Source organism: Pseudomonas sp. IT-P171 (assembly GCF_949767765.1).
Classification (GTDB): domain Bacteria; phylum Pseudomonadota; class Gammaproteobacteria; order Pseudomonadales; family Pseudomonadaceae; genus Aquipseudomonas; species Aquipseudomonas fluorescens_B.
Genome location: NZ_CATKQN010000011.1, coordinates 855,716 through 900,915 on the forward strand (window position 1 = coordinate 855,716; position 45,200 = coordinate 900,915).

General features: G+C 59.9%; 31 protein-coding genes and 2 pseudogenes (1 of these 33 cut by a window edge). 24 read left to right on the plus strand and 9 right to left on the minus strand.

Features of this window, described 5'->3' with window-relative positions:
• From ACM6I5_RS12375 to ACM6I5_RS12395, 5 genes are all read right to left on the minus strand, one after another.
• On the minus strand, nt 1-513 hold the 5' portion of the coding sequence (locus ACM6I5_RS12375; RefSeq protein WP_017339052.1) for an acyl-CoA dehydrogenase. Its footprint begins 615 nt before the window's first position; 513 of the gene's 1,128 nt are visible here — the first part of the coding sequence; the start codon lies at nt 511-513; its stop codon lies beyond the left edge, outside the window.
• Nucleotides 514-596: 83 nt separating this feature from the next.
• On the minus strand, nt 597-1,790 hold the full coding sequence (locus ACM6I5_RS12380; RefSeq protein WP_017339053.1) for an acetyl-CoA C-acyltransferase: 1,194 nt from the start codon (nt 1,788-1,790) through the stop codon (nt 597-599).
• A 12-nt stretch (nt 1,791-1,802) separates the two neighbouring features.
• Entirely contained in the window at nt 1,803-2,564 is a 762-nt protein-coding gene (locus ACM6I5_RS12385) for an SDR family NAD(P)-dependent oxidoreductase (protein ID WP_414883933.1), read from the minus strand.
• Between the two features lie 22 nt (nt 2,565-2,586).
• Nucleotides 2,587-4,245: an AMP-binding protein gene (locus ACM6I5_RS12390; RefSeq protein WP_414883934.1), complete on the minus strand. Its 1,659-nt coding sequence runs from the start codon at nt 4,243-4,245 to the stop codon at nt 2,587-2,589.
• Nucleotides 4,246-4,430: 185 nt separating this feature from the next.
• Entirely contained in the window at nt 4,431-5,447 is a 1,017-nt protein-coding gene (locus tag ACM6I5_RS12395; RefSeq protein WP_017339056.1) for an AraC family transcriptional regulator, read from the minus strand.
• A gap of 235 nt (nt 5,448-5,682) precedes the next feature.
• Between ACM6I5_RS12395 and efeU the strand changes: the two genes are divergently transcribed.
• From efeU to efeO (ACM6I5_RS12415), 4 genes are read left to right on the plus strand one after another with little or no spacing between them, the layout of a single operon-like run.
• Nucleotides 5,683-6,522, plus strand: a complete 840-nt coding sequence (efeU, locus tag ACM6I5_RS12400; protein WP_414879241.1) for an iron uptake transporter permease EfeU — start codon at nt 5,683-5,685, stop codon at nt 6,520-6,522.
• Nucleotides 6,523-6,530: 8 nt separating this feature from the next.
• Nucleotides 6,531-7,730, plus strand: a complete 1,200-nt coding sequence (efeO, locus tag ACM6I5_RS12405) for an iron uptake system protein EfeO (RefSeq protein ID WP_414883935.1) — start codon at nt 6,531-6,533, stop codon at nt 7,728-7,730.
• Between the two features lie 17 nt (nt 7,731-7,747).
• Nucleotides 7,748-9,046, plus strand: coding sequence for an iron uptake transporter deferrochelatase/peroxidase subunit (efeB, locus tag ACM6I5_RS12410; protein WP_017339059.1), 1,299 nt, complete (start codon nt 7,748-7,750; stop codon nt 9,044-9,046).
• A gap of 23 nt (nt 9,047-9,069) precedes the next feature.
• Nucleotides 9,070-9,894 (plus strand): iron uptake system protein EfeO, encoded by an 825-nt coding sequence (gene efeO / locus ACM6I5_RS12415; RefSeq protein WP_017339060.1) that lies wholly within the window; start codon nt 9,070-9,072, stop codon nt 9,892-9,894.
• Nucleotides 9,895-9,956: 62 nt separating this feature from the next.
• Here the strand turns inward: efeO (ACM6I5_RS12415) and ACM6I5_RS12420 are convergent, their stop codons facing one another.
• Nucleotides 9,957-15,761 carry a hypothetical protein gene (locus tag ACM6I5_RS12420; protein ID WP_414883936.1) on the minus strand — a complete coding sequence of 1,935 codons (5,805 nt, stop codon included), beginning with the start codon at nt 15,759-15,761 and terminating at the stop codon, nt 9,957-9,959.
• A 107-nt stretch (nt 15,762-15,868) separates the two neighbouring features.
• On the minus strand, nt 15,869-17,212 hold the full coding sequence (gene pssA, locus ACM6I5_RS12425; protein WP_017339062.1) for a CDP-diacylglycerol--serine O-phosphatidyltransferase: 1,344 nt from the start codon (nt 17,210-17,212) through the stop codon (nt 15,869-15,871).
• 215 nt (nt 17,213-17,427) lie between these two features.
• Between pssA and ACM6I5_RS12430 the strand changes: the two genes are divergently transcribed.
• The 4 genes and pseudogenes from ACM6I5_RS12430 to ACM6I5_RS12445 all read left to right on the plus strand — a co-directional run bounded on the left by ACM6I5_RS12430 (nt 17,428) and on the right by ACM6I5_RS12445 (nt 19,630).
• Nucleotides 17,428-17,991 carry a TetR/AcrR family transcriptional regulator gene (locus ACM6I5_RS12430; RefSeq protein WP_414883937.1) on the plus strand — a complete coding sequence of 188 codons (564 nt, stop codon included), beginning with the start codon at nt 17,428-17,430 and terminating at the stop codon, nt 17,989-17,991.
• 55 nt (nt 17,992-18,046) lie between these two features.
• Complete coding sequence (locus ACM6I5_RS12435) at nt 18,047-18,523, plus strand: DUF1348 family protein (RefSeq protein WP_414879237.1); 477 nt, start codon at nt 18,047-18,049, stop codon at nt 18,521-18,523.
• Nucleotides 18,524-18,629: 106 nt separating this feature from the next.
• Nucleotides 18,630-18,737, plus strand: a pseudogene (locus ACM6I5_RS12440) (hypothetical protein); the annotation flags it as partial.
• 113 nt (nt 18,738-18,850) lie between these two features.
• A complete protein-coding gene (locus tag ACM6I5_RS12445; protein WP_017339065.1) occupies nt 18,851-19,630 on the plus strand; it encodes a TSUP family transporter in 780 nt (259 codons plus the stop codon).
• Here the strand turns inward: ACM6I5_RS12445 and nudC are convergent.
• Together nudC and ACM6I5_RS12455 are read right to left on the minus strand one after the other, a co-directional pair.
• Complete coding sequence (nudC, locus tag ACM6I5_RS12450; RefSeq protein WP_017339066.1) at nt 19,598-20,428, minus strand: NAD(+) diphosphatase; 831 nt, start codon at nt 20,426-20,428, stop codon at nt 19,598-19,600. The genes ACM6I5_RS12445 and nudC overlap by 33 nt on opposite strands.
• A 7-nt stretch (nt 20,429-20,435) precedes the next feature.
• Nucleotides 20,436-21,248, minus strand: coding sequence for a crotonase/enoyl-CoA hydratase family protein (locus ACM6I5_RS12455; RefSeq protein WP_414883938.1), 813 nt, complete (start codon nt 21,246-21,248; stop codon nt 20,436-20,438).
• 555 nt (nt 21,249-21,803) lie between these two features.
• Here ACM6I5_RS12455 and glgA point away from each other — a divergent pair.
• From glgA to ACM6I5_RS12535, 16 genes and pseudogenes are all read left to right on the plus strand, one after another.
• Nucleotides 21,804-23,390, plus strand: a complete 1,587-nt coding sequence (gene glgA / locus ACM6I5_RS12460; protein ID WP_414883939.1) for a glycogen synthase GlgA — start codon at nt 21,804-21,806, stop codon at nt 23,388-23,390.
• Nucleotides 23,391-23,404: 14 nt separating this feature from the next.
• Nucleotides 23,405-25,201: a malto-oligosyltrehalose trehalohydrolase gene (gene treZ, locus ACM6I5_RS12465; protein WP_414879236.1), complete on the plus strand. Its 1,797-nt coding sequence runs from the start codon at nt 23,405-23,407 to the stop codon at nt 25,199-25,201.
• A complete protein-coding gene (malQ, locus tag ACM6I5_RS12470) occupies nt 25,198-27,276 on the plus strand; it encodes a 4-alpha-glucanotransferase (protein ID WP_414883940.1) in 2,079 nt (692 codons plus the stop codon). The genes treZ and malQ overlap by 4 nt, the downstream gene beginning before the upstream one ends.
• Nucleotides 27,273-30,059 (plus strand): malto-oligosyltrehalose synthase, encoded by a 2,787-nt coding sequence (locus ACM6I5_RS12475; RefSeq protein ID WP_414883941.1) that lies wholly within the window; start codon nt 27,273-27,275, stop codon nt 30,057-30,059. The genes malQ and ACM6I5_RS12475 overlap by 4 nt, the downstream gene beginning before the upstream one ends.
• Before the next feature lie 2 nt (nt 30,060-30,061).
• Nucleotides 30,062-30,403, plus strand: coding sequence for a DUF2934 domain-containing protein (locus ACM6I5_RS12480; protein WP_414883942.1), 342 nt, complete (start codon nt 30,062-30,064; stop codon nt 30,401-30,403).
• 207 nt (nt 30,404-30,610) lie between these two features.
• The gene (gene glgX / locus ACM6I5_RS12485) at nt 30,611-32,770 is read left to right on the plus strand and encodes a glycogen debranching protein GlgX (RefSeq protein WP_017339073.1); all 2,160 of its coding nucleotides are present in this window, start codon (nt 30,611-30,613) and stop codon (nt 32,768-32,770) included.
• Between the two features lies 1 nt (nt 32,771).
• Nucleotides 32,772-33,761, plus strand: a complete 990-nt coding sequence (locus ACM6I5_RS12490; protein ID WP_414883943.1) for an acyl-CoA dehydrogenase — start codon at nt 32,772-32,774, stop codon at nt 33,759-33,761.
• Nucleotides 33,758-34,516, plus strand: a complete 759-nt coding sequence (locus ACM6I5_RS12495; RefSeq protein WP_017339075.1) for a PIG-L deacetylase family protein — start codon at nt 33,758-33,760, stop codon at nt 34,514-34,516. The genes ACM6I5_RS12490 and ACM6I5_RS12495 overlap by 4 nt, the downstream gene beginning before the upstream one ends.
• The gene (locus ACM6I5_RS12500; protein ID WP_414883944.1) at nt 34,513-35,112 is read left to right on the plus strand and encodes an SAM-dependent methyltransferase; all 600 of its coding nucleotides are present in this window, start codon (nt 34,513-34,515) and stop codon (nt 35,110-35,112) included. Before ACM6I5_RS12495 ends, ACM6I5_RS12500 begins: the two co-directional genes overlap by 4 nt.
• Nucleotides 35,109-35,768, plus strand: coding sequence for a glycosyltransferase (locus tag ACM6I5_RS12505; RefSeq protein ID WP_017339077.1), 660 nt, complete (start codon nt 35,109-35,111; stop codon nt 35,766-35,768). The genes ACM6I5_RS12500 and ACM6I5_RS12505 overlap by 4 nt, the downstream gene beginning before the upstream one ends.
• A 120-nt stretch (nt 35,769-35,888) precedes the next feature.
• Nucleotides 35,889-36,647 carry a PIG-L deacetylase family protein gene (locus ACM6I5_RS12510; protein WP_017339078.1) on the plus strand — a complete coding sequence of 253 codons (759 nt, stop codon included), beginning with the start codon at nt 35,889-35,891 and terminating at the stop codon, nt 36,645-36,647.
• Nucleotides 36,648-36,746: 99 nt separating this feature from the next.
• The gene (locus ACM6I5_RS12515; RefSeq protein ID WP_017339079.1) at nt 36,747-37,547 is read left to right on the plus strand and encodes an endonuclease/exonuclease/phosphatase family protein; all 801 of its coding nucleotides are present in this window, start codon (nt 36,747-36,749) and stop codon (nt 37,545-37,547) included.
• An 89-nt stretch (nt 37,548-37,636) separates the two neighbouring features.
• The gene (locus ACM6I5_RS12520; protein ID WP_414883945.1) at nt 37,637-40,372 is read left to right on the plus strand and encodes an RHS repeat domain-containing protein; all 2,736 of its coding nucleotides are present in this window, start codon (nt 37,637-37,639) and stop codon (nt 40,370-40,372) included.
• Between the two features lie 387 nt (nt 40,373-40,759).
• Nucleotides 40,760-43,246 (plus strand): autotransporter outer membrane beta-barrel domain-containing protein, encoded by a 2,487-nt coding sequence (locus ACM6I5_RS12525; protein WP_414883946.1) that lies wholly within the window; start codon nt 40,760-40,762, stop codon nt 43,244-43,246.
• A gap of 323 nt (nt 43,247-43,569) precedes the next feature.
• Nucleotides 43,570-44,637 carry an autotransporter domain-containing protein gene (locus tag ACM6I5_RS12530; RefSeq protein ID WP_414879229.1) on the plus strand — a complete coding sequence of 356 codons (1,068 nt, stop codon included), beginning with the start codon at nt 43,570-43,572 and terminating at the stop codon, nt 44,635-44,637.
• A 95-nt stretch (nt 44,638-44,732) separates the two neighbouring features.
• Nucleotides 44,733-45,200, plus strand: a pseudogene (locus ACM6I5_RS12535) (RHS repeat protein); the annotation flags it as partial.

The following is a 45,200-nucleotide window of genomic DNA, read 5'->3' on the forward strand; positions in this document are numbered from 1 at the left end:
GTCCGTCACCGCAAACACGATCACCACCCCGGCGTTCTGCCCGGAGGTGATGAACTGCTTGCAGCCGTTGAGAACGTAGTGATCGCCTTCGAGACGGGCGCGGGTTTTCAAACCGCTGGCATCGGAACCGGCTTGCGGTTCGGTCAACGCGAAAGCGCCGAGCATCGCACCGCTGGCCAGCGGTTTCAGAAAGCGCTCTTTCTGATCGTCGTTGCCGTAGTTGAGGATCGGCACGCAACCGACCGAATTGTGCACGCTCATGATGGTCGAGCAGGCGCCGTCGCCCGCGGCGATCTCTTCCAGCGCCATGGCGTAGGCCAGGTAACCGGTGTCACAACCGCCCCACTGTTCCGGCACCAGCATGCCGAAGAAACCCAGATCGGCCATCTCGCCGATGGCTTCCTTGGGGAAACGGTGCTCGCGATCCCACTCGGCGGCGAACGGTTTCAGGCGTTCCTGGGCAAACTGCCGGGCCATGTCGCGGATCTGTTGTTGGTCGTCATTGGGAATCATGGTGAATCCTTAAAATCCGGGGTACGCCACAGAACTCTGTGGGAGCCAGCCTGCTGGATGGCTCCCACAGGGGTGAGGTTGGCCTAGTACAGGCATTCCACGGCCATCGCCGTGGCTTCACCGCCGCCGATGCAGATCGCTGCGACACCGCGTTTCAGGCCTTTCTGGCGCAGGGCCGAGAGCAAGGTCACCAGAATCCGAGCACCCGAGGCCCCGATCGGGTGGCCCAGGGCGCAGGCGCCGCCGTGTACGTTGAGTTTCTCGTGAGGGATTTCCAGGTGGGTCATGGCGGCCATGCCGACCACGGCAAACGCTTCGTTGACTTCGACCAGATCGACGTCGTTCAGCGACCAGCCGGTTTTCTTCATCAACCGCTTGATTGCACCGATCGGTGCCACCGGGAACAGGCCCGGCGTGTCGGCGAATGCCGCGTGGCCATGGATCAGCGCAAGGGGTTTCAAACCGCGTTTTTCAGCTTCGGAACGGCGCATCAATACCAGCGCCGCCGCACCATCGGAAATCGAACTGGAGTTGGCCGCCGTCACGGTGCCGCCTTCACGGAACGCCGGCTTGAGCGAGGCGATCTTGTCCAGTTTGGCTTTCGGTGGTTGTTCGTCGTTGCTGATCACCACCTGCTCTTTCCCGACGGTCACGGTCAGCGGCACGATTTCGTCCTTGAAGCTGCCGTCCTTGATCGCCTGCTGCGCGCGGGTGGTCGAGGCAATGGCGAACGCGTCCTGAGCCTCGCGAGTGAAGCCGTTGGTTTCGGCGCAATCTTCGGCGAAGGTGCCCATCAGGCGGCCCTTGTCGTAGGCGTCTTCCAGGCCATCGAGGAACATGGAATCGAGCACACGACCGTGGCCCATGCGGTAACCGCTGCGGGCGCGGTCCAGCAGGTACGGCGCGTTGGACATGCTTTCCATACCGCCGGCCACGACAACATCGGCGCTGCCGGCGATCAGCATGTCGTGGGCCAGGATGGCCGCTTCCATGCCCGAACCGCACATTTTGTTCAGGGTGGTGCAGCGGGTCGATTTATCCAGCCCGGCACCCAGCGCAGCCTGACGGGCCGGGGCCTGGCCAAGGCCGGCGGGCAACACGCAGCCAAACAGCACTTCTTCAATGGCATCCGGCGCCAAACCTGCACGTTCAACCGCAGCACGAATGGCGGCAGCGCCCAGTTGTGGCGCGGTCAGGCTTTTCAGTTCGCCCTGGAAACCACCCATCGGGGTGCGGACGGCGCTGACGATAACGATTGGATCGTTGGCAATAGTCATGACAAATCCTCCTTACTTGGCGGCCATGCGCAAGGCGCCGTCGAGACGGATCACCTCGCCATTGAGCATGCTGTTTTCAATGATATGCCTGACCAGCGCGGCATACTCGCCCGGTTTGCCCAAACGTGGCGGAAACGGCACGCCAGCGGCCAGGGAATCGCGGACTTCCTGGGTCATGCCGGCCATCATCGGGGTTTCGAAAATGCCCGGAGCGATGGTGATCACACGGATGCCGAAACGCGCCAGTTCACGAGCAGCGGGCAAGGTCAGGCTGACGATCGCGCCTTTGGACGCGGCATAAGCCGCCTGGCCGATCTGGCCATCGTAAGCCGCCGCCGACGCAGTGTTGATGATCACCCCGCGCTCGCCATCGGCATCCGGCTCGGTTTCGGCGATCGCCGCCGATGCCAGACGCAGCATGTTGAAGCTGCCGATCAGGTTCACGTTGATCACCTGGCTGAAACTGGCCAACGCGTGCGGGCCGTTCTTGCCGAGGATCTTCTCGCCACGGACGATGCCGGCGCAGTTGACCAGGCCGTTGAGGCCGCCAAAGGCCTTGACCGTCGCCTGCACCGCCGCTTCAGCGGCCGCTTCGTTGCTGATGTCCGCGACCACGCTTTGCACACCGAGACGTTCAGCCTGGGCCGCAACAGCGTCGGCGTTCATGTCCACCAGCATCACTTTGGCGCCGGCTGCGACCAGCATTTCAGCCGTGGCCGCGCCGAGCCCGGAGGCACCGCCGGTGACGAGAAAAACCTTGTTTTCGATCTGCATCATTGTGTCCTTGGATTCAAGCTTAAGCGTTCTTCGCCGCGGCCTCTTGAGCCTTGGCGATTTCCTGGTTGCGCAAGATAAAGCGCTGCAATTTGCCGCTTGGGGTTTTCGGCAACTCGCTGACAAATTCGATTTCACGGGGGTACGAGTGCGCGGCCAGACGCTTGCGCACATGTTGGCGCAGCTCTTCGGCCAATTCGGGGGCGGCGCGGTATTGCGCGCTGAGCACGACGAACGCTTTGACCAGCTCCGTGCGCTCCGGATCGGGCTTGCCCACCACCGCCGCTTCGACCACAGCCGGGTGTTCGATCAACGCGCTTTCCACGTCGAACGGCCCGACGCGGTAGCCGGAGGTGGTGATCACGTCATCACTGCGGCCGACGAAGCTGATGCTGCCGTCCGGGTTCCACTCGACGGTGTCGCCACTCAAGTAATAGTTGCCAACGAAGGCCTTGGTGGGCGCGCCTTCGTAACCGGCAAACCAGCACATCGGCGACTGAGTGCGGTCGATGGCCAGGATGCCCGGCTGGCCGACGCCCAGCTCCTGGTACTCGTCGTCGAGCACCACGATGCGGTGGCCTGGCGAGGCAAAACCGGCTGCGCCCAGGTGAATCGGATGTTCGAGACCGTGGTGGTTGCACAGGACCATGCCCAATTCGGTCTGGCCGTAATGGTCATGAATCACCACGCCGAGGTTGTCGGCGAACCAGCGAATCACTTCCGGGTTCAACGGCTCGCCGGCACTGCTGACAATGCGCAATTTACCCTTGATCGATTTGGCGAACTCGTCGCCACCGGCGATCAGCAAACGATATGCCGTCGGCGACCCGGTGAGGTTGGTGATCCCGTATTTGTTGATCACCCGGCAGGTGCTTTCGAGGGTGAACGGGCCATCGTAAAAGGTGATCGGATGCCCCATCGACATCGGCCCGGTCACACCAAAATAGATGCCGTAGGCCCAGCCCGGATCGGCGACGTTCCAGAATGCATCTTCCGGGCGCAAGTCCACGGCGTCACGGGTGTAGCTCTGAAAGGCGACGATGGCCTTGAGCGGCACGGACAACGCCTTCGACGGACCGGTGGTGCCCGAGGTGAACATCAGCAGGAACGGCTCTTCCCCGGTCAGCAGCACCGGCTCGCACTCGGGGGAATAGTTGGCCAGTTCGGCCCAGAAACTGAAATCGCCGCGGACAATGCCCTGGCCTTTCGCGCCACCGACGGTGACGATGGTCGGGCAGTCGGCAACTTCAGCGAGTTTGGAGCGGTTGACCGCGTCGGTCACCACCACTTTGGCGCCGGAACTGCTCAGGCGATGCTCGATGGCTTTGGGGCCGAATGCGGTGAACAACGGCTGATACACCGCACCGATGCGCCAGGTGGCGAACACGGTGACCAATAATTCGATATTGCGCGGCAGCAGGCCGGCGACCTTGTCGCCTTTCTTCACGCCCTGAGCCAGGAGGAAATTGGCGAAACGCGCAGCCTTGTCCTGCAGCTCGCTGAACGTGTACGTGGCGCTGGTGCCGTCGCGGCCTTCCCAGAACAGCGCGATGCGGCCTGGCAACGCATGCCGGTCGCAACACTCGACGCAGGCATTGAGGGCCGTCAGATCGCCCGCGAGTGCGGTATCGACGGTGTGCTGATAATTGAACTGTGACGTGGCAGACAAGTAATCTCGCATTGCCAGAATCCCTCTGTATTTTTATTAGGCTGGGGGGAACCGTAACCAACAGGGAAATACTCGCTCTGCGCGGGGGGTGGGGCAATGGTCAAAGCTATCAAGTTGTCTGACTGGTTTGGCCAAGAATTGAGGAATGCGGCGCCTGGGCGGCCGCCATCGCGGGCACGATCACTACAAAATCCGGATCAGTCGGCCTCGTTCAGAATCAAACTCCGGTAATGCCCCGGATTCGACCCCGACCACTTGCGAAAAGCCTTATAGAACGAACTCGCATCGGCAAACCCCAACCGCGTAGCGATCTCGGCGAAGCTGATACTCGGTTCAGCCAGCCAGACAATGGCCAGTTCCTTGCGCACGCTGTCCTTGAGCCCCTGATACGTCTGCCCCTCTTCCGCCAGTCGCCGACGCAAGGTCGAGGCCGACATGCACAGTTGTTGCGCCAGAGGTTCGGTCTCTGGCCACTGTTCGGCGGGCAACTGCCGCAAATCGTGCTTGATCCGGCTTGCCAGACTCTCCGGGTCGCGGTACTTGACCAGAATATTGGCCGGCGCATGGGCCAGGAATCGCTTGAGTTCTTCGGCGCTGCGTTTGATCGGCAAATCCAGGCAGTCGGCGGAGAAAATCATCCGGGTGCGCGGCCGGTCGAAACGCAGGTTCTCGGAAAACATCACCTGATAGTCGTCACAGAAATCCGGCTGCGGGCAGCGCAACTCGATGGCCAGAATCGGAATCCGTCGCCCCGCCAGCCAACAGGCAACGCCGTGAACGATCATCCAGTAGGTGAAATAGGTAAAGGCGCGACGCGGGTCCTGGTCGTCTTCCAGCAGCACGATCTCTGCGAGGCTTTGCTGGCGAACCAGCTGCGCGGGCAGGTGTTCGAGCATCAACGACAGAAACCCCAGCCCCGAGGTCAGGCCGGCAGCGAGGCTCGGCTGGACCATGGAGCAGCGGCACAGAAACGCCAGACTGCCGGATTTGAGCTTGCGCGGGTCCATGCCAAAAAATTCATCGTCCCGACGCCGCGCCAGCAAGCGCCAAAGCCGTGCGTACGCGGTGGCCGGCACGCGGGCTGTGGTCGATTCGAGCAGCCCCGGATCGATGCCGACCTTGTTCAACACCTCGTCGGTGGAGGCGCCGGGGGCGCAACTTTGCAACAGTGCTTCACGCACCAGTTGAATGGAGATGGTGTCTTTTTCCGACATTGAGCGGGGTGTGCCCTGTTTTTATGAATGGTGCGCATATTAGCCCGATAAGATCAAAAGATCGCAGCCTTCGGCAGCGCCTGCATTTGGTATGCATTACCTGTAGGAGCTGCCGAAGGCTGTGATCTTTTGATCTGTTCAGCTTAGGTTCAGGTTAATGCCAATGATTACCATTTGGTAATGAGTGTCATTATGTTACAAATTAGCACCCTATCTAATTCCCAGACGGTGCCGAATGCTTGTCCCTTTTCTGATCATGCTGCGCGAAGGCATTGAGGCCGCATTGATCGTTGGCATCATCGCCAGCTACCTCAAGCAAACCGGTCGCGGTCAATGGATGCCTGCCGTATGGATCGGCGTGTTTCTCGCCGCCGCGCTGGCCCTGCTGGTGGGCGGTGGCCTGGAGTTGGTCAGTGCCGAATTCCCGCAGAAACAACAGGAACTGTTCGAAGGCGTGGTCGGCCTGGTCGCCGTCGGCATTCTCAGTTCCATGGTGTTCTGGATGCGCAAGGTGGCGCGTTCGATCAAGCATTCGCTGCACGTCTCCCTCGATCACGCGTTGACCGGCTCCAGGCATCAAGTGACAGCGCTGATCGCCATGGTGTTTTTTGCCGTCGCCCGGGAAGGCCTGGAAACGGTGTTCTTCCTGCTCGCGGTGTTCCAGCAGAGCGAAGGGCCGGCCGCACCGATCGGTGCCCTGCTCGGCCTGATCCTGGCGATCATCGTCGGTTTCCTGATCTACACCGGCAGCATGCGCCTGAACCTCGGCGCGTTCTTCCGCTGGACCGGCCTGTTCATCCTCGTGGTGGCCGCCGGCATTCTCGCCAACTCGGTGCAGGCGCTGCATGAAGCCGGGGTCTGGAATCACCTGCAAACCGTGCTGTTCGATTTCAGCGCCACGCTGCCGATGGATGGCCCGCTGGGGTCAGTGCTGGCCGGCATGTTCGGGTATCAGGATGCACCGACTGTCAGCACCCTGGGTGCCTACCTGATCTATCTGGTGCTGGCGCTGGTGATGTTTTTTCTCCCCGCGCCTGCACCCGTTAAACACGCTTCTTCCGTTTCCAGTCAGTAAGGGCCTACATGTCAACGCCTACTCCTCCAGTGGCCTCCCCTCCCCGTGCCTTGCGCTGGGCGGTGGCCGGTTCGGTGATCGTGATGATCGCCGCCGGCGGCCTGTTCTACTACGCCTCAAAAATGGCTGCGGCCAAACGTCAGGCCAACCATGACGAAGTGCTGGTGACCATTCACCCGCACAGCTGCGAGCCGAATGCATTGACGGTGCCGGCCGGTCGCGCCAGTTTCCGCATCGTCAACCACTCGGACCGCGCCGTTGAGTGGGAAATCCTCGATGGCGTGCTGGTGGTCGAAGAACGGGAAAACATCGCCCCCGGCCTGAGCCAGGTGATCAACGCCAACCTGATGCCCGGCGATTACGCGATCACTTGCGGCCTGCTGAGCAACCCGCGCGGCACGCTGCATGTGACGCCTACCACCGCTTCCGATGCCGCGGCCAAAGCCAAACCGTCGATGGTCGCTTTCGTCGGGCCGCTGTCGGAGTTCCGCGTTTACCTGAGCAGCCAAAGCACCGCGCTGATCAAAGCCGTCACCGCGCTAGAGCAAGCCATCGAAGCCGGCGACCTGAGCCAGGCGCAAGCGTTGTATGTCCCGGCCCGCACCGCGTATCAGCGCATCGCCCCGGCCGCACAGCGCCTCGCCGAACTCGACAACACGATCAACGCCCGTGCCGATTACTTTGAAAAACGCGAGCAGGATCCGGGTTTCAGCGGTTTCCATCGCCTCGAATATGCGCTGTTCCAGCAACGCACCCTCGACGGCCTGACACCGGTGGCTCAACGGTTGCTGACCGACGTCACCACGCTCAAACAACAACTGCTCGCCCAATCGCTACCGCCGGAACAGCTGGTCAGCATCGTGGTGCGCAACCTCAACAACCTGGGCGAAGTGCGCGCGAGCAGCGGTGAAGAAGAACGCTACAGCCACACCGACTTGAACGGTTTCGCCGGCAACCTCTTTGCTGCCCGCAAAGTCGTCGACCTGTTGCGTCCGCTGCTGACCAAGTCCGCCGCCGAACTGCTGCCCAGTCTCGACAACGCCATCGCCAGCCTCGATGCAGAACTTGACGGCTTCAAGGTCGAGAAAGGCTACGCGAGCTACGACAGCGTCAGCGCCAAACAGCGTAAACAGATCGCCGACAAGGCCAAGGCGCTGGCCGACGCACTCGACGGCATCGATCCCGCCCTCGGCCTTTCCGGCCTATAGCAGAAGACGAACTTCAGATGAACGATTCAGAGCAATTCAACCTTCAGCGGCGCCGGGTATTGATGGGCATGGGCGTCGCCGGCGTGGCCCTGGCCGGTTCAGCCTTGAGCTGCCCGGCCCTGGCCGCCAGCCCCGCGCAAGTCACCGAAGCGCCGAGCAGCGACAAGACCGAGGACCGCCACGATTTCCATGGCCAGCACCAGAGCGGCATCGTCACCCCTCGACCGGCGTCCGGCATGCTGGTGTCGTTTGATGTGTTGGCCAGCGACCGCGAGGACCTGGAGCGGCTGTTCCGCACGCTCAATGAGCGCATCGCGTTCCTGATGCACGGCGGCCCGGTGGCGCAGGTCGATCCGAAACTGCCGCCGGTGGATTCAGGCATTCTCGGCCCGGTGGTGACGCCGGATAACCTGACCATCACCGTGTCGGTCGGCGAATCGTTGTTCGATGAGCGCTTCGGCCTGGCGAACGCCAAACCGAAACGGCTGATCCGCATGGTTGGCTTTCCCAACGATGCGCTGGAGGCCGATTGCTGCCACGGCGACCTGAGCCTGCAGTTCTGCGCCAACACCGCCGACACCAACATCCACGCACTGCGCGATATCGTGAAGAACCTGCCGGACCTGCTGCTGGTGCGCTGGAAACAGGAAGGCAGCGTACCGCCGCAGGCTCCCGCGAAACCGGGGGTGCCGGCACAGAGCGCGCGCAACTTTCTGGGCTTTCGCGACGGCTCGGCCAACCCCGACTCCAACGACGCCAAGGCCATGGACAGCATCGTCTGGGTCCAGCCCGGCAACGACGAACCGGCCTGGGCTGCCAATGGCAGCTATCAAGCGGTGCGGATCATCCGCAACTTCGTCGAACGCTGGGACCGCACACCGTTGCAGGAACAGGAAAGCATCCTCGGACGGATCAAAAGCACAGGCGCACCCATGGGTGGCGCTCATGAAACCGAGGTCCCGGATTACGGCAAGGACCCGGAAGGCAAGCTGACCAAGCTTGACGCCCATATCCGCCTGGCCAACCCGCGCACCGCCGCGAGCCAGGCCAACCTGATCCTGCGCCGACCGTTCAACTACTCCAACGGCGTGAACAAGAACGGGCAGCTGGACATGGGATTGCTGTTCATCTGCTACCAGGCCGATCTGGAAAAAGGCTTTATCACTGTGCAAACCCGACTCAACGGTGAACCGCTCGAGGAATACCTCAAGCCGGTCGGCGGGGGGTACTTCTTCACCTTGCCGGGTGTGACGGGCGACCAGGATTTCATCGGTCGCTCACTGCTTGACGCTGCCTCCCCAAAAACAACCGCATAACCACCCCCATACGGAACCGTCCCATGAAAAAGTCGCCCCTCGCGTTACTGCTGACCCTTGGTTTGCTCAACACCCCGCTTTCGGCTTTCGCGGCGACGGCGCCGCTGGAACTGGTGGGGCCGATCTCGGACTACAAGATCTACGTCACTGAACAATTGGACGAACTGGCCAGCCACACTCAGAAATTCACCGACGCAGTGAAGAAAGGCGACCTTGCCACCGCGCAAAAACTCTATGCACCGACCCGGGTTTACTACGAGTCCATCGAGCCGATCGCCGAACTGTTCAGTGACCTGGACGCGTCCATCGACTCCCGTGTCGACGATCACGAAAAAGGCGTGAAGGCCGAAGACTTCACCGGTTTCCACCGCATCGAGTATTCGCTGTTCTCCGAGAAAAGCACCAAGGGTCTGGGACAATTGGCTGATGGCTTGAACAAGGATGTCAAAGACTTGCAAACCCGCGTGGCCGGCCTGACCTTCCCGCCCGAGAAAGTGGTGGGTGGCGCGGCGGCGTTGTTGGAAGAAGTCGCGGCGACCAAGATCTCCGGCGAGGAAGATCGCTACAGCCACACCGATCTTTACGACTTCCAGGGCAACATCGACGGCGCGAAGAAAATCGTCGACCTGTTCCGTCCGCAGATCGAGAAGCAGGACGCGGTGTTCATGGCCAAGGTCGACAAGAACTTTGCAACGGTGAACAAGACATTGGCCAAATACAAGACCAGGGATGGGGGTTTTGAGACTTACGACAAAGTGAAGGACAGCGACCGTAAAGCGCTGGTTGGGCCGGTGAATACATTGGCTGAGGACTTGTCGACGTTGCGTGGGAAATTGGGGCTGAACTGAGTTTCAACCCTTTGAAGGACGCTTCGCGGGCAAGGCTTGCTCGCGAAGCCGTCCAGGCGGGGTCAGCGCTGCTGAAGTTTTAGATCCAGAGGGATGAAACCCACAAGTGCAGGCCCGAAAGGCCTACCGCTATTGTCCACGCCATACCATTTGTTGTTCTGATGAATGGCCGTGGTGTTAGTGCCTCGGTGAATGCCTTGCATGAGCGCGTGATCAGCATCCACCCAACCCGACATTTTTTTCCCCGCCGCCCCGGCGGCTCCTCCGAAAAAGCCCCTGACTTGATTGAGGCCGGTTTGCAGGCGACCGAGGCCGTTTTGAGTGATATCGAATACACGACTGGTCAGCATTTGACCAAAGCGCCGCATGCCTCTTGCAGTGCCCGAGAGGAGATCAGGCAATCCGCTCAACGGGTTGATGACCGAATGGACTGAACCCGCGCTGATTTTCATTAACTCAAAAGCCTTCACCTTGACCGGTGAAACAGACTTGACCACGCCCACTGCCGTACTCACGCCACCGAGCAATCCGGACAGGCTTGAAACAGCATCGGAAAAACACCCAAACACGCCATTGATCAAGCCCATGCGCGTCCCGGTGCTCAAATCGCTCACACAGCCGACGAAGGGAATCAGCTGCAGTGCAAAGCCTTTCAGGTTTTCCCAGAATTGCTTCTGCTTGTCCCGGGGTGTGAGTCCTTTGGCGCGATCCAGCAGAACCGCCTTTTGCCCCTGCAGAAAATTATCGTTGATCACCGCACTGATGATCCTCGCCAGCTTGGGCGAGAAGTAACTATTGGGGACGTATATTGTTTCATCCGCGTAACCCACCAGCGGCGTAGCGGCAAAGCTGTCACCCAATTTCTCGATGATCAACTTGGGTGATTTGACATGGGTTCGCGGTGCGGCCCCTGTTGTATATGCCAGAAAATCGAAGGGCAACTCAGCGCCTCGCTGAACGACTGCATTGACTGGAGAACCTTTACTGACTTTGACTTTTTCGACTGTCATCACGCCATTCAGCGGCAGCACATCGGGCAGGTCCGAACGCTTGATGATTTTCATCTGCGCCGGGAACACTTCAAAGTAGCTGATTTTTCCACCGTGCTCACAGCGTATCAGCGTGCCATATCCCCCCCGAGCCGCCGCCTGAAGCTCGCGTGTTTCATCCTCTTTTATCCTCCCGGTTTCTTCTCGCAAGGTGAACAGTTCGATGGTCCCCAGCTCAATACATTGGCGGTCTTGCAAAGGCAGTTCGGCGAACAGCAGTTGGGTTGGAGCGATAAACGCTTCAGAAAATCCGGCGAAATAGCTGTCCACGGAAGACGTTAAAAGCGTGTCGAGGTCTGGTAGTGCCTGGATTCTGGTTTTCCACACCCCTTGCGTCATCCCCAACCGGCTGGGTTGCCACCAATTTTCAGGGGTCAAGTCACCGGCCATGTACACCTCGACCAGATCGTGGGTGGTCCCTTTGGCGGCCTGGAGGTTCCAGCTGGCACCCAATAATTTTGACCAGAGTTTCATTGCCCCTATTTCGTGATCACTGGCATCCGGAAATACCTTGCGTAACTTAATGATGGCCATGTCCCTGCGCGTTTGCAGCGGCCGGGAAAAGGTCTGCAATGCCTTGGCAATGTCAGTGCGCTGCCTGGCGAACATTTTGGCGGCGTATTCATAATCCCCGGGTGAATAGGATGACGTGTGCCTCTGTCGAATAACGCCGTTCATGACACCCCATGCCACTAAGATGTCGACACCGGCGCTCTGAAACAACAGGCGGCTTTCTTCGGTGGCTGGATCAAGCACTGCAAGCGCCATGAGCTGGTCGGCGGGCATCGCACGGGAACAGCCCTCATTCGTTGCTTCCACGATGGCAACGCCCAGGCGCAACGTCATCCAGTTGACCGTTCCCATGTGCACGTTGCTACCGCCAGGCACGAGGAACTCCGGGGCAACCTCGGCCAGGAACAAGTGCGCCACCAGTGGTGCAGTCAGCGCGCTGACACCCTTGTCACTGATCAAATGATTTTCGATATCGGCACGTATCGCACCCAGTTCACGCCCTCTGTTGCCGGGCTGATAAACATCGTAACCGGCAATGTTTCCGGACTTGCCAGGCGCGTCGGGATCAACGCTCAGTTTTATCGCCGTGCACAGGAGCTGCTGGCAGTGCTCCATGGAAGCCGTTTGCCCTTCACTTGCTCCGTACCAATTGAGTTTTTTGACCAATTGCTGTCCCCAAGCGTCGGCACCATACGTGTCGAAAATCTCAGCGAGCAAATGGTGGGCATTGTTTCGCCGCTGTTCGACTGAGGTGCCGGTGAGCGGATAAGTACCCAACGCGTGGAAGATTGACGGCGACCCGTCCAGAAGTACTTTGGACAACTCAATAATCTGAGTCTTTTCAGCGTTTGATAGCGTGACAGGCGTAGTATTATCCAACGGCCAGTCTGCCCCATAGTTGCCTAACGGTGGGGATGGCGGCATTGACGTGTTCAGCCAACCAATGATGTTACGCACCTCTGCGACATTTTTGGGCGCATCAAAGCCTCTGAAACGGATGACTTGCAGCAGGTCAGCAGACGTACTGGAGTACAGTGCGCCGCCGGATGTTCTGGCCTGCTCAAACAACTTGTCGAGCGCTGCCTTTAACGCAGGCCGTGCGTTCACAGCGCCAGTCAGATCAACCCAGATCCCCTCGGAGAACACCTGGATTTTTCGCTCAGCGAGCCTGACAGGGAATAGGCTGCAGTCGATTTTCAGAGACTGGCAAAGATCGATCATCGCTGGCAACGCCAGTAAATCATGCAGGTGACGGCGGATTTCCTGGCTTTCCTGCTCAAGTGGTCTGCTGACAAAACCAGCCATGGTTTCCGACAAGGTAACGGGCGCGCTATCGGCCTTGTCCTTTACCACCCGTTCGAGGGCAGTGACCAACAGTGCGCGCTCCTTGGCAACGTCAGCAATCTGTTCGACCTGTTCGATCGCTTTTTCCAGGCGCGCCTTTTTAGCGGTAGAGAACGCGGGCCACGCCGAAGTTTTCAATTGGCTGGCGATTTGTTGTGCGCTCACTGTCCGGGATGGCGGGTTTACCCCGTAAAACCCGAGCACAGTATCGCGAGGAATGGCGTTGGAGTCCGAACTCAAATGACACAACCCGAAATCGCCGGGGTCGAGCAATTTCAGGATCGGCAACAGTGATTTTGCCGCCGGCCACCACCCCGAATGATCCCACAGCCCGAATTCGTGGAGGGTGGTCAGGCCGTTTTTGGTGATGGACCCTGTCACCCGGTCGTGATGGATGCGCAGCGTTCGCAAGGCCAGGCCTTTGGCAGTGAAGAACTCCAGAAGCGCGTTGTCGTTCACGGCTTGCTTGTACAGTTCGACCGATGAGTGGATCAGCGTCCCCGCAGGGATCACCACTGGGGTGTTCCGATTGGACTCCAGCACTGTAAGGACGTCACTGTGCAGCTGATGATCCGCGGTGGAGAGCGCGCCCGGATCATTCAACGTCTCCAACACCCACTCGGCGGCCCGTTTTGATCGTTGTGTACGTTCTGGCTCTGTCGTGCCCTCATCAATGAGTGGAGCAAGATCGTGGTGCTTGAAATAGACATCCCGGGGGTGTTCGGCGACCTCGAGGATCAATTCAGCGCTGCTAATGTTCCGGTTCCATGGCACCGGCTGCAGCAACAAGCCGGCAACATCGTTCACCAATCGGGGATCCTCGTGAGGATCCTCAAAAGTCGAGTCGGCGATTCGCGCCCTGATAGCCTCGTCAACCGATGGCATTGCGCTCAGGGCGGTTTCCACTTCATTCAAGATGTCGCCACGCAGTCCGGCGTCTTGTTCCTGGATAAAGTGTGGACCACCGATAATTGCTCCGGCCCGGAGTTTGTGGAATTCATGGACAGCCGCATAAATTGTGGCCATCGCGATCGTTGCGGCGGCGCGTGGGTGCTGCCGGGCAGTACCCGTCACGGAGTTCAACGTCGACACACCCATCGCGGACAGGTAACTGCCGACTGTCTGAAGCCATACGCCAAGATCGGAGTACAACGTATCGATGAAACGCTGCTGTTGTTCCAGCGGTTCGACTGTCGGCGCGTAAGGACTGTCCGGGTTGGCTACAGGTTCCGACTCATGAGGGAGGAAGGGTTTGAGCAGGTCTGGAAGCGCTCCAAACAGGGTGCGCAGCGGGACAAGTTCAGTCTGCTCGACTGCTTCGACGGGGTGCCAGCCGGTCAGCAAATGCATGGATTGCGTAAGTAATTCATCGATGTGCCGGGCAAACCGTTCGGCTTGCTCAAATGCTCCGACATAGAGTGATGCCACATTTTCCTGAGCATGTGGGCGGGGCCGTGTACCGTCCAAACGCACAGGCTGGGGGACATTGAAGGGTTGGCCTAGGACTGCGGCGTTTGCGACAGTCACATTAATCTGTGGCGAAACGGATGATGGGCTCCCGCTTTCATATTGCACTGGCGGTTGCGCCTGCTGAGCGGGCCGGCCAGGGAGAACGGGCCGCTCGGCCACGGGGACCTTCAGCTGCCGGGCATTGTCGACGACATTCAGCACATACAACAGTTTGGCCCACCCCCCTTGCGGTACAGGTGTTCCACGGACATCGATATGTTTGAAGAAGTCAGCATTCTGATTGATTGCTTCCAACGCCGAGAGCAGTGAAAAGCCATCCTCCTGCCCGGTGTCTGCAAGTGCTTTTCCAGCTTCGCTATTGACAGAAACGCCGCCCCGTTTAGCTTCCTCCTGAAACGCGATAATCGCCGTCGACACTGCCGTCGACGCACTAGCCCACACCCCCGTTGCCGCAGTTTTGCCTGCCGACTTCGCACCATTGAACAATGCTTTACCCAAATCCATCACGGGCAACGCGCCCAGTGTATTGAGTGCCGAATTCGCCCGATTGACCCAATGCTGTACGCCGGCCGTCAGCCACGCAGGGTCTGTCCACTCGTTGAACAATGGCGGCACAGACTTCAGCTCGATATTTTGCCAGAGCGCCTGGACTGCCCGTTTGTGCCGGTCCGGGAAACGCTCACGTTGAGTGGTCTCATCCAGGCGTTGCAGAAATTCGCCCAATAAAAATCTGGTCTCTGCGGGTGATGGCCGGACAGTCAAAAACTCTTCCAGCTTGGTCAGCGTGCTTTCGATTCGCCCCTCACGCCATGGCCTGATTGACGACCGGCAGTCCCTGACGGTGGTGCGCAGGCATTGCCACTGAAGATCCGACAACAACTCACCATTGGCGATCAGCTCGTCTAATTGATGTCGCGATGAATTCCTGTGTAACTGTATAAATCCGAGAACACTGTCGGGGTTGGCGCTTGCGAACAATTCGAGACGTTCGCCGAATACCTCCCCCCAGCGGTCCGGCGGCAAATGGCAGATGACCTCGACAATGGCGCGCAGTCGCTCGACGGTCAGGTCGCCTTTGGGCTGAATCGAACGCATCATCGCCTCCACGAACAAGTCAGCCATCGAACGACCCACATCGGTTTGCAAAAGGCCGCTTTTCAAAACATCAAGCACCTCCTGTTCCGAAAGCCGCTGTGTCTTCAAGTGCTTTCTCAAGGAAGCCCAGGTTTTCTCAAGCGACATTTGATCGAAGACCAGTTCGCCAGGATACCCATCCCCCTTGCGATACACCGGAGGATAAAGGTCGTTCAACTCTGCTGAGAACGATGAATCGAACACCGGAAATCTGGCTCCGGGGAGCATCGTGCGTGTGGGGATGTTTTGCGCTTTGAGGAGTTGCTTGCTGACCCGGGTCGAATCAGGCGTGTCATTGCCTGAACGGAAGGAGAATGCAGAAGGCGTTGCATTGGAAGGGCCACACGGAGCGGGCATTGGAAATCTCTTGTTTCATGAGGTCACGGCGGCACGCTAGAACCTGTCCCGCCCCCTCACTATCAAATAACGCCCAAAGTCCGGTGCCCCTTCAAAGCACCTGAAACTTACAAAATCCGATACAACAATCGCTCGATCCGCACTCGACTCACCCGCTTGAGAAACTTGGCCACTGCCGCCGGGTAATCTGGCAGGGTTTCCAGATCCTGATACCGCTCGATACGCGTGGTGTGCTGGAAAATCTCCGCCAGCTCGCTGCGACGCGGCTGCAGCAACTCCCCTTTTGGGTCATCAATCAGCAACGCGTTTTCCAGGTCGAGGCGGAACGCTCGCGGGTTGAGGTTGTTGCCGGTCAGCAAGGTATAACGCTGATCGATCCACATGCCTTTGAGGTGATAGGTGTTGTCGCCGTCCTTCCACAGGTGCAGGTTCAACTGACCGCTGTCGACGCTGCGATGATGACGCTTGGCGAAACGGCGCAGGCTGATCTCGTAGAGGTAGGGCAATGCTGCGATCACCTTGAAAGGCTCGCTCGGCGGGATGTAGAAGTCGTTGGCGGTCTTGTCGCCGACCACGATGTCGATCTTCACGCCACGCGCCAATGCCCGATTGATTTCCCGGGTCACCGCCAATGGCAAGTTGAAGTACGGCGTGCAGATCGTCAGTTGATGCTGCGCGCTGGCGATCAATTCGCAGATCACCCGGCTCAACGGATTGTTCTTGCCCACCCCGAGCAACGGGCTGACCGACAAACCGTCCTTGGCAGTGCTGCCCATGGTGGTGTCGTACGTAGCGTGCTTGAGGCGGCTGCGCAGGTCGCCGATGTCATTGCGCAGGCTGCGGGTGGTCGGCAGGTTCGGCAGATCGAGGCGATGCACCGCTTTCGAGGCGACCAGGCCGTGCTGGACCAGGTGCTGCATCGAATCGGCCAGCGCGCTGCTCTGCAGCAGGTGATAACGGTCGTAGCGGTATTTGTCGAACTTGTGCAGGTAGACGTTGTTGAGACTGGCGCCGCTGTAGATCACGCAGTCATCAATCACGAAGCCTTTCAAATGCAGCACGCCGAACAGCTCGCGGGTCTGCACCGGCACGCCGTACACCGGTACAACGCTGTCGTGGGTGCGCGTGGTTTCCTGGTACCACGCCGAGTTGCCCGGCTGCTTGCCGGCTCCGATCAGGCCACGCTGGGCGCGCAACCAGTCGACGACCACCACCACGTCCAGTTCCGGACGCGCCAGTTTCGCGGCGTGCAAGGCATCGAGAATTTCCTGGCCGGCTTCATCCTGTTGCAGGTACAGCGCGACGATGTAGATGCGCTGGGTCGCTGCGGCGATTTTTTCCAGCAGGCAACGACGGAACTCGGCAGCGCCAGAGAGGATGGTGACGGCATCGGCGGTCAGCGGAAAACTGCGCAGTTTAGGCAGCAGAGAGCGTTTGAAAAGCGACGGCATAGGGCTCGCAATGGGTCGAATCCGGAGAGTTCGAGAGCTTACACCATGGATGGGCTTGGGTCTTGCTGGTGTCTGTGCTGCCCTCATCGCCAGCAGGCTAGCTGCCACATCTGAAATGCATTCCCCTGTGGGAGCGGGCCTGCAAGCCATAGCTATCCAATCAATAATAAAAAAGCCGCTTGACCAAGGAGAACGATCGTTCTACTGTTGGCCGCATGAACGAAATCACTAGCAACGACACACGCGACATCATTCTGGATGTCACCGAAAAGTTGATCTACAAAAGTGGCATCTCTGCCACCGGCATGGATCTTCTGGTGAAAACCGCCGGCGTCTCCAGAAAAAGCATTTACCGCTACTTCGCCAACAAGGAGGAGCTGACCGTCGCCGCCCTGCAACGGCGCGACGTGCGCTGGATGCACTGGTACAGGACCGCCGTCGACCAGGCCGAAACCCCGACCGATCGCCTGCTCAACCTGTTTACCGTGCTCAAGACCTGGTTTGCCTCGGAAGGCTTCCGTGGCTGTGCCTTCATCAACACCAGCGGTGAAACCGGCGACCCGCAAGACCCGGTTCGCCTGGTCGCCAAAGAACACAAACAGAAGCTGCTCGACTACGTGCGCGAGCTCTGCACCGAACATGGCGCCAAAGACCCGGAGACGCAGGCCAGACAGCTGCTGATCCTGATCGACGGTGCCATTACCGTGGCGCTTGTCATGGGTGATCACAGTGCCGCCGATAATGCGCAATGCATGGCGCGAAAGTTATTGGACCTGTAACACTTAACCAAGCCCGACAACTTGCTTGAACTTTAATTTGATAGGGAGACTTTACATGTCTAACGCCGAAGTTCGTCCGCCATTGCCGCCCTTTACCCGTGAGTCCGCCATCGAAAAAATTCGCCTGGCCGAAGACGGCTGGAACTCCCGTGACCCGGAACGGGTGTCCCTCGCCTACACCCTGGACACCAAATGGCGTAACCGCGCCGAATTCGCCTACAACCGTGAAGAAGCCAAGGGTTTCCTGACCCGCAAATGGGCCAAGGAACTGGACTATCGGCTGATCAAGGAACTCTGGGCGTTCACCGGCAACCGCATCGCTGTGCGCTACGCCTATGAATGGCACGACGACTCGGGCAACTGGTTCCGTTCCTACGGCAACGAAAACTGGGAGTTCGACGAGAACGGCCTCATGGCCAACCGGTTCGCCTGCATCAACGACATGCCGATCAAGGAAAGCGACCGCAAGTTCCACTGGCCGCTGGGTCGTCGGCCGGATGATCACCCAGGGCTGTCCGATCTCGGTCTTTGAATTCACATAGATCAACTGTGAGCGGGCTCGCCCGCGATAGCGGAATGTCAGTCAGCCAATGTGTTGAATGTGACGCTGCCATCGCGGGCGAGCCTGCTTGTGTTCGCTGAACAGGCATTGGCGTAATGCGCGGATTGTCGGGGATTGGGCGATTAACGGGACTGAGCCGCCGTTTGTGTGGCAGATCGGGAATGGGCCCGACCGTAAAATCTGAATCCGAGCCTACAAGGAATTGAGGCAGCGCGGTCGCAGCAGAAGTTGGATGTAGGTAAGATATCGGCCCTTCCCCGCAGCCCTTTCCTGCACCCCGCCGAATAAGTCGATTCCATGCCTTTCGAACTCAGCGTTGATCTCTCCACCCTGGCCATTCTGGCCGTTGTCGCCTTCATAGCCGGTTTCATCGACGCCATTGCCGGCGGCGGCGGTCTGTTGACCACCCCGGCGCTGCTGACCGCCGGCTTGCCGCCGCATCTGGTGCTGGGCACCAACAAACTCAGTTCGACTTTCGGCTCGGCCACCGCCAGCTTCACCTTCTACCGGCGCAAGCTGTTCCATCCCCGGCAGTGGCTGCACGCCATTGTCGGCACGCTGGTCGGCGCGTTGACCGGTGCGGTGGTTGCGCATTACCTGCCCGCCGAATGGCTGAACAAGATGCTGCCGGTGATCGTGTTCGCCTGTGGCCTCTACCTGTTGTTTGGTGGCACGCCGAAAGCGCCGCTGGACAGCAACGCGCCGATCAAGAAAAAGTGGCAATCGACCCAAGGCTTCAGCCTGGGTTTCTACGACGGCGTGGCCGGCCCCGGCACCGGCGCGTTCTGGACCGTCAGCAGTATGCTGATGTACCCCATCGACCTGGTGAAGGCCAGCGGTGTGGCGCGCAGCATGAACTTCGTCAGCAACATTGCGGCGCTGTCGGTGTTCATCTTTTCCGGGCAAGTGGACTGGATCATCGGCCTGTGCATGGGCCTGTCGGTGATGGTCGGTGCATTCTTCGGCGCCCGCTCCGCCATCAGCGGCGGCGCCAAATTCATTCGTCCGGTGTTCATCACCGTGGTGCTGGGCCTGACCGTGCGGCTAGCCTGGCAACACTGGTTCAGCGTGGCCTAGACGCCGCGCCACATAGACGTCGATCAGGTAACGGGCAATCGAGCGTGACGCCGGCAACGGCGGCAGCTCGTGCACGTTGAACCACTGGGCGTCCTCGATCTCGTCTTCCTGACAGACAATTTCGCCACCGGCGTACTCGGCGTGAAAGCCGAGCATCATCGAGTGCGGGAACGGCCAGCACTGGCTGCCCATGTACTGGATGTTCTTGACCTCGATCTGCACTTCCTCGCGAACCTCGCGAATCAGGCAATCTTCGGCCGACTCGCCCGGCTCGGCGAATCCGGCCAGCGTGCTGTAGACCCCGGTGACAAAACGCGGTGAACGCGCCAGCAGGACTTCATCGCCACGGGTAATCAGCACGATCATGCTCGGCGAAATGCGCGGGTAATAACGCAGGTCGCACGGCTCGCAGTACATCGCCCGCTCCCGGATGACTTGCTTCGTGGCCTGTCCGCAATTGCCGCAAAAGCGGTGCTCGCGGGCCCAGGTGCCGATTTGCGCGGCATACCCCAGCACCTTGTAAACGGCGTGATCACCGTCGAGCATGAACGCCCGCAGGCCTTTCCAGTTGCAGCCCGGCACTTCGCTGTGACTGCGCAGCTCCAGCAGATAGACCGGTTCGCCATCCAGATGACCGATGCCATGTTCGGCAAGAATCGTCAGGTCCTGGCGCTTGAGCCATTCACGCGGGAACAGCGCGCCATTGTCGTCAAACAGGAAGCCTTCGGGGCTGCGCGCGACGGCCCAGCCGCCCGGTTGATCGGTGTCCAGTACTGCAGTGGTCCAGCGTGAAGTCATTTTTCAATCAATCCAGAAATTCGGGTTTCTGTTTGCTCATATGGGCGGCCATGGCCACGCGCAAATCGGTGGATTGCAGCATGGAGGCGTTCCAGGTGGCGACGTATTCGAGGCCGTCGTCGATGCGATGGTCACGCATGTAGCTGATCATCTCCTTGGTGCCGGTGACCGCAATCGGCGACTTGCTGGCGATGTCGCGGGCAATGCCCATGACGCCGTCGAGCAGGCTGGCGGTGTCGCTGTAGACGCGATTGACCAGACCGATAGTGCGCGCTTCCTCGGCGCCGAACGAGCGACCAGTGTAAGCCAGTTCACGCAGCATGCCGTCACCGATGATCCGCGGCAAGCGTTGCAATGTGCCAACGTCGGCGGCCATGCCGATGTCGATTTCCTTGATCGAGAATTGCGCATCTTCGGCGGCATAACGCATGTCGCAGGCGGCTATCAGATCGATCGCGCCACCCAGGCAGTAACCCTGAATCGCCGCCAGCACCGGCTTGCGGCAATTGTCGACGGCATTGAAGGAAGCTTGCAGCGCCAGAATCTTGCGCCGCAGCAGGCGGGCGTTGCGCCCCACGTCCTTGCCCAGCTCATTGGCCACGCCGGCCAGCATCATCAGGTCGATACCGGACGAGAAATGTTTGCCGGCGCCACTGAGCACCACCACCCGCACTTCGTCGGTGTCGTCGATCCACTGGAAGATCTCGATGATCTCGCTCCAGAACGCGGCATTCATCGAATTGATCTTCTCCGGACGATTGATCTGCACATGGGCAATTTTATCGGCCAGTTCGACGGTGAACGCAGTGTACTGAGACATGGCAGTGATCCTTTACCGGGCAAAAATGAGGCCCGAACTATAACAAGGCATGCCGTTCGGCAGTAAGGCAGCGGTTCGGCCAAAAGCGGGACTGCATAGCGCACCAACGTAGTGCGCAGGCGTGACAGCACTCGCACATTCATGTGAACGCCAGGTTACCTTTTGGGGCTCGATCGCAAAAAAACGTGCACTTCGTCGGAGCGTTTGAACCCTTTTCATGCACGTCCGTACCTCATTGAACCGATTGTCGAACAATTTTGCCATCTGTGCTTCACCGCTCTAAGTTCTGGCCTAGACTCATTTTCGCGAGGCAAAACCGGTCGGTCACAAAGTGCAAAAATAATCGAAACTTTTGCTCTTAGTGGTCGGTCCTCTGAAAGGTAGGTGCGTTGCGACTGGTGCAATCCTTGCAGCGTCCACTCCAGCCAATCTGCTTCAACGCATGGGCCGCGTTTGCTGCCCAGTGCGTCGCGCGTTTGCGCCCGGCCACAGGAATTGGCCACGAAACACCGTTTGCCAGACCTGAGAATTAGATCAACAACACGGGAGATTCATATGATCAGTGCGGCTTTAGACATTCAGGGAGAACGTGCTCATCAGCAGGTCGGCGATACGAGCGCCGTGAGCGCCCCAAGTGCCAAATCGATCAACGTCCCGAGCACCAAGACGCTGATACCGGTGGCCAGCCAGAACCCCAATCGAAAGAAAGTGTTGTTCGTGACCTCGGAAATCGCCGACCTGGTGAAGACCGGCGGTCTGGGCGACGTCTCGGCAGCACTGCCCCGGGCCATGGCGCTATTGCACGATGTGCGTGTGCTGATCCCCGGTTACCCGCAAGTGCTGCACAGCGAAAACCCGATTCACATTATTGGCGAGCTCGGTGGTCATGCCGCATTGCCACCCTGCAAGATCGGGCGCATGGACATGCCCGACGGCCTGGTCATTTACGTGTTGATCTGCCCTGAACTCTACGAGCGCGAAGGGTCTCCCTACGGCGCCAACAACGGCCGTGACTGGCCGGACAACCATATCCGCTTCGCCCGCCTGGGCCTGGCCGCTGCCGATATCGCTGCCAACCTTGCCCAAATTCACTGGTGCCCGGACCTGGTGCACGCCCATGACTGGCCTGCCGGCCTGGCGCCTGCCTACATGCACTGGCGTGGGCAACGCACTCCGACGCTGTTCACCATTCACAACCTCGCCTACCAGGGCGTGACCAGTCTTGGGTCGTGCCCGGAACTGGGCATTCCCGCACATGCTCTGCAACAGGAAGGCATGGAGTTCTACGGCAAGATGTCGTTCCTCAAGGCCGGCATGGCCTATTCGAGCCACATCACCACCGTCAGCGCCACCTATGCCCAGGAAATCACCACCCCGGCCTTCGGCTGCGGTCTCGACGGTTTTCTCGCCGCCAAGACCCAGCAAGGTCTGCTCAGCGGCATTCCCAATGGCATTGATGAAAGCTGGGACGCCGCCACCGACTCGCACCTGTTCCGCCCGTTCAGCATCGGTGACTGGGAAGGCAAAGCGGTCAACGCGGCGCACGTGCGCGACCTGTTTGGCCTGGACGATTCAGAAGGTCCGCTGTTCGCCGTGGTCTCGCGCCTGGTGTACCAGAAAGGCCTGGACCTGACCGAAGCCGTGTCCGAGTACATCGTCCAATCGGGTGGCCAGATCGCGATCATCGGTCGCGGCGAGCCGGAAGAAGAACAAGCCATGCGCGAACTGGCCCTGCGTTTCCCCGGGCAAATCGGTGTACGCATCGGCTTCAACGAAACCGACGCCCGCCGTATGTTCGCCGGGAGCGATTTCCTGCTGATGCCATCGCGTTATGAACCGTGCGGCCTCAGCCAGATGTACGCCCAGCGCTTCGGCTCGTTGCCGGTGGCCCGTAACACCGGCGGCCTGGCCGACACCATCGAAAACGGCGTGACCGGTTTCCTGTTCGACGAATCCACCGTCGAGAGTTATCAGGAAGCGTTGAGCCGGGCTTTCAGGGTGTTTGCCTTTCCCGACCTGCTCAATGCCATGCGTTGCCGCGCCATGGCGGCGCCGTTCAACTGGTGCAAAGCGGTCGAACCCTACGCAGAACTCTACGAACAGCTGGTCGCCAAGGCGCTGGGGAAATCGAACAGACAGTAAGAGGTTTTTGAACAATGCCGTTACGGACCCTTGAGACCTGGCCCCACGGCGCAATCATGCTGGACGCAGAACACACGCGTTTTGCCTTGTGGGCGCCAGATGCGTTTTTTGTCAGTGTCGAACTGGAAGATGGACAATCCTTGCCGCTACTGCCTCAGGCCGATGGCTGGTTCGTGATCAAGGCGCGTTGCCCCGCAGGTACGCGTTATCGCTACAACATAGACGGTGAGATTGAAGTCCCCGACCCCGCCTCCCGCGCGCAGGCCGGCGACATTCACCTGCACAGCGTGGTGGTCGATCCCCTCGCCTACACCTGGCAACACAGCGCCTGGCTGGGACGGCCATGGAACGAGGCGGTGATCTACGAGTTGCATGTCGGTGCGCTGGGCGGCTTCAGCGCAGTCGAACAGCACCTCGAACGCCTCGCGGCGTTGGGCATTACGGCCATCGAGCTGATGCCTATCGCACAATTTCCCGGTGAACGGAACTGGGGCTATGACGGGGTGCTGCCCTACGCGCCCCAGGCGTCCTATGGCACCCCTGAACAACTCAAGCACCTGATCGACACCGCCCACGGCCATGGCCTCGCGGTGATCCTCGACGTGGTCTACAACCATTTCGGCCCGGATGGCAATTACCTGCATCGCTACGCCAAGGGCTTCTTCAACGAAGACAAGCACACGCCCTGGGGCGCGGCCATCGATTTCCGGCGGCGCGAGGTGCGTGATTTCTTCATCGACAATGCGTTGATGTGGTTGCTGGAATACCGCTTTGACGGTTTGCGCTTCGATGCGGTGCACGCCATCGAAAGCCCGGACTTTCTTCAGGAGCTGGCACAACGGATTCGCCAGCAGACCGATCCGGTGCGGCATGTGTGGCTGACGGTCGAGAACGAGCACAACCAGGCCAGCCTGCTGCAGGAAGGGTTCGACGCGCAGTGGAACGACGACGGCCACAACGCGTTGCACGTGCTGCTGACTGGTGAAACCGATGCCTATTACGCCGACTACGCGGACAATCCCACAGAGAAACTGGCTCGTTGCCTGAGCCAGGGTTTCGTGTTCCAGGGCCACACCAACCGACACGGTGAAGCGCGGGGCGAGCCCAGCGGGCACCTGCCCCCCAGCGCGTTCGTATTGTTTTTGCAGAACCATGACCAGATCGGCAATCGTGCGTTCGGTGAACGTCTGCCGCAACTGGCCCACCCCGACGCGCTGAAAGCCGCGACCGCACTGTTGCTGTTGTCGCCGATGATCCCGCTGATGTTCATGGGCGACGAGTTCGCCGCCGAGCAACCGTTCCTGTTCTTCACCAGCCATCACGGCGAGCTCGCGGAACTGGTCCGTGAAGGCCGACGTAACGAGTTTGCCGCGTTTGATGCGTTTGCCGATCCGGAGAAACGTGAACGGATTCCCGACCCGAATGCACAGCAGACTTTCGAAGACTCTCGCCCCTGCCTGACGGCCAGTCGAGACTCCGCCATGTACCAGCTGTATTGCCAACTGTTGAAAATCCGCCATGAGCGGATCGTGCCGCACGTGTCCGGCGCCCATCCACTGGGCGCCGATGTGCTGGCCGAAGGCGCCGTCACGGCGCGCTGGCAACTGGGCGATGGCAGCCTGCTGCGCATTGACCTGAACCTCAGCGGCAAGCCAGTGGTCCACTCCCCACAGGCCGGCAATGCGTTGTTGTTCGAACACCCGCCGGAGTCCGCCGACCTGTTGGATCAGGGCACCCTTGCCCCGTATTGCGCGCTAGTCAGCCTCACGGCCGCGGCCCCTTTGCTACCCCCGGATGGAGAGCGCCAATGAGCGATGCGCAACTGGAAATACTGGCCGGCCGAGCTGGCCTGGCGGTCGACTGGATCGACGCCAACGGCCGCCCACAGAAAGTCGCCCCATCAGTGTTACGTAACGTCCTGACCGGACTCGGCCACCCGGCCGGCACCGCCCAGGAAATCGACGCCAGCCTGCTCGAATTGCAGCAGGTGCAACAGACCCGGCATTTGCCGCCGCTGTTGCCCGCAGACTTTGGCGTGGGCCTCAACCTGGCGCATTACTTCGAGCCGCAGACACCCTGCGAGATCCACCTTGAAGATGGTTCGCGGCTCAGCCTGAAACTGGATGCCGAGGCGATATTGCCCGGTCTGATCCCGGTCGGTTACCAGCACGTCAGCATTGACGGGCAGTCCTTTACGCTGGCCGTGGCGCCGTCGCGCTGCTATAGCGTCGGCGACGCCGTCGACAGCCCGATCCCCCGCGCCTGGGGCCTTAGCGTGCAGCTGTATTCGCTGCGCCGTCCCGGCGATGGCGGTTTCGGCGATACCCAGGCCCTCGAGGATCTCGCCCGGGTGGCCGGTGAACGGGGCGCCGAAGCCTTGGCGATCAGTCCGCTGCACGCGATGTTCAGCAACGACACCCAGCGCTACAGTCCCTATTCGCCGTCCAGCCGTTTGTTTCTCAACAGCCTGTACGCCGCGCCCGGTGCGATCCTTGGTGAGCGCGCAATGCGCACAGCGATAGATGCCACCGGGCTCGCCGCTGAACTCAAGCACCTCGAGGCGCTGCCACTGGTTGACTGGCCCGTCGCGGCCGAAGCCAAGCACCGTCTGTTGCAAGCGCTGTACGAAGGCTTTGTCCAAGGCGAACACCCGCTGCATGAAGACTTCAGCAGTTTCCGCCACGCTGCCGGCGAAGCCCTGGAAAACCACTGTCGCTTCGAAGCCATTCAGGAAGCCCGCGCCGCCAAGGGTGAAAACCTCGACTGGCGCGAATGGCCCGAGCAATGGCGCGATCCGCGTAGCGCGGCGCTGGCTGACTTCGCCGAAGAGAATGCCGGGCGCATCGGCTTCTTTGCCTTCTGCCAATGGCTGATCACCCGCTGCCTGGAGCGCGCACAAACCGCCGCCCGCAGTAGCGGCATGAGCATTGGCTTGATCGCTGACCTGGCGGTGGGTGCCGACGGCGGCGGCAGCCAGGCCTGGAGTCGCCAGGACGAATTGCTCGCCTCCCTGACCGTGGGTGCGCCACCCGACATCCTCAACCGCACCGGCCAGGGCTGGGGAATTTCCGCGTTCTCGCCCGAAGGCCTGGTACGCAATGGCTTTCGCGCCTTTATCGAAATGCTCCGGGCCAATTTCGCCCACGCGGGTGGTCTGCGCATCGATCACGTCATGGGCCTGCAACGGTTGTGGGTGATCCCCAACGGCGCCTCACCCGCTGACGGTGCTTATCTCTATTACCCGGTTGACGACCTGTTGCGCCTTCTGACCCTGGAATCCCATCGGCATCAGGCCATCGTCCTGGGCGAGGATCTCGGGACGGTACCGGACGGTCTGCGGGAAAAACTCATCGCCCGCTCGATCCTCGGCATGCGCGTGATGCTGTTCGAACAGGACAACGCTCGCTTCAAACCGATTCTCGACTGGCCGGACAACGCCTTGGCGACCACCAGCACCCATGACTTGCCGACGCTCAATGGCTGGTGGCATGGCCGCGACATCGACTGGAACGCTCGACTGGGGCTGGTCGATGCCCAAGGTGAAATCGAGTGGCGCCATCATCGCGAACGGGAGCGCGAAGGCCTGCGGCGGGTGTTGAGCGAAGACCCGCAGAACTTCCGCGAGGAGTCCCACGAAACCGATCAGGTACTCGACGCCGCCATTCGTTTCCTCGGCCATACCCGCGCTCCGCTGGTGTTGCTGCCGCTGGAGGATGCCCTGGGCATCGAACAGCAGGCCAACCTGCCCGGCACCATCGATACGCATCCCAATTGGTCGCGACGTTTGCCCGGCGACAGCGAAGCATTGCTCAATGACCCGGACGCCGCCAGGCGTCTGGAACTGCTCGCTTGCGCGCGACTTCAGGCCGCCGAGCGTGACCGATGAATCCGCCACGTACCCAACCGCTGCGGGCGACCTTGCGACTGCAGTTTCATAAAGGCTTCACGCTCGACGATGCGGTGCCGCTGGTGCCCTATTTCGCCAGCCTCGGCATCAGCCATGTCTACGCATCGCCGCTGCTGAGCGCCCGCGCCGGCTCCATGCATGGTTATGACGTGGTGGACCCGACCACGGTCAATCCTGAACTGGGCGGCGAAGCGGCATTGCGCCGGCTGGTCAGCGCGTTGCGTGCACAGGACATGGGGCTGATCCTCGACATCGTCTCCAACCACATGGCGGTCGGCGGCGGTGACAACCCCTGGTGGCTGGACTTGCTGGAATGGGGACGCCTGAGCCCCTATGGCGAGTTCTTCGACATCCAGTGGCATTCGCCCGATCCGTTGATGGAAGGCCAGCTGTTGTTGCCCTTCCTCGGCAGCGATTACGGCGTTGCGTTGCAGGACGGCACCCTGCCCTTGCGTTTCGATGCGCAGCATGGCGCGTTTTACGTTGAGCACTACGATCATCACTTCCCGATTTGCCCGATGAATTTTGGCGAACTGCTGAAAGCGGATGACGAGCAACTCAAATCACTGGCCGACCGCTTCAGCACCTTGAGTTATCAGAACGACGCCCACCGTCTGGCGATGCCGTTGAAAGACGAGCTGCGTGAACTCGCCAGCGACCCGGCCGTGCTGCACATCATTGAACAGAACCTGAAAGCCTACGATTCGCTCACGCCCGACGGCTTCCAGCGTCTGCATCAGTTACTGGAGCGCCAGAGCTATCGCCTCGCCAGTTGGCGTACGGCAGCGGACGACATCAACTGGCGGCGCTTTTTCGATGTCAACGAACTGGGCGGCCTGCGCGTGGAGCGTCCGGCGGTGTTCGAAGCGACCCACGCGAAAATCTTCGAACTGGTGGCTGAAGGCTTGATCGACGGTCTGCGCATTGACCACATCGACGGCCTCGCCGACCCGCGTGGTTACTGCCGCAAACTGCGCCGGCGGGTCGACAGCCTGGCACCGGATCGGCACTTGCCGATCTACGTCGAGAAGATCCTTGGCGAGGGGGAAACCCTGCACCGTGACTGGTCGGTGGATGGCACCACGGGTTACGAATTCATGAACCAGTTGTCATTGCTGCAACATGACCCGGAGGGCGCACAAACCCTGAGCGAGTTGTGGAGTCGCTACAGCGAACGGCCCGCCGACTTCCGTCAGGAAGCCCAACTGGCGCGCCAGCAGATCCTCAACGGTTCCCTCGCCGGTGATTTCGAAAGTGTCGCCCAGGCCTTGTTGCAAGTGGCCCGGGATGACCTGATGACCCGCGACCTGACCCTCGGCGCGATTCGCCGGGCATTGCAGGAACTGATCGTGCACTTTCCGGTGTATCGCACTTACATCAGTCCCCGTGGGCGCTCCGCGCAGGATGATGTATTTTTCCAGCAAGCCTTGGACGGTGCGCGGCAAACCCTCGGTGAGGCCGATTGGCCCGTGCTCGATTGCCTGGCCCGATGGCTGGGGGGTGAACCGTGGCGCAAGCGTCCGGTGGGCCGTCCGCGCAAGATGCTCAAGCATGCCTGCGTACGCTTTCAGCAGTTGACCTCGCCGGCGGCGGCGAAGGCCGTGGAAGACACCGCGTTCTATCGCTCGGCAGTTCTGCTGTCGCGCAATGATGTGGGGTTCAGCACCGAGCAGTTCAGCGCGCCGGTGGCCGACTTCCATGCCGCGTGCCTCAATCGCCTCGAAGAATTCCCCGATAACCTGTTGGCCACTGCGACCCACGACCACAAACGCGGCGAAGACACCCGCGCCAGGCTGGCGGTGTTGAGCGAGCGCAGCGCGTGGTTCGCCTGGCAGGTGCCGCTCTGGCAAACACTGGCCCGGCCGCTGCGCGACGACGACCAGATGCCGTCCGCCGGCGATGAGCTGATCCTGTATCAGGCGCTCCTTGGCAGCTGGCCACTGGATCTGCGCAATGACGATAAAGCCGCGTTCGAGCACTACACTCAACGTGTGTGGCAGTGGCAACAGAAAGCCTTGCGCGAAGCCAAGTTGCAAAGCAGCTGGAGCGCGCCGAACGACGCTTACGAACACGCAGCTCACCAATTCCTCGAACGCCTGCTGCTCAGCCCTGAAGGTGAACGGCTGCGCGCAGCCCTCGGTAAAGCGGCGATGTCGATTGCTGCACCCGGTGCACTCAACGGCTTGGCGCAAACCTTGCTGCGCATGACCGTGCCGGGCATTCCGGACCTTTATCAAGGCAACGAGTACTGGGACTTCTCGCTGGTAGACCCGGACAACCGCCGCCCGGTGGATTACGCCAGTCGCCACCAGGCCATGCAGCGTCCGCAGGACGTGCCTGACCTGCTGGCGAGCTGGCGGAACGGGCACATCAAACAAACCCTGATTGCGCGCACGTTGAACCTGCGCGCCGAGCATCCCGAGCTGTTTCAGCGAGGGTCGTATCAAGCCCTGGAAGTGGTCGGCAGCGAGGCACACCGGGTGCTGGCATTTGCGCGCTCGTACAACCAGAAGCGGGCCATCGTGATCGTACCGATACGTTGTGCGGGCCTGCTGGAAAACAGTGCCGAACCCAAGGTCGGCGCGCAGCTGTGGGGCGATACGCGGGTCAAATTACCGTTCACCACCCCTGACGACAATCTGAAGGGACTTTTTTCCAGCGTCACAGTCACAGAACACAAGGAGCTGATGATTGGCGCCGCGCTGGGGGATTTCCCGGTCAATCTCTTTATCCAAAACCTTGAGTTCAGTTCAGGAGCATAGCGATGAGCACCGACGAAAAACGCATCCGCGAATTTGCCTATCAGATCTGGGAATCGGAAGGGAAACCCGAGGGCGAGGAAGTTCGTCATTGGGAGATGGCTCGCAAGCTGGCGGAAGCTGAAGCCCTGGCGCCGAAGAAGTCACCGAAAGCCGCCGGGAGCAAAGCCGCCACCGCCAAACCGGCAGTCAAAGCGGATGGCAAGCTCAACGGGCAGGCCGATGGCAAGGCTGCGGCATCGAAAGCCAAGGGCAAACCGGCCGCGGCGGCTGCGAAAGTAACGCCGCCGGGTGAAAAAGTGGCCGAGAAAAAACCGCGTGCCACGAAAAAACCACCCGCGGTTTGACGCTTCACTTCGTTTGCACTTGATTGAACTCGTGGCGAGCCCGCTCGCCACAGTGGGCGCGTTCGCCCACGAAAACACGAAAAATTGAGCAGGAGCGAGGCTTGCCCGCGAAGGCGGTGTTTCAGTCAACACTTGAATGGTCTGACTCACCGCCCACGTGGGCAAGCCGCGCTCCTGCAAAGAACTCCCATTTTTGCAGGAGCACCTATGACCAGTCCGAAAAAATCCGCGCCAGCACCTCAAGCCGAGGCCTCGCGAATCCGTGAAGGCTTGCCCTTCCCGCTGGGCGCCACCTGGGATGGTCTGGGGGTCAACTTTGCGTTGTTTTCCGCCAACGCGACCAAGGTCGAACTGTGCATTTTCGATGACGCCGGCGAAGTCGAACTGGAACGCATCGAACTGCCGGAATACACCGACGAGATTTACCACGGTTACCTGCCCGACGCCCATCCGGGGCTGATCTACGGTTACCGCGTCTACGGTGCCTATGATCCGGCCAACGGTCATCGCTTCAATCACAACAAACTGCTGATCGATCCTTACGCCAAACAACTGGTCGGCCAGCTGAAATGGTCCGAGGCGCTGTTCGGCTACACCATCGGCCATCCCGACGCCGACCTCAGTTTCGACGAACGCGACAGCGCGCCGTTCGTGCCCAAATGCAAGGTCATCGACCCGGCGCACACCTGGGGTCACGACCATCGCGTCAGCGTGCCGTGGGACAAGACGATCATTTATGAGACCCACGTGCGCGGCATCAGCATGCGGCACCCTTCCGTCCCCGAGAACGTGCGTGGCACCTTCGCCGGGTTGATGGTCGATGATGTGCTGGAACACATCCGCAAACTCGGTGTGTCGAGCGTGGAATTGCTGCCGATTCACGCATTTGTGAATGACCAGCATTTGTTGCACAAGGGCATGACCAATTACTGGGGCTACAACAGCATCGCGTTTTTTGCCCCGGACCCGCGCTACCTGGCCAGCGGCAAGATCGCCGAGTTCAAGGAGATGGTCGCGCACCTGCACGAAGCCAATCTCGAAGTGATTCTCGACGTGGTCTACAACCACACCGCCGAGGGCAACGAACAAGGCCCGACCCTGTCGATGCGCGGCATCGACAACGCCTCGTACTATCGCTTGATGCCCGACGACAAGCGCTTCTACATCAACGATTCCGGCACCGGCAACACCCTGGACCTGAGTCACCCGTGCGTGCTGCAAATGGTTACCGACTCTCTGCGTTACTGGGCCACGGAAATGCACGTGGACGGTTTCCGTTTCGACCTGGCGACCATTCTCGGTCGCTATCACGATGGCTTCGACGAGCGTCACAGCTTCCTCGTTGCCTGCCGACAGGACCCGGTGCTGCGCCAGGTGAAAATGATTGCCGAGCCGTGGGACTGTGGTCCCGGTGGTTATCAGGTCGGCGGCTTTCCGCCAGGTTGGGTCGAATGGAACGACAAATTTCGCGACACCGTGCGTGCATTCTGGAAAGGCGATGACGGTCAACTGGCTGACTTCGCCAGTCGTATGACGGCTTCGGGCGAAATGTTCAACCAGCGTGGCCGCCGGCCGTATGCGTCGATGAACTTCATCACCGCCCACGACGGTTTCACCCTCAATGACCTGGTGTCGTACAACGACAAACACAACGAAGCCAACGACGAGAACAACCAGGACGGCAGCAACAACAACCTGTCCTGGAACCACGGCGTCGAAGGCCCGACCGACGACCCTGAAATCAACGCACTGCGCCAGCGGCAGATGCGCAATTTCTTCGCCACGCTGCTGCTGTCCCAGGGCACGCCAATGCTGGTGGCCGGTGACGAGTTTGCCCGCACTCAAGAGGGCAACAACAACGCTTATTGCCAGGACAGCGAGATCGGCTGGGTCAATTGGGACCTGAGCGAAGACGGCAAGGCCCTGCTGAAGTTCGTCAAACGCCTGATCAAGTTGCGCCTGACCTACCCGATCCTGCGTCGCGGACGATTCCTGGTGGGCAATTACAACGAGGACATCGGCGTCAAGGACGTCACCTGGCTCGCACCGGACGGCAGCGAGATGAGCATTGAGCAATGGGAAGACGCGCACGGCAAATGCCTGGGCATGTTGCTTGATGGTCGCGCACAGGAAACCGGGATCCGCCGCAAGGGCGGTGACGCGACCTTGCTGCTGGTGGTCAACGCCCACCATGACATCGTCAACTTCACCTTGCCCGAAGTCCCGGACGGCGGTTTCTGGACCTGCATGGTCGACACCAACCAACCGTCGATTCGTGGTCAGGAACGCTTCGAGTTCGGTCACGAATATTCCGTCACCGGCCGTTCGCTGCTGTTGTTCGAATTGCAGCATGAGGAAGAAGAGTGAAATGGACCTACAGGCTTTTCTTCAGCGACAGTCAGCGGACTACGCCGATACACGGGCGCTAGGCCGGTGCCTGCGGGAGCTGGTCGAGGCCGGTCTCGATCAGCTTCCGCTGCCGGGCAGCGGCCGGACGCTGGAGCGCTTTCAGCGTCTGGCCGAGGTCGGCGGGCATGATCTGGGGTTGTGCAAGTTGTACGAAGGTCATACCGATGCCCTGGCGATCATTCAGCAACTCGGCGGTTCGCCCACGCCTTCCAGCACTTGGGGAATGTGGGCCGCCGAGCCGCCGGACGCCCGGGTGCGGGTCAGCCCTCAAGGCCAGATGGTTGCGCTGAACGGGCGAAAGGCCTGGTGCTCAGGCGCGGCGGTGTTGAGCCACGCGTTGCTGACGGCGTGGGACGAACAGGAGCGCCAGCAACTGGTCGCAGTGGCGCTGGACCAGCCCGGCGTAACCGTCACCGATCAAGGCTGGCAAGCGCTGGGCATGGGCGCCACCGGCAGCGTCGAAGTGCTGTTCGACGGCGCCGAGGCGCAGGCCATCGGCAACCCCGGCGACTACCTGCAACGCCCGGGTTTCTGGCAAGGCGGGATCGGCATTGCGGCGTGCTGGTACGGCGCGGCGCAGAGTCTCGCCGAACGCCTGCGCAGTCACTGCGGCCATCGCGAAGAACCCCACGCCCTCGCCCACCTTGGCGCCGTCGACAGCGCGCTGCACGCCGCGGCAACGGTGTTGCGATTCAGCGCGTTGAGCATCGATGCCGCCCCACAGGAAAACGCCGAGCGCCTCGCTCGCCGCGCCCGTGCGGTGGTTGAGAATGCCGTCGAACAGGTGATCCTGCACGTCGGCCACGCCCTCGGCGCCGGCCCTTATTGCAAGGACCGGCAATTCGCCCGACTGATCGCCGACCTGCCGGTGTTCCTGCGCCAAAGCCACGCCGAACGCGACCTCGCCGCGCTCGGCCAGCACATCATCAAGGGAACATGGACGTTATGAAAACCAATCCCATCGTCGGTCAGGGCACACCCTTGCACCTGTGGCAAACCTCCAGCCACCTGGCGCAAATGCCGGTGATCGACATTCTCGACCTGGTGCCCGAAGGTTCCCGGGCCGTGATCGTGGCCCCGCACCCGGACGACGAAGTGCTCGGCTGCGGCGGTTTCCTGCAATTGCTCGCCGCCGCTCAGCGGCCGTTGCAACTGATCTCGGTTACCGATGGCAGTGCCAGCCACCCCGGCTCCCGGCGCTGGCCGGTCGAGCGCTTGAGCGCGGTCCGTCCGCAGGAATCCGTTGAAGCGTTGCGTCGACTCGGTCTGCCGTTACACAGCCTTAAATGGCTGCGCGGCGGGTTTGCCGACAGTCAGGTGGCAGCGCGGGAAACGCAATTGGCTGAATTCATCGAGCGTCACCTGCGCCCCAACGACGTGGTCTTCACCACATGGCGCGAAGATGGCCATTGCGACCATGAAGCAGTCGGGCGTGCCAGTGCCGCAGCGGCGAAACGCGTCGGGGCAACGGTGCATGAACTGCCCGTCTGGACCTGGCATTGGGCAACCCCTGAAGACAGTCTGGTGCCGTGGCAGCGTGCGCGAAAAATCCTCCTGGCCCCGCCGCTGGTCGCGCGCAAGCGTCATGCCATCCATGCTTTCGCCAGCCAACTGGAAGGCGACCCGAATATCGGCTTGCCGCCGGTGCTGGCACCGTACGTGCTTGATCGTTTGCTGCAACCGTTCGAAGTGGTGTTTCTATGAGCGTCGAGGATCGCTACTTCGACGGGTTGTTCGCCGGTAGCGACGATCCCTGGGCGTTTCGTCAGCGCTGGTACGAACAGCGCAAGCGCGCGATCACCCTCGCCGCGTTGCCCCGCCCCCGCTACCGCTCCATCTTCGAACCCGGTTGCGCCAACGGTGAACTGAGCGCCGAGCTGGCCACACGTTGCGACCGTCTGTTGTGTTGCGACACCGCAGCCGCCGCCGTGACGCTGGCCAGAACGCGCCTGAGTCTGTTCGACCACGCTGAAGTGCGCCAAAGCCGCTTGCCCGGCGACTGGCCGAACGAGCAGTTCGACCTGATCGTACTCAGTGAAGTCGGTTACTACCTGGACGCCGGTGACCTCAATCAACTCATCAAACAGGCGACACAGTCACTGACCGCCGACGGCCAACTGCTGGCCTGCCACTGGCGCCCGCCGATCGATGGTTGCCCGCTCAATGCCCGGCAGGTCCATGACTTGCTGCACGAGCATTTGCATCTGCCACGCCTGGTCTTGCATCAGGAGGCCGATTTCCTGCTGGAACTCTGGAGCCGCGAACCGCGCTCCGTGGCGGCGCTGGAGGGCTTGCGATGATTGGCATTCTGATCCCGGCGCACAACGAAGAAGCCTTGCTCGAAGACTGCCTGCAAGCCGCGCTGGGGGCCGCGCAACATGAACTGCTGGACGGTGAGGCGGTCGAGGTGCTGGTGGTGCTCGACAGTTGCACCGATCGCTCGTCCGACATCGTCGGCAACTACCCGGTGCACTGCCTGGAAATCAATGCACGCAATGTTGGCCAGGCCCGCGCTGCGGGTGCGCGGTTTTTGCTGGATCGCGGGGCGCGCTGGATTTCCTGCTCCGACGCCGACAGTCGCGTCGCTCACGACTGGTTGGTGGCGCAACTGTCGCTGGAGGTGGATGCGGTGTGCGGCACGGTAACCGTAGAAACCTGGGATGAATCCTTCAGTGAATCGGCACAGATTCGCTATCACCAGCACTATCAGAACCGTGAAGGACACCGGCACATTCACGGCGCCAATCTCGGCATCAGCGCCGAGGCCTACCGGCTCGCCGGCGGTTTCGAACCCCTGGCATGCGACGAAGACGTGCAACTGGTGCGGCAACTCGAACGCTGCGGCGCGACGATTGCCTGGAGTCATCGGCCCCAGGTACTCACCAGTGCCCGACTGGACAGCCGGGCCCGGGGTGGCTTCGGTGACTACTTGCGCGACCTGGTGCAGACCGGATGAAAAGCCGAGCGGATCAAACTCGACGCGACGAATAGCCGATCTTGAGCAATACTCTGCTCGCTGCAATCCAGGGTTCGGAGCGCGGCACTTTGCTATCAACGTGAACAAGGACGTAGCCCGATGAAATCCGTTTCCATCAGCGACAGCAGTCCATCAGCGCAAGTCTGGAACAGCGCTCTTCAGCTGGACAATGTTCCGGTCATCAACACTCAGACCCTGGTCCCTGCTGGCGCACGCGCCGTGGTGATCGCGCCGCATCCCGGTGACGAAGTCGTGACCTGCGGCGGTCTCCTGCAATTACTCAGCACCCTTGGCCATCCCCTGCAATTGATCTCGATCACCGACGGCAGCGCCAGTCATCCGGGGTCGCAGCAGTGGTCGGAGAAACGCCTCAGCGTGTTCCGCCCCCAGGAAAGCGTCGAAGCCCTGCGCCGGCTCGGGTTGCCGATGCACAGCCTGAAGTGGATTCGCGGCGGTTTTACCGACAACGCCCTGGCCGAGCGCGAGCTTCAATTGACCCAGTTCATTACCCGCTACCTGCGGCCTGGCGATGTGGTGTTCACCACCTGGTGCGAGGACGGCAATGTCGACCATGAAACCGTCGGCCGCGCCAGCGCCAAAGCCGCAGCCTCCGTCGGTGCGGCGTTCAACGAAATGCCCGTCTGGGCCTGGCATTGGCCATCGCGTGACAGTGGATTGATCCCCTGGCACCGCGCACGCAAGGTCCGCCTCGATACCTGGACCGTTGCGCGCAAAAGCCACGCCACTCATGCTTACGCCAGTCAGCTCGACGGTGAACCGGCCATCGGTATCCCCCCGCTGCTGCCACCGGTGCTGCTTGAGCGGATGCGGTTGCCGTATGAAATCGTGTTCGTCTGAACGACACCGATCCCACAGGGGAAGGCGTTACATTCGGACTGAACTGCCTGCGCCGGTTTCAGTCGCATGCATAGGCAACCCTGATTCAGAGGAGTGAACGTGACCAATGATTCCAAGCCGCAGGCCGTCGACTCGGTGCCATTGAACACGCCCCCGGCAATTCATCGATTGCGGGTGTTGACGGTCAACACCCACAAGGGGTTTACCGCGCTCAACCGACGCTTCATTCTTCCGGAACTGCGTGAGGCGGTACGCAGTACTTCCGCCGACCTTGTGTTCCTGCAGGAAGTCGTCGGTGAACACGAGCGGCACTCTTCCCGTTTCAACAATTGGCCGCAGACCTCGCAATACGAGTTTCTGGCCGACAGCATGTGGAGCGATTTCGCCTACGGGCGCAATGCGGTATACCCCGATGGTCACCATGGCAACGCCCTGCTGTCCAAGTACCCTATCCGCGAATACCGAAACCTCGACGTCTCGATCACCGGGCCCGAACGCCGAGGACTGCTGCATTGTGTGCTGGACGTACCGGGCCACGCCGAAGTCCATGCGATCTGCGTGCACCTGAGCCTGCTGGAAAGTCATCGCCAGTTACAGCTCGAATTACTCTGCCAACTGCTGGAATCATTGCCCGACGATGCCCCGGTGATCATCGCCGGCGACTTCAACGACTGGCAGCTGCAAGGCAACACCGCCCTCGCCCGCCGTGACTACCTGCACGAAGCCTTCGAACGTCACCACGGTCGTCCTGCCAAAACCTATCCGGCGCGGTTTCCGTTGCTGCGCCTGGACCGGATTTACCTGCGCAACGCCAGCAGCCACGAACCGCGAATATTGGGCAGCAGGCCATGGACGCATTTGTCGGATCATTTGCCATTGGCGGTGGAAGTGCATTTGTAGCCAATACCTGTTAGTTCTTACAGTATCCCGTCACCTGGATTGAAGGCATCCTTTGTCAACTGTTCATTGGGCGGAAACGACGGTTCACGATGACTTCCCTTGCGTGTCACGACAGCAACACTCCGACGTTGGCAGTGATGGACCCTCGGGGGCTGCCTGTCCGTATCGTCGCCTACTGTCGTGAGCATGCAATCCAGATCGCGGAGTCGCGGATCACTCGTCAAGCCTTCAACGCTGCCGGGCAAAAGGTGGCGAGCTGGGACCCAAGACTGTGGGAGGACTCACCGACACCCAATGTGGCAACGGTGCACGGACTGTCGGGTCAAACGCTACTGACCAACAGTGTCGACGCTGGTTGGAAAGTGGATTTGCTGAATGACGCAAGCTCATCACTGGTGAGTTGGGACAGTCGCGGCAGCCAGCGTCAAAACGAGTACGATTGGCTTCAACGCCCGGTTACCATCAGCGAGCAGTTGGCCAGCGAATCACAGCTTATCGTCGAGCGATTGATCTACGGCACTGCGAGCACTGAGTTTTCGGCCCATAACCAATGCGGCCAACGTGTTCGTCATGATCATGCTGCTGGCAGCCAATTGTGGGCGGAGTACACGGTAAGCGGTGTGCCAATCGTAGAAGTCCTGCGCTTTTTGAAAAGGCTGGACACACCAGACTGGCCACTCGCTCTACCGATGCGCGATGCATTGCTTGAGGATGGCGCAGGTTATGTTTCACATCACTCCTACTACGCAGCAGGTGCAATGCGCAGTGAGACTGATGCCGGGAATAATCTTCGGTCATTTACCTATACGCTGGCCGGAGAGCTCAAAGAGGTTCGGCTGAAACTCGCGGGTGTGGGCCAATCAACGCACGTGCTGGTCAGCGACATTCATTACAACGCCTCGGGCCAAGCTGAAAGCGAAACGGCCGGTAACGGAGTGGTGACGACCTCGCAATACAGTGCTGACGACGGCCGCCTGATTCGACTGTCGAGTGGTGTCCCCGGCTTTGCCCCGCATCAAGACTTGCATTACCACTACGATCCAGTGGGCAATATATGTCGCCTCGAAGACAAGGCACAGCTCGTCCGTCACTTCAAAAACCAGCGAACCGACCCCAGCAATAGCTATTGCTATGACAGCCTTTACCAGTTGGTTAAGGCCCATGGAAGACAAGTGGCTTCAAGTAGTCATGGCCCTGCCCTCCCATCCATACTGCCCACACCATTGGATGCGAATCAGCTCATCAATTACACCCAATCCTTCTCTTATGATGCTTCCGGCAATCTGCTTTCTCGCCACCATAGCGGCGCGCCGGCATTGAATATGGCCGTTTCCAAATGCAGTAACCGTTGTTTAACCGTGTTCGATGAAACATCTCCACCTGATGAGGAAGCAATCGCCAGCGGGTTTGATGCCGCCGGTAATCAACTGCAACTAACGCGCGGTCAGGTCATGAGCTGGAACGCTCGAAATCAACTGCATCGGGTCACGATGGTCGTGCGGGAGGATGGCCCGGACGATCTGGAATTTTATGTTTACGGTGAGCGCAGTGAGCGACTGCGCAAAGTGCGACTTACTCAAACGAGCAGCCGCACATTGCGCGCTGAGGTGCGTTACCTGAAAGGACTCGAAATACATATTGATAACGCGAGCGGCGAAGAGCGCCACGTCCTCAATGTGAGGGCGGGCCAGAACCAGGTTCGAGTTCTGCATTGGGAAACAATGCCGCCAAAAGATGTTATTCAGGATCAACGTCGTTTTGGCCTGACGGATCTGCTTGGTTCATGTACCGCAGAGCTTGATGAAAACGCTCGCCTGATCAACCAGGAAGGTTTTTACCCGTATGGCGGAACCGCTTGGTGGACGGGAGTTAGCTCTTTGGAGACGAAATACAAGACTCGACGCTATTCGGGAATGGAGCGGGATGCCGCAGGGCTTTATTACTATGGGTATCGTTACTATGCGCCGTGGTTGCAGCGATGGATGTGTCCGGACCCCGCCGGTGATAGGGAGGGATTAAATCGATATTTGATGGTCATAAATAATCCGATAGGTTTTTTTGATGTGGATGGGCTCGGTCGCACTCCGATAAACGGTGAGACATCGCATCTCGTACGTAAATCCGAGTTCCCTGACACTACTTACTATGATCCGCATTTGAATGAACGTTTTGCCTCGTTCTCCGATGAGTCGAAGAAAAGACTTTACTATGTTGAAAATAATTTGATTCATCAGCAGCTATCAACACATGAAATAAACTCCTCATTTAAGTCAGGTAATTTCAACAATGTGTTCAAACCAGAACATTGGATATTCAAATTAAATCTTCGAGACCCCAATACAACAGACTACTACGCAAATGATGTAGCGCGATACCAATATTCTATAATAGCACAAAAACAGGGCTTTTATGGATCACTGCCTTCATTAATCACAAGAGCCGGCGTGATGAATGGCCCAACACTTAAGACAACCAAATACTTGAAGAGCGGCAGCAAAAAAATGCTCAAGATTTTCCTGCAACAAACACCTAATGGTAAATCGACGCAAAGAGTATTAAATGACTTCGGCCTAATTGCAACTAAGGTTGAACGAATTATCGATCTCGGAAAGGTGAATTTTTTAATACATGTAAAACCAGTCTCGTTAGATTTTCAACAAGAGATAGCGTCGCCACCAACGAGGATGAACACCTCATCAGAGAATTCGCAACACGCCTCAAAAACTGCTGCAAATGATTCTACTTTTGAACCTCCTCACCACATGCCTCAGTCCCAACCACGAACAAAAGGATTGTTTTCTTCGGTTCGAAAACTTTTCCGCTAGTTTTCAGAGAGAGTTGGTCCATTGAGCACTGCTTGCGTAATACCCCAGTCCTCACTCCCCCTGGGCGTCTGCCGGATCATTTGCCATTGGCGGTGGAGGTGCATTTGTGATTCGCCGCCGGCCTCGTTTGACCCCATGCTAAAAAAAAACAGCCGTACCTGTTATTTCTGACAGTAGCCACGCTGAGAATCTGTTGTTACGGTGCACGTGTCCGTATCAGTTGCAGGTACGGATGGAACCGTAGCGGCCAACATTGCCAGGTTTTATTCAGTTCGGCTTTTTTGCATTACCGATGTCGTCTCGCAATTCGCGCTGCCAACAGCGTCTGAAACCCTGTCACTCCTGACGAGTGAAGGCCTCGGGCGCCTCCGACGCGTGGAGACGAGCATGACGTTTTCGACACACCTGCCCAATTGCCGTTATTCGGCCTGCGCCATTTCCCTCTCGCTGTGCATAGGCGCATCCCCTTCCACTCTCGCCACTTGCGCATTCACACCAACCGCCGGCAACGACAGTTTCACTTGTGACAGCGGCAGCAGTGGGCCTTTGACCGATCTGTCAGGCAATAACACCCTGAGCTTTCCCGTCAATGGCACCGGCACCCTCAACGGCAATGTGACCTTTGGCGCCGGCGACGACACCGTAGACATGAGCTCGGGCAGCCTCGCGGGCACTCTCGATCAGGGCGATGGCGACGACAGACTGATCATCAGCGCCGGCCAGATAACCGGTGCCGTCAGCCAAGGCAACGGCAGGGATGACTTCATCATGTCGGGTGGAATCATCGCGTCCCTCGCCCAAGGCGACAGTCGAGACACCTTCCTCATGACCGGCGGCACCATCGTCGGCGCGTTCGAGGACGGCGATAACGCCAGAATGACCGCCGGGACCATCGGCCGGGTCGACATGAAGCTCGATGACAACCTGTTCGATCTCTCCGGAGGGCGGATTATTGGCAATCTCGTTACCGGATTTGGCACTGACACCCTTATCGTTTCCGGCGGGTGGATCGGCGGCAATGTCAGTGTCAGCGGCGGCAACGATAGCGTCACGGTGACAGGAGGCGAGATCGTCGGCGAAGTCCGACTCAGCGCTGGTGATGACACCTTGCTCTGGGACGGCGGCGGTGTCATCCACTCGGCCATCCTCATGGGTGAAGACAATGACAGCGCCACGCTGCGCGGTCTTGATGAAAGCATTCTCGCCGCCTCGCCGGCCATCGATGGCGGCAACGGCAACGACATGCTGATGTTCGACCGGACCGCCTCGGCGGGCGCCAGCCGTTATATCAACTGGGAAACGGTAAACTTGAACAACGGCTCGCGCTTCGACCTCGCCGGCAATTTTGTGCTGGGTGATAACGCCAGCGGTACGGGTGTGTTCAATATCGACGGCAATAGCATCCTGACGTCCACCCAGGGCAGCATCACGCCGTTCTCTGCTGCTCAGCGCGTCACTTTGAACAACGCTGGCGCGATCGATTTGAGCAGCGGCAATACCCGCACCAACGACACCCTGACGGTACAGGGCAATTATTCGGGCAGCAGCGGTCAGTTAGTGTTGCAAAGCGCGCTCGGCGCAGACAATTCCCCCAGCGATAAACTGGTGGTCAACAACGGGACGATGACCGGAAACACTCTGCTTACCGTCAGCAACGTCGGAGGATCCGGCGGTTTGACCCTGCAAGACGGTATCCAGGTGGTTCAGGCACAGGGAACGACGACCAGCGACAACGGGGCCTTTGCCCTAAGGGGCCCGGTTTCGGGCGGGCCTTACGAGTACTTTCTGTTCAAGGGAGGAATCACTGCAGGCAGCGAAAACAGTTGGTTCCTGCGCTCCACTATTGTGACCTCTGCCGAGGGCACTCCGGTGGCGGCTGCCGGAACGCCAACTTTGCCCATCGCCGGTGCGGCGCCGATTCCCTTGTACCGTCCGGAGGTCCCGACCTGGTCAGTCATACCGCCGGCAGCGGCACAGCTGACCATGGCGGCGCTCGGGACGTTCCATGATCGCCAGGGCGATCAGCGCCTGCTTAAAGAAACCGGTACCGTCGGCGCTGGCTGGGGCCGGGTCTATGGCAAGAACCTTGACCAGACCTGGGCTGGCACTGTATCGCCGCGACTCGATGGATCGCTTGACGGTTTTCAAGTCGGAAACGACGTGTACAGCTCACAAACGCCCAGCGGCCAGACCTGGCGCACTGGTCTGTTCGTCGGCCACACCCGCTTGCGGGGCAATGTGGACGGTTTCAATCAGGGTTTTGAAGGCAAGCGTGCGGGCAAAGTCAAGCTGGAAGGCGAGAGCTTTGGCCTGTACTGGACGTTGACTGATCCCGAAGGCTGGTACGTCGACGCCGTCGCAATGGGCACTCGACTGAGAGGCGACAACCGTTCCGAACGCGGACTGAAACTCGACAACCGCGGCCACGCCCTCACCCTTTCGGCCGAGGCCGGTTATCCGATTGCGCTAGCGGGCGACTGGGTCGTGGAGCCCCAGGTGCAAGTGATCCACCAGAAAATCGATCTCGACAGCCAGGACGATGGCGTTTCACGCGTCTCGTTCGATGCCGATGGCCTCTGGACCGGGCGCCTGGGGGCTCGACTCAAGGGCCGTTATGCAGTCAGTGGCCGGCCAATCGAGCCCTATCTGCGAGCCAATCTTTGGCAGACCTTTTCGGGCACTGACACGGTGACATTCGGGACCTATCCGATCGAAACCCAACAAAAATCCGCTTCCGCCGATCTGGGTGTCGGGGTGGTGCTGAGCCTCGCGTCGTCCGTCAGCGTGTACGCCAGTGCCGACTACAGTAGCAATATCGACAGCAATCCATTGCGCGGGAGGTCGGCAAATCTGGGTGTGCGAATCACCTGGTAAGATGATAGCAAGCTACCAAAAAGCCTCTAGCCCGAAGGTTTCATGACGTTTTTTCGAACAAACAATAACTTAGATGGCCGTCGAAAATCAGTCACTTGCGAACGCTAAAATAGCACTACCACTTATCGGCCATTTTCTTGACGCAGCGCCACGGGTCTTCTTAGCTACACGGTACTACCCCGGAATTAACACCTGAGGCAATCCCCCAGACACCCGTGAAAACGAGCGGGCCAAGGCTTGCCCCACGCCATTCGGTCGCCCCTCAATCGGGGTAGGAGAGACGCCAGAGCGAGATACCGCATGCGACTGCAAGGTAGACCTCCATGAAAACTTCATTCACCCCACAAGAGATCAAAGTCACTTTTTGCACAGTCTCGAGCTCACTCCTGCTGTGCTCATCCATGGAAGTGCAGGCCTCACCTGCCGAGGAAGAAACATCCCTCTGGTATGACCAGGAGGTCCCGGCGCTTACCTTGCCCGCGCTCGCCTCAACCTACCCCGGCCGCTTCAGCGCCAACCCTGATTTGCGAAGTTCACACCTGACCATCGAAGACGCTGCACCCTTAGCCTGGGATCAGCTGTACGGGCAGACGTCGCGGCAGGCTCAAACCGATTACCAGTCTCAGGGCTTCACGCTTCCTGGTGCCCATCAATTCAAAGGTCCGGCGATCCTGACCCTGCAAAGTGGTAGCGGCCATACCCAGCAGTTCGGTCTGATCGGCGGCACCAGTCAATTCCAGAGTAACGGCAACGGCCTGCTGACCAGTCGCGCCCTCGCCGCCCCCAATACCGACACGCTTAACCTGCAAGGTCAGAGCCTCGGCGCCTACTACAGGCTGACCGGCCCCCAAGGCTGGCACGTGGATTTGACGGCCAGCGGCGGTCGGGTCAACGGCATCAGCCGCAGCGAACAAGGCGCCCGGCAAGTCACCGAAGGCAGCGCAGTCACCTTCTCGGTGGAAGGCGGCTTTCCGATTGGTCTGAGCGACAACTGGGTCGTCGAACCTCAGGCGCAGTTGATCAATCAGCGAGTCACACTGGACACCCCTTATGCAGGATCGGGAAATGCCTCGTCCAGCGACCTGTCCTCCTGGAGCGGCCGGGTCGGTGCGCGACTGAAAGGCAGTTACGACATCAAGGGCCTCGCCGTTGAACCGTATGTGCGGACCAACTTGTGGCACACGGTGTACACCGGCAATACCGTGACCCTCGATCAGGTCGACAAGATCAGCAGCAGTCGCTACTCATCCACCGTCGAAGTGGGGTTGGGTCTGGTGGCCAGGGTGACGCCCGCCGTGAGTCTGTACTTCAGCGCCGATTACAGCAGTGATGTGGATGACAATGATTTGAATGGGTTGATTGGCAGTCTGGGTGTGCGGATGCGGTGGTGAAAAAAACCGGGCTCCACTGTTATTTCTTACAGTAGGCAAGCGCGTGAAGGTCGTGCATTTTGATGCGCAGTCCACATTGATCAAGGCCAGCACGGATGCCTACTGGAATCTTCACCAACGCGCACACCGGCACACCGACCCTTCGGGTGTCGGAAGCGCGTGGGCTGGTGGTGCGGGACGTGCTGTTTCATCGGCGTGAGGTGGGTGACCCGATTGATACGCGGGTAACCGAACAACGTTTCGATGCGGTTAGACGGTTGGTGGCCAGCCGTGATCCGTATCTGTTCGACCTGGCGAAGACTGATGAGACGACGCCGTTCAACCTGAGGCAGACCATGAGCCTGTCCGGCGTCGCGCTGGCGACCGACGGCGTGGACGCCGGATGGCGCGTTGGCCTGCAGGGTGAAGCCGGGCAGAGCCTGGAGAGATGGGACGGTCGCGGCAGCCACTCACTGACGCAATACGACGAACTGCTGCGCCCGACGGCCATCCATGAACGGGGACAGGACGTCGCCGAGCACACGCTGGAGCGTTTTACCTATGCCGATGCCAATGCGGAGGTC

Coding starts and splice junctions, on each gene's coding strand:
- ACM6I5_RS12380 (WP_017339053.1), bottom strand. CDS start 1,790: ATGACTATTGCCAACGATCCAATCGTTATCGTCAGCGCCGTCCGCACC.
- ACM6I5_RS12385 (WP_414883933.1), bottom strand. CDS start 2,564: ATGCAGATCGAAAACAAGGTTTTTCTCGTCACCGGCGGTGCCTCCGGG.
- ACM6I5_RS12390 (WP_414883934.1), bottom strand. CDS start 4,245: ATGCGAGATTACTTGTCTGCCACGTCACAGTTCAATTATCAGCACACC.
- ACM6I5_RS12395 (WP_017339056.1), bottom strand. CDS start 5,447: ATGTCGGAAAAAGACACCATCTCCATTCAACTGGTGCGTGAAGCACTG.
- efeU (WP_414879241.1), top strand. CDS start 5,683: ATGCTTGTCCCTTTTCTGATCATGCTGCGCGAAGGCATTGAGGCCGCA.
- efeO (WP_414883935.1), top strand. CDS start 6,531: ATGTCAACGCCTACTCCTCCAGTGGCCTCCCCTCCCCGTGCCTTGCGC.
- efeB (WP_017339059.1), top strand. CDS start 7,748: ATGAACGATTCAGAGCAATTCAACCTTCAGCGGCGCCGGGTATTGATG.
- efeO (WP_017339060.1), top strand. CDS start 9,070: ATGAAAAAGTCGCCCCTCGCGTTACTGCTGACCCTTGGTTTGCTCAAC.
- ACM6I5_RS12420 (WP_414883936.1), bottom strand. CDS start 15,761: ATGCCCGCTCCGTGTGGCCCTTCCAATGCAACGCCTTCTGCATTCTCC.
- pssA (WP_017339062.1), bottom strand. CDS start 17,212: ATGCCGTCGCTTTTCAAACGCTCTCTGCTGCCTAAACTGCGCAGTTTT.
- ACM6I5_RS12430 (WP_414883937.1), top strand. CDS start 17,428: ATGAACGAAATCACTAGCAACGACACACGCGACATCATTCTGGATGTC.
- ACM6I5_RS12435 (WP_414879237.1), top strand. CDS start 18,047: ATGTCTAACGCCGAAGTTCGTCCGCCATTGCCGCCCTTTACCCGTGAG.
- ACM6I5_RS12445 (WP_017339065.1), top strand. CDS start 18,851: ATGCCTTTCGAACTCAGCGTTGATCTCTCCACCCTGGCCATTCTGGCC.
- nudC (WP_017339066.1), bottom strand. CDS start 20,428: ATGACTTCACGCTGGACCACTGCAGTACTGGACACCGATCAACCGGGC.
- ACM6I5_RS12455 (WP_414883938.1), bottom strand. CDS start 21,248: ATGTCTCAGTACACTGCGTTCACCGTCGAACTGGCCGATAAAATTGCC.
- glgA (WP_414883939.1), top strand. CDS start 21,804: ATGATCAGTGCGGCTTTAGACATTCAGGGAGAACGTGCTCATCAGCAG.
- treZ (WP_414879236.1), top strand. CDS start 23,405: ATGCCGTTACGGACCCTTGAGACCTGGCCCCACGGCGCAATCATGCTG.
- malQ (WP_414883940.1), top strand. CDS start 25,198: ATGAGCGATGCGCAACTGGAAATACTGGCCGGCCGAGCTGGCCTGGCG.
- ACM6I5_RS12475 (WP_414883941.1), top strand. CDS start 27,273: ATGAATCCGCCACGTACCCAACCGCTGCGGGCGACCTTGCGACTGCAG.
- ACM6I5_RS12480 (WP_414883942.1), top strand. CDS start 30,062: ATGAGCACCGACGAAAAACGCATCCGCGAATTTGCCTATCAGATCTGG.
- glgX (WP_017339073.1), top strand. CDS start 30,611: ATGACCAGTCCGAAAAAATCCGCGCCAGCACCTCAAGCCGAGGCCTCG.
- ACM6I5_RS12490 (WP_414883943.1), top strand. CDS start 32,772: ATGGACCTACAGGCTTTTCTTCAGCGACAGTCAGCGGACTACGCCGAT.
- ACM6I5_RS12495 (WP_017339075.1), top strand. CDS start 33,758: ATGAAAACCAATCCCATCGTCGGTCAGGGCACACCCTTGCACCTGTGG.
- ACM6I5_RS12500 (WP_414883944.1), top strand. CDS start 34,513: ATGAGCGTCGAGGATCGCTACTTCGACGGGTTGTTCGCCGGTAGCGAC.
- ACM6I5_RS12505 (WP_017339077.1), top strand. CDS start 35,109: ATGATTGGCATTCTGATCCCGGCGCACAACGAAGAAGCCTTGCTCGAA.
- ACM6I5_RS12510 (WP_017339078.1), top strand. CDS start 35,889: ATGAAATCCGTTTCCATCAGCGACAGCAGTCCATCAGCGCAAGTCTGG.
- ACM6I5_RS12520 (WP_414883945.1), top strand. CDS start 37,637: ATGACTTCCCTTGCGTGTCACGACAGCAACACTCCGACGTTGGCAGTG.
- ACM6I5_RS12525 (WP_414883946.1), top strand. CDS start 40,760: ATGACGTTTTCGACACACCTGCCCAATTGCCGTTATTCGGCCTGCGCC.
- ACM6I5_RS12530 (WP_414879229.1), top strand. CDS start 43,570: ATGAAAACTTCATTCACCCCACAAGAGATCAAAGTCACTTTTTGCACA.